Source organism: Sphingomonas sp. GW821-FHT02B09, assembly GCF_059421875.1.
This window is the reverse complement of sequence record NZ_JBWKVV010000007.1, coordinates 115344-165025: the sequence shown is the minus strand read 5'-3', so window position 1 is coordinate 165025 and position 49682 is coordinate 115344. Positions and strand designations below refer to the sequence as shown.

Here is a 49682-nt window from a genome sequence, read left to right as displayed (position 1 = left end):
AAAGCTGCACGTCCGGTTCGGAGGGGGGGAGTGGGGTGTCCTCTCGTAGGCGCCACCCTCCCTACCCAACATTACGACACCGGCCGCTTTGTTCGCGCGATCGGCTTCTACCTGACCGACGAAGCGGCGATCGCGGCGGTCCGCCGCGCCAACCGTCTGCTTGAGCGCCTGCAGCGTCACCGGCGCAGCGTCGATTCTGTCCTCTACGAAGGCGGTCGCTACCGCGCCTTCTCCTTCACCGGCCTCCCGCCCGCGCACTTCCCGGTCGAGCGTCCCCGCTACCAGTGACCCCGCGCGAGGCGGTCCACCACGGTCGACCCCGACAGTTCGGAAGGGCTCTTTCTCCGCAAGGCGCTAGACCAGCTTGGTGGCGCTCGCGACCGCCTTGGCGGGGAACCAAGGCTGACCAGGTAGCCCAAGGCCGGCAAAGGGAAGGGGGAAGGGACAGGCAGATGCGGGGATAGCCCTCGCTCCCGACCGAAGGGACCTGCCATGCTTCCAGCATCGATTGCACCGAGCGCCGCGCCAAGCGCGGTTGCCACGGTTCAGGAGTTGTTCGCCGACAGGATCGGCGACGTGCTGCTCGAGCTTCTACAAACTGCCCGCGCGAACGGCGCATCTCGTGTCGACGTCGCCTTGATCGGTACGGCGGGCGACCAGCTGCTCCAGCTCAACGACGACGGCAAAGGGCTCGACGAGCCGGGCGCGATCTTTGCTCACCCGTTACCACGCTTCGGCATTTTCAGCCTCGCTGGCCGAGACGTGATTGTTAGGTCCTGGTCGCACGAGGCCCATCAGGGATGGAGCGCCCACATCACCGCCGGCGCGTGGACCGGCAGGCGCCCGATCGCGATCTCGCCTGATCCGATACGGCAAGGAACCTCCATCACCTTCCGCATGCCCGCCATCGCCGAAGCCGTGATGCGTGCCGCCTTGGCCGAGGCCGCAGCACTCGCCGGCGTGGTTGCCCACTTCAACCATCGAGGGATCTGACATGGACATGCCGCCCCCTCCCGTCGTCCTCGCCTACGGCATCGGCGTAGACAGCACGGCGCTACTGGTTGAGCTCGTCTCGCGTGGGCAGAAGCCCGACCTTGTGCTGAGCGCCGACACCGGCGTCGAGAAACCCGCGACATACGCCTATCTGGACGTGATCCGTCCCTGGATGGACGGGCATGGCATCCGGCATGAACTGGTTTCGTACACTCCCAAGCGGTTCAAGCACTGGCCACCCTATTACGGCCTCTTGGAGATGTGCCTCACCAATGCCACCCTGCCGAGCAAGAGCCTTGGCGGATCGAGCTGCAGCCTCAAATACAAGAAGGCGCCGCAGGACGCCTTTCTCGCCAACTGGCAACCGGCCATCGACGCCTGGGCCCGCGGGCAGCGCGTCACGCGCCTCATCGGCTATGACGCAGGCCCACGTGATACGCTCCGCGCGAACCACGCGCTGTCGATCGAGGATCCGCTATACGATTGCCAATCGCCGCTGCGCGAATGGGGCTGGGACCGCGATGACTGCGTTGGCCGCATCATTGCCGAAGGTCTGCCAGTACCCCCGAAATCGGCCTGCTGGCTGTGCATCGCCAACAAGCCTGAGGAAATCCGCGACCTTCCTCGCTGGTGCCTTCCGTTGATCGTCTTGGTAGAAGCGAGGGCGGCTCCAAGACTCCACACCGTCGAGGGTCTATGGCGTCGCTCGACCAAGGCTCGCCCAGGCCGAATGACCGATTTCATCCGGGCAGAAGGTCTCTTGCCTGCGCGCGAGATCGACAGAATTTGGCGAGACGCGCCGCTCGATCTGATCCGGTTCCAGGACGTGGCCGCCCTTGTACCCATCAGCGAGCGACCGACGATGCAGAATTGGCTCGAGCGCTTCAACGCAGGGTTGCTGACCCGACCGGCGGGCGAGATGCTCGCGGCCTGAGAGGCTTCAGTTGTGATCCGCGGCGGGCGGACCGACGATGATGGTCGTGGGCGAGGCGAGACCGATGATGGTCAGGCCAACCATCGTCAGGAAGATGCTGGTCGCCAGCGCGATCAGCGGACCAGCCGGAATGATACGGCGCCGGTAGAGAAGCGCCATGCCCTCGAACGAGCCCGCGCCGAGCAGTGCGATAACGATCGCGAAGATCTGCATGACGCTTGATTACCCGAAGGGAGAGACAATGGACATCGTCGTTCAGCCGTCGCGCACCGAGATCATCGGCGCACTTAACGATCGCTGCCGGCAGGGGTTAGACCGGCGGTCGCGCACCGTCATCACACGATCCTGCCTCGCAACGTTCGCGGAGGTCGGTCTTCCGGCGATCGCGGTGCAAATCGAGATCTTGGCGGCGTTGCGCACGCACACGTTTGATGCCCGCGACCGGGAGCGGAACCGCGGAGAGTTCGAGATTCGCGGCCACACGGTCTACTTCGCGATCGACTATTACGATCTCGCACTTGAATACGGCTCGGAAGACCCGGCCGATACGAGCGTCACCCGGCGGGTGCTTACGATCATGATGCGCGACGACCTCTGACTCGGACCAGCGGCGCGACCTCGATCAGGCCTTCAACGGCGCAAAAGCTGAGCATTGCGCTTTGGAGGACAGATTGACCTCACGGCGCGAGGCGCTTCACTCGATCTTGGCGGCAACCTCGGCGACGTCCTTGTTCGACATGCCCGCGTCCTCATCCCGCAGGTAACGAAGCAGATCGTCCACCTCGGCAGGGCCGAAGCTCATATCCAGTGCGTCCATCTTGATGGCCGTCGGCACCCGTTCGTCGTGTGGCATCGCCTCGACGAATGCCGCGCACTCGCTCAACGTCCCCTTCGAGAGGACGGTCGACGTTGCCTCGCCTTCGTCGTCGCTCGCATAGGCCGTTGCCGGCTCGCTCAATGGATAGGTAGTCATCGCTTGTCCCCTTTATCCTTTGGGGAACGTGCGTCCCCACCGATCGGGCTCACGCGGCTAGGGTGGCATACCACATCCCGAAGGCGTTGCTCGCAACATGGACGATGATCCCGGGCACGATCGAACGCGTGCGCAGCGCACAGATGCCAGTCCCGCAACCGAGGCAGAGCGAAGCAACCAGGTTAGCTGGCTCGAAATGCAGCGTCACAAAGAGGACGGCTGACACTAGCACCGCAGCGACGCGCCAGCCGCGAGCGACCAGCGTTCCCAGCAAGTAGCCTCGGTATAATAGCTCCTCGACGATAGGTGCGACGATCACTGTAGCAACCAGCAGGGCAAAACCTGCCGGGCCGGACAACGATGCGACCAGGGCGCGGCCGATCACCAGATTGCTGGCAGCGCCCGACTGCCAGACCGTCGCCCCTTGCAGCGCGAGAATGCCGAGAGGAATTTGCGCGACAGCAAGGCCCAAGACCATCGTGCTTGCAGTCCGGCGATCCCAGGCCGGACCAACCAGAAGTAACGTGCATGCGCGCCCTAGACGTCGAACGTCGAGCACCACCACCCCGATAATAAGCAGCGCCGCGAGCACGATCGTCGCCGCAGTGAGAGACGCCGAGGCCGGATCAAGGCCCCAAGCTGGCCCGACGATGTAGTGGATCAGGGTGAGCGCGACCTGATGCAGGATCAACAGCGCAGCTACGATCCAGAGCGGGGCAGCCCCTGAGCGGGCCGGATTCACGGCAAGCGACGGCGTAGCAGCCAGATCAGGCACGTTCACCTCACAGCATCAGGAGATCGTCGATGCCCGGCATTAAGGCGCAGGCCATGCAAGGCCGTCAACTCCGATTACTGCGCACCATCAGGTCGTTACCACTTCTCAATCGGGTCCACCTTGATGCCGAGTGGAAGGCGGATAAGGCGGGTTGGCGTGCATATGTGTTCGGACACACCGCGAGCGGCTTTCGCGCTGGCAGTCGCTTAGATCGGGCGTGGCACCGCGGCTACGAGGCCGCTGCACGAAGTGCCGACCCCGTTGCCTTGATGCTGTAGCAATCCGGAGATCACCGAGGCGCGACCGGCGCACGAAGAGGAGGGGGGCGAGAAGGACGGGTCATAGGGATCCGGGAGCTCGCCATGAACGCCTTGAGGCATGCAGCGGCAGACGGAACGATCGGCCAATGTAAACAAGGCGTGGGACACATGATGCAGCGTCCCGACCCTGCGCTGCGGTCGAACCGACCACACGTCCGCAATCCGGTATTAGCGCTGCCCAGTGCGGCGCGCCTTCAGACGCTGTCGCCGGCCGCGCGTGCCGAACTCCGTCAGCTTCTGCTCGATCTGCGGGCCGATGCGCAGATCCGTGCCGAGGAGTGCTGGCGCCGACACAAGGCACCGATGGCTGCCTATTGGAAGGTCGTGTCGGTCTACGCCGGCCACATCGCACGCGTGCTGCGATGAGGTACGATCCTCGCATCGCGACCGTCTTCCGTGAGGAGTTCGAGGATTTGATCGCGGCTGTGCGTCTGGCTGACGCACTGCCGAGGCCGAAGACGGATGATGATCGCTGGCGTGCCGACTATGCCGAGGCGCAGCGTCGACGGCGCGTCATCGGTTATCAACAGGATCTCTTCTCCTCGACGACGATGACGCACTATCGTCGCCACGCCGCAGCTCCTGAATGGGCCCGAGCGCCTATCGAGACAGTCGAGCAGAAGCTGGAGCGCATCAAAGGCGATCATTTTGCCACCTACGGCCCGCCCCGGTCAGATCGCCCGTCCATCCTCTCTCCCGAGCAGAAAGCTGCGATTGTCCGCAAGGCCGGGAACTGGCTCAGCTTGCGCCGGCGCGTGAGGCTGGTCGACGCGCCGGGCTCCGTCGATCCTGCCTTTGGTATTCAGCGTTACCTTGGCCGCGAGGGCGTTGTGTGGCGTCTCTGCGGTGCGCCTTTCGACGACCACTGCTACGTCTTCTTCGATGCCGTGGGTGCGGAGCGCACCGCCAAAATCGAACTGACCGAGCTGCGCGACCTGGAGCCGGTCGAATGAGCTGGCGCGAACCCGACCTCTTCTACGGGGACAAGCAACCACCGCGCACTATGCCGCCGATGAAAGCCTACCGGCCGGCAATGCGGAAGGCTTCCAAGGCCTTCGCGTGGGAGAGCATGGGCGCATGGGTGCGTCTCATGCACCGGCTGTTCGCCCTCGAGGAGCCGAGCAGCGAGCATTATCGACGCACGCGCGAAACGGCACGCGCGCTTAGCGTGGAGCGCATCCGCGAATGCCGCCACGACGATGACCTCGCCCGCTGTGAGGCGATGCTGGTCGAGGCCGCAGCCGGGTGGAGACCGTCCGAAAACTGCTGGGTGAGCAGGTCCCGGCGTGTAACCTGCCGGAAAGATGGTGGGACGCGAAAATTCATGCTTTTGCTCGCTCGTCAGGCTGCAATGGACCGTCCTGCCGTTCCTATTGGACGCCATACCGACGCAACTGGCGGTGTAGATCAGGCCTGTACCGCCTTGGATCAGCCCCGGCACCCCGATGATGGTGATGGCCCGCCTTAGATTGTAGGCGAGTGCCGTCAGGCTGAACTCGGCGCGGACCTTCTCCAGCCCGCGCATCAGGAACGCGCCCTGGTTCATGGACTGCTTGATCGTGCCGAACGGGTGCTCGACCGTCGATTTGCGGAGGACGAGGATGTCGGGCCGCATGGCGAGGCGCTCGGCCATTCGCTCGATGATCTCTTCCTTCTCCCAGCGGTTGATACGCCGCCAGCGCCCCTTGGTGCACCGCGCCTTCATTTGGCAGCCGGCACATGCGGCAGGGCTGGAATACTGGATCGACACATGCCCGCGCGTCACCGAGTTGTAGCGGGTGGCGAGTACCTGCCCGGCGGGGCAGTGATAGGCGTCGGTTGCCGGATCGTAGCGGAACCGCTCCTTGGGAAAGAGGCCGTTGCCAACGGCAGTGCCGCGATGCGGGCGGGGGATGTACGGCGTGATGCCCGCCGCCTCGCACGCCTCAATGTCCTCGCCCTTGTGGTAGCCCATGTCGGCGACCGCCTCGATCCGCTCGACCCCGAGCAACTCCTTTGCCGCACCGGCGGTGGGTGCCAGCAAGCCCATGTCGTTGCAGGCGTTGGTGACGTGCTGTTCGACGATCAGCTTGTGCTTTGCATCGACCGCCACCTGCGCGTTGTAGCCAACCGTCACCTTTGAATGCGCGACCATCAGGCGCGCATCGGGATCGGTAAGCGAGATCTGCCCCTCGCCGCTCTCCTCCAACTGGCCGAGCAGCGCCGCGCTCGCCTGACGCTGCTCGCGCAGTTTGGCGATCTTGGTTACCAGCGCCTCGGCGCGGCCGGTACCGGCCCCATCTTCGCCGCGGTCGATCTCGTCCAGTTCGGTGAGGTAGCGATCCAGGCGCGCGTCCGCTGCGGCGAGATACGTCGCCAACCGCTCGCGGCTGAAGTTGCGCGACCGGCTGTTCACCGCCTTCAGTCGCGTCCCGTCGACCGCCAGCAACTCGCGGCCGAACAGGTCGAGCTTGCGGCACAGCACCACGAACTGGCGAAACACTGCTTTGAACGCTGCACGGTTGTCGCGCCGGAAATCGGCGATGGTCCTGAAGTCCGGCCGGACCCCGCGCAGCAGCCAGATCAGCTCGAGATTGCGGCCCGCTTCCGCCGACAGGCGCCGGCTCGAGCGCACCCGATTGAGATAGCCGTACAGGTACAGCTTGAGCATGTCGGCCGGATCGTAACCCGGCCGCCCCGTCGCCTTCGGTTGCGCCCGCAGGAAACCGGCCCCGCCCAGATCGAGGTCATCGACGAAAGCATCGATGAACCGCACCGGATTGTCCGCCGCTACATAGTCCTCGACCGATGCCGGCAGCAGCAGCGCCTGGTCGCGCGCATGACCTTCGATGTACGCCATGCCCGCAGGCTACACCGCCGCGGCATCGCACGGTATCCAGTACGCGGTTTTCGGACAGTCTCGGTGGCTCTACGGTCTCGATCGCGCCTTCAGCCGGGCGGAACGCGGCACGCTGCTGGTCGAGGTGCGAAACCGGCGTCAGCTGATCGCTCTCGGCCGAACCGAGGCAAAGCCGAAGGGGCCGCGCCTCGATGAAACGCGCCTGCCGTTTTCCGCTCTTATCAGGCTGATCCAGACCCATCAGGACCCATTGATCGTTTGAACGACTGCGCCTTGAGCGAGCCCGACGTGAAGCCATCGGAGAAACCCCGTGATCGACCTGTCCTATCGACCCCGCCTGAGCGACCTGCGGCCTATTACGTCGACGGACAAAGACTTGCTTGCGCCAGAGGCAACCCCGGTCCGCATATCGTCAGCCTCCTCCTTTGCAGGACGACAGGGCTACAAAGCCGAGCATCTCGGCGAGTTTGTTGTGCCGCTGCCCGGGACCTCTGCGATTACAGCCGACGTCCTGCCTGTCGCCGACCGCAATGATGGACGGCTCGACTATGAGCATTTCACGGTCGTCATGTCGAAGAGCCGGCGCCTGTCGCTCTTCACCGGCGTCAACATCGACGGCAGCGCCAGCGTCTCGGTTCCGCGCGGAGGCGACCCATGGGCCTTTGACGGACGTATCCCCGAAGAGGCCCAGGCCGGGGACGAGCTTTACGCCAACAACGACTTCGACCGCGGGCACCTGGTCCGCCGCGAAGATCCGAATTGGGGGCAGAGCGCCGATATCGCCAATCGCGACACCTTCCACTTCACCAACTGCGCGCCACAGCTCTCCGCCTTCAATCAGCGCACGTGGCTCAGCCTAGAGGACTATATCCTCGGCAACACACGAAGGGTCGGCGAGCTCGCAAGCGTGTTCACCGGCCCGGTCTTCAGGGCGGACGATCCGGTCTATCGCGGCATCGCGATCCCGCTCGCCTATTGGAAAGTCGTCGCTTTCATCCATGATGACGGGCGTCCGTCAGCATCGGCCTACCTTATCGATCACGATGTCGATCTGGATGAGCACACGCTGCTTTTCGGTGCGTTCAAGACCTATCAGCGCTCCGTCACTGCGATCGCAAAGCTGACTGCTCTCGACTTCGGAGACTTGGCCCGTTTCGACGGTTTCTCGAACGAGGAGGCGACAACTGGCACGAGCGTTCGACGGCTGATTGCGGGGCCGGAGGACATTCTGCTCTGAAAGCGAAATTAAACCTGTCCTACACAGAACAAACGTGGAACATGGGCCGTCGGATCAACATGGAGTCGGGAGACATGACCGACATGATTGACGGCCCGATGCTGGTGGGGATCGCCACGCTCATCACCAGTATCGTCAATGCCATCACCACCCTGCGGCCCCGCGATCGGCTGCCGGAGCGACCAAGGCCACCGCGCCTGCCTAGGCGCAGAAAGGGGAGGGAGGTGCGAAGTTCGAGGGCATGATGCCTGAAAGCTGAAGGAGACTGCCATGCGCCGCTGCGCCAGTGCCGTTCTACCGCTGATGATCGCTCCACTGCTTCTGGCTGGGTGCGCCACGAACGCAATCAGGCTGGAGGCTGCCGGGACGGTCCAAGCCCGAAGCCGCGAGGCGGTGACCGCGACCGCCAGCTACTTCGATGCCATAGAGCAACGTCGCCGTGAGGCAGCGGCCGCACTGGTCGCGAGCGATCCGAGCTGCCTGCCGGCGACGCCTTTACGAATCCAGGTGCCTATTACGCGATCGGCGCCGGCAGCGCCGTTGTGCCTCTCTGGCGAAGAACCATCGCCGGGCTACACCGCGTTCGAGATCGACATCGGCAGCAGCCCGCGCGCCGTGCTGGAGCCGCGCATCGCCCTGATCGCCGCGATCAGCGACTATGCCGATGCACTGGCTGCGATCCTCGATGCGCCCAAATCCGACGTCTCGGCTGAGATTACCGCCTTTGCCGACAAGGCAGATCGGCTTGCCCGGTTCACCAACTTCGTCGCCGGCACCGACCTGCCGAATGTGAATGCAGCCGTCGCCAGCGAGCAGGGACAAAGCCTTGTCGCGCTGATCGCCTTTGCCGACGAGCTCGCACGCGAAGCGCGGCAGACCCGCGATGTGCGGGCTCTCGTTGTCGAGCGTGGGGCCGTCGTCGACCGCGCACTCGCATTGCTCTCGGCGCAGGTCACGACTTGGGGCAGGGGAGCGGCGCGCAACGCCGACGACCTCTACGGCAATGCCCTGTTTCGGACGTACATCCGCAACCGCGCGAGCCTGTCCGCCGACCAGCGTGAGCAGCTCGCCGGCCGGGTGTTCACAGCGCGCGAGGCCGCGAAAGACGGACCGGCTCGCGCTGCGCAGGTCGCCGATGCCATCGACCTCGCCGCCAAGGCACAGGCCAGTCTTCGCGATGCGCTCGCCGGCCGGCTCACACCGGCGCAGCGCCGCGCCGCAGCGCGCCTCAACATTGACCGCATCACGCGCGCGCTTGGCCTGATCGCCTCGCTAGCAAGCCCCGCCTGAGGAGGATTCCGATGACGACCTTCACCCAGGCCATTGGCGCAGCTGACGCCTTGATCGACCAGCTGCAGGCATTCACTGTCGATCCGCGCTACCTGCCGCGCTTCTTCGACACCTTCTTCGGGCTCCGCACGGCGCTTGGCAGCGCAAGCGATCAGTTCGCGGCTCAGCATAGCGGCGACGACGGCGATCGACCGGTGTTCGCCACAGTGCTCGACCGCTGCGAGCAGGCCAAGACGATTGGCAATGTCCTCACGCCAGACCAAGCCGCGGTGACGCGCTATGCCGAGGCCGTACAGCGTGCAATCACGGCGCTGGATGGGCAGGGCAGCATGACTTCGCTGCCCGCCTTGCGGGGTACGCTGCGGCTGCGGGGCGGATCCGCGCCATCGGCGAGGGGAGGGCGTCGCCCTGCACCCGCGCCGGCGCCCGAACCTTACTATGCGAGCCTTGTGAAGCTGTTCCCGGTCGAGGCGGTGACGCTCTACCCGCTCGCGATCGGCATCGCAGCTGGCGACGCCGTCGTCCGCCTGATCCTGATTGCCATCATCACCCTCTTCATCATCGTGCTGCGCTGGTTCGGAACGCAGGAGGAGAGAGGGGGAGATGCCGATGTGGTGGCGATCGCCGTCGCGGTGGTCTCGTTCGAACTCTACGCGGCCTCGCTTGGTGGCTTTGGCTACCTGCCAGGCGGCCCCGAGCAGACCAGCCAGGTCCTCGCCTTCATTACCATCATGTGGGTGGCACTCGTTCCCTTTGTCCTTCGCCGTGCCCGCAGCTGACCGAAACCCCTTGAGGAGAGACGAACATGTGCACCTCCACCCATCGTCATTCGCTTCACTGCATCCTGCCGCCTTACATCCTGTCGCAGATCGCCGCGAATGGCTCCCCTGAGCAGCGGGCGATGGCTGTTCACAGCCTGCTGGTTGATCCGACCATGCGGATCGTCCGCGCCAGCACTGCGGGGCCGGTTACCGGCGCGACCGCGCGGCGACGCGCCGCGGCGGGCAACATCCTGACGCCGAGCCCGCTGCGGACGATCCGCGACGCGGGCGGCGAACCCGAGGCACCAGGGGCGACCGTCGTGCGGCGCGAGGGCGACGCACCTACCGGCGACGTTGCGGTCAACGAGGCCTATGACGGGCTCGGCGCGACATTCGCCCTGTTCTGGGAGGCGTATCAGCGCAACTCGATCGACGATGCCGGCATGCCGCTCGATGCCACGGTTCATTACGACCAGGACTATGACAACGCCTTCTGGGACGGCACCCAGATGGTCTTCGGTGACGGCGATGGTGAGCTGTTCAACCGCTTCACCATCTCGCTCGACGTGATCGGTCATGAGCTGACCCACGGCGTCACCGAGAAGGAGGCGGGCCTCGCCTACTTCAACCAGTCTGGTGCCTTGAACGAGAGCATTTCGGACGTGTTCGGCAGCCTCGTGAAGCAGCGCCTCTTAGGCCAGACCGCCGACCAGGCCGACTGGCTGATCGGTGCCGAGCTGCTGACCGCCAAGGTGAATGGGGTTGCCTTGCGCTCGATGAAGGCGCCCGGCACTGCCTATGACGATCCCGTCCTTGGCAAGGATCCGCAGCCCGGCCACATGGACGATTTCGTCCGTACCAACCAAGACAATGGCGGCGTCCACATCAACTCCGGCATCCCCAACCGAGCCTTCTATCTGGCCGCGACCGCGATCGGCGGAAAGGCATGGGACCAGGCCGGGCAAATCTGGTACAATGCGCTGCTGGACCCCAATACGAGGGCCAACACGGACTTCGCCGGCTTCGCCCGCGTCACCATCGACGTCGCGGCGCGTTTGTACGGCTCGGGCAGTGCCGAGGCGACCGCCGTCACCGAGGCCTGGAGCGCAGTTGGAGTGATCTGATGCAGACGGGCAAGACCTGCGACGAGACGATGACGGGCGAGGCCCGCGTGCGGATCGAGGGCGGGCTTGCCCATTTTCCCGGACGGGCAAAGGAACAGACGGTCTCGTTTGACGATCTTGCCACCCCGGAGCGTCAGGAGATCGCCAGCCTTGCCGATCAGGCCGACTTCTTCAGCTGCACGCCTACGAACGACAGCCCGAGGCCGGATGCGCGGACCTATACCGTCGGGCTGACGATCGCCGGGCGAAGCCGAGAACTTCGCGTTGCCGAGCCGATCCGCGATCCTGCGCTTGCCAAACTTGTCTCGGCGGTACGTCGTCTGAGCAAGCAACATGCAGGCCCCAATCATGTTGCCGCCAGTTAGAAAAGACACATTCTCCGCCAGATAGAAATGACACTCGTGGTGGCAGCGGGGGCAGCGTGGAGCCCCCCAAGCAGCGCAGCGCTGCCCCCGCTGATGCGGTGACCTCTCGGTTCTTGCGACCTTGGACCCGCTGCGCCAGCAGCGGGCTTGGTGACGCCCGCCAACGCGAGCGACTTAAACAACTCGCTAAGCGTCGCCACAGCGAACGTTTGTCGTGCAAAGGCTCAGCCGCTTGCTAGTTGCCCTTGGGAGCCTTTGGCATCGGATCAATGTCGGATACGGTGATATTCGCCGTCGCCCTCGCGCTATCGATCGCGCGCTGGTGGCTCGCGTCCCTTTGCGCCTGAGTACGCTCGGCAAGCGCTCGAAGGTCAGATCGAGTCTGCTCGGCACCGTCCTTTTGACAACCAGCTAGACCTACCAGGAGGATCGACACGACTAGGATTATCTTCATTGCAGCGTTCCGTCCTCTGAATGGTAGAGGCGGTATCCTCGACCAAGCAGATGCTTGCAACCGGGTTGACACGCCTGATCAAGGCGGCCGTTCCGTGGAGCAGCAGCACCAGTCACCGCTGGAGCGCTCAGCGTATCTTCAGGTCTGCGGTGCCAGCAGCGAGCTTGGTTTTCTCGATCAGCTCGCGGATCGCGCCGCCAGGCTACGGCTGCCAAGCGCCTGCTGCGTCGTGAGTTCCTTAGGCTTCAACGTTTCGAGCAGAGCCTGGTCTGCCTTCATGTAAGTCAAGGCTGCCTTCAAAATACCCGCGACAAAGGTGTTTTTTTGTGAGCTCTCATATTCGATGCTGCCCGCTGCGACCTCAAGCTGGTTCAGGGGCTCGTCGTAGGTCGTGTTTGAAAGCTGGGAGAGCCCATCAATGACGTCCTGAGGTGCCCGTCTATTCAGGATTATATCGTTCAGCGCGACGTTCATCTCTTTACGGCTCATCCTCGAAAAGTCGTAATGCCCCTCAGGCAAGCCTTGCGACTGGCTCAGCAGACGACCACCCTCCGTCATGACGCTCACAAAATCTTCTTGGCTGTGATCTACGTTGTTGTAAGAGAGATAATAATCCCAGTCTGGCGTACCAGATGACGCCTTCGCGCTGGTGATTTTAGCTGCCTGTGTGGCAAGTGGCGAATTCAGCGTCGGTGCGGCAGGCATCATTTCAGTCGTCGCCGACGCAACAATCTGTGCTTGATTGCTGCGCATGTAGATAGCCTGAGAGGGTAAGCTGGTCGACTTGATCATAACCGGACATCCTGCAGCACGTGCCGTCCGGGTATAATCTTAATCTGGTTAACGAGCTCCTACCGTTCTGATGAATAGGCGTAATCGCTGAGGCCGCGCGCAACCAGCTCCTCGTTGGACAGGCGGGAGCCGCGCTTCAGGCGCCGTCATCTCGGTCTTCGCGCCCTCGGACCCGCTGCGCCAGCAGCGGGCTCGGTCCCGCCGCTTAGTTGGCGGATCGAGCCTGCATGCTACGATTGCTTAGCGCTTCCTGCGTCGTAAGCTCCTTCGGCTTCAGCGTTTCGAGCAGGGCCTTATCGGCCTGCATGTATGTTAAGGCCGCCCTCAAGATGCCGACTACGAAGGTATTTTTCTGTGAGCTTTCGTACTCGATGCTGCCGGACGCTTCATCCAGCATGTTGCGAGGGGTATCGTAGGTAGTTGCCAGTATTGCATTGAGGCCGTCGATAACTGACTGTGGTGCCCTATCATTTGCAATTATGTCATTTATGGCGACGTTGAGTTGCTTACCCGTCATCCTTGAGAAATCGTAGTGACCATCCGGCAAGCCTTGAGAGCGGCTTAGCATGCGCCCACCCTCTGTGGTGACACGCTTGAGGTCCTCCTGACTGTGATCAATATTGTTGTATGAAAGATAATAGTCCCAATCAGGCGTAATGGACGGAGCTTGCGTATCAGCGAGACTGGCGGGTTGTGCGGAAATCGAGGATGATTGCGTCGTTACGTTGGCGACCTTCCCGATCGTCTTTTCCGGATCGAGCTTCACCTGAGTAGTGCGCGTATACAAGGCCGGGGAGGGCAAGCTAATTGTGCTGATCATCACCGGGCATCCTGCAGCGCTTTCTGGCCGACATAGACTTGGTCTGGTTAACACGCCCCTACCTTTCTGATGAACAGGCATAATCGGCGAGGCCGCGAGCAACCAGCTCCTCGTTGGACAGGCGGGAGTCGCTCTTCAGCTTCGGTGTGCACAGCCGGCGCCGGTCGGCCTTGCCCGTGGCTGGGGCAGGGATTGCGAAGACCCCGACGGACCGAGAGCTGCGCGCCGGCTCGTTGTTGTTGCGTTTGGGATGATGCGGCGCGGCTGCTTGGATGGCATGTGCCATCGCCAGAGCGGCCCCCAGGTGCTTGTTATCGACGATGGCGGCCTGGTTCACCCGGCGCATCTTGTCGAACACGCGGTAGGGTAGCACGCGCTCACCGTGGCGGATCTCGATGCGACCGTCTGGGTACTCGCACACGTGAACGCGCTTGCGGGCCAGCGAGCGGGTGAGGGGCGTCGGCTCGAGGATGAACATGGCTTTGTTGAAGTGCAGCGCCAACGAGGCGGTGACGGTCCGCTCCTCGCGCTACACCATCTCGGCCTCGACGTTCTCATGCGCGGCGAGCGGGCGGTGGACGTCGCGTGGGTCCGCTGGCGCACACGCGAACCGGGCATTGTGCCGGGCGACGTAGGAGGGGAGGAAGGCGTTGGCCTCGTCGATGGAGGAGACGCCCGCCAGCCTCATCGCCTTGACCAGCCGGTCCTGCAGCGTGCCGTTGGCGCGCTCGACACGCCCCTTGGCTTGTGGCGAGTTGGCGCAGATGATCTCGACGCCGAGCTTGTCCAGCGCTCGGCCGAGATGCGTCATGCCGTCGCTGTCGGCGGTCGCGTTGTTGTTCCGGAAGACGCTGTGCTTGTCCGAATAGAAGGCCACCGGCTTGCCGTGGCGCTCGAGATAGCTGCGGGTTGCGCGCATGTAGGAGAAGGCGCTCTCGCTCTCGGCCATCTCCAGGTGCATAAGCTCGCTGGTGGCATCGTCGATATAGACCAGCAACGTGCAACGCGGACCGCGGCCCTCGAACCAGTCATGATCCGACCCGTCGATCTGCACCAGCTCACCGCGGCACTCGCGCCGGTAGCGCGACTGGTGAAGCCGGGCGCGCTTCGCAACCTTGGCCTTCCACACGCCGGCCGCCATGAGCATCTGCCGCAGCGTCTCGCGCGATAGCGTGATCCCATGCCGCTCGGCCAGGTACTCACACGCCAGCGTCGGCCCGAAGTCGGCATACCGCTCCCGCACGATGCCGACCACGCGGTCGCGGAATGCGTCATTGAACCGCCTGTTGCTCGCCCGCCCGCGCTTGCGAGACACAAGGCCGGCCGCGCCGTCGGCTCTGAGACGATCCAGCAGCCGGTAGATCTGCCGCGGGCAGAGGCTCAGCGATGCTGCCGCATCGCTGACGCGCAGCTCGCCACGTCCGACCCGCTGAAGAATGTCAAACCGCGTCAGTTCGCCCTGGCTCATCGCAACCACCGTCATCAGCGCGCGCCCTCAACCGTGCGGGCGACATGCCATCCGTCGGCCGCGTTGACGTCGGCTGTGACATCTCTAACTTGCAGCCAGGTGACATTTGTACGTTGCGTCTACATGCAGGCCCCAATCAGTAGTTCGATAATACTGTTTATGTTAAATCAGGTAGTTATCAGTATTTTCGACAGCGTGGTTATCTTGAAATTTGGGCCGAAGGCAACCGACTTTGCATGTCGGGCATTTTCGTGTGCCGCAATCCCGAGGACGCCCTGGTGCAATTTAAGATCGCGCTGCTGAAGCAGCAGCATGCCGAAATCCTGTCAGCCGTCGCCGAGCTCACAAAACTGTTTGCGGGATCCTTCGAGGAAGCTGGACCGCAACTCGGAACTGCACGAACAACGCTCGCCCGACTGATCGCAAAGCACCTCAAGACCGAAGAGGAAGAATTGCATTCGCCCTTGCGGGCACGCGGGCTCACGACACAGATCCCGGCTTTTGCCGATATCGCGGCGGAAACGCGTGATCTTCGCTTGGCATATTCCGCCCATATCGGGGACTGGCACGCGCGAACCGTTCCAGCCAATTGGTCAGGATATGCCGCTAGCGCACGCCGGCTTCACGCCGCACTCGAGCGGCTAACCAAGCGCGAGGAGGAAGAAATTTACCCAGCTGCACAACGACTCTTGTCGGAACCGCACCAAGGCTCTGCCGCGCTGAAACGATAACGGGGCCGAAACCGATAGCAGCGGTCCCGACCCCGTCGATCGAAGGATCCTCCGTCGAAACGGGGATAGACTGGTTAAACGCTCACGCATCGAATCCGGTCCGCTATCCCTGTTACACAGGTCAGCTTCAATTTTCCATGAACGGGTCAGTGCGCCCGTTCCCATCCGCCATGCGGCACTTCACCCAAAGGACTTTACCCGAAGGACACCCACCCCGAAGGGACATCAAAATGACCGTTATCGCACTTTCGCCACGCCGCGGTTCGCTCGCTTCACTCGAGAACGCCTACGCCGTCGCCATTCAGCTCCGGGAGAAAACCGGGATCGACCAATTCGTGGTCGGCACCGACAACCCCCTTCAGCCCTTCCGCGTCTCCCGGTGCCGGCCACAACACCCGGAGCATCTTCTGGCCATGGTCGCTTGACCAGGCCGTGATCGTCAGCCCTTGGCTGTCATGTTCGCCATGAGCTGTGCTGCGGTCAGGCTCTCGCACAAATCCGCATTGGTCGCGTAGACCACCGCCAGCTTCTCCTCGCGCACCACCGTGCACATCCTACCGCGGCGGTAAGTCAGGCTCTTCAACCAGCACAGATCCTCGTGCGCCTGTTCGAAGGGCGTATCGTAGAGCAGATACCAGAGCCGCATCTGGAACGGGTTCTGCGCGCTCAGGATCTCGGCGAGGTCCTGGGTGCCTTCGCCGTCGATCACGCCATTGCCGACATCGCGCGCCAGCGCTTCGAAGGCCTCCTGCATCTCGGTGATCGCCAGATAGGCTACGTCGAGACCGATGCCGATGGTGGCGCCTGCCAGCACCCGGCGATCGGCCGAGATCTCCGGATCGCCGTTCGCATTGACGCTGCTGTTGTTCAGCACGTCGTAGAGCGGAAGGTCGTAATCGTACCCCCGCATCATGTCCTGTACGTTCATCTTATCCTCCTTCGGGTGAGGTCGCAGGGTTGCCCAGCACGTCATGCAATGGGGATGATCGCCACCATGGTGAGCATTGACAATTCCGCTTCCTGGGGCAATGTCTGAACGTCACGACATTGAGGGTCAAGGCGCCATGCAAACTTTCTCCAGCCGCGATTTCCAACGCGCACCGGGCGTCATCAAACGCGCGGCCGTTGACGGTGCCGTCATCATCACCGAACGCGGCCGCCCCATCATCGCGGTCATGCCTTTCGCCGAATACGAGCGCCTGAAAGCACCTCCAGGCAAGATCCTCGACGCGCTCGATATGGATGAGGTTGGGGACATCGACGTCGATTTCAGCAGGCCTGCTACCTTTCCCCGTCCGGCCGTCTTCGACTGATGTACCTCCTCGACACCAACGTCCTGTCCGAACTGCGCAAGCGGCGCAGCGGCAAGATCGATACCGCCGTGGAGGCTTGGGCAAACAGCGTTGATCAAGCCGACCTGTACCTATCGGTCATCACGGTGATGGAGGTCGAGCTCGGCATCGCCCTGCTCGAACGACGCGATCCGCATCAGGCGAGCGTGCTACGGCTGTGGCTGCACGACAAGGTCATGCCTGCCTTTGCGGGCCGCATTCTGGCGATCGATGCCGTGATCGCGCTGCGCTGCGCGCGGCTCCATGTGCCGGATACCAAGAGCGAGCGTGACGCGTGGATCGCAGCGACCGGGCTGGTTCATGGCCTCGTGGTTGTCACCCGGAATGTGGCCGACTTTACCGGCGCCGGCACGACGCTGCTCGATCCGTGGGTCGGAAACGCCGAGGCAGGGGATCAATGATGGTAGAGCTTACGACCAACGAGGTGGCCTGGATCAAGGGAGCGTCCGACGCCCTGATCGCCATCCGATCCGCTACGCGTGACGAACTCGATGACGAGCAGCGTCACGATATTCGCTTTCTTGCAGATGCCTTCCACAACATCGGGATGGTCGACGGCCAGAGCCCAATGTTCGCTCACCTGCACACACCTGACATGTTGGCTCGCGCCTCGACCGTCACGACGCGACTTCGCGAGAGCAACCATCGCGGACGTCCATCCAAGCGGTCGATCCTTTCTCGGATTTTCGGACGGCCAGGCCGCTGAAATCACGCGCAAAGGCGAACCGTTCTCCTAAATTACGGGTTGAAGCGACATGACCACGTCCACCGTCCCCTATGCACTGGCAGTCGATGACGACCCCATCATCCTCATGGATATCAGCGGCATTCTCGAAGATGCCGGTTTTCGCACCCGCGAGGCAGATGATGGCGATGCTGCGATCGCTATGCTTCCGGATCATGCCGAGAGCATCACCCTCCTCTTTTCAGACGTTGAAATGCCCGGAGGCACTAACGGCTTTGCGCTCGCGCGCCACGTCGCAGAGCGCTGGCCGCATATCGAGATCGTCATCGCCAGTGGCCGTATCAAGCCCGAGGCGGGCGACATGCCGGAGAAGGCCACGTTCATCGGCAAGCCGTTCACGAAGGCGATGGTCCATGACCATCTGCGCGAAACCCTCCCCGACGGAAAAAAGCCCGAACCGCTAAAGGTCGCCGTCTAGCCTGCGGCTTAACGGCGATCGTCTCGTGATCGTTCACCCACGCTCAGTCGTCCTCATCGACCTTGGAAGGCGTGACGCCGCGCGCTGCCAGCGCCGCGTTGAGCTGCCGCTTGATGCTCATGCCGTCTAGGTGGCCATGGACGCCGTCATAGCCTTCAGCCGAGAGCTGGTTTCGAATATCGCTGATGGAGCGGCAGCTTCCGGCCTTTGCCAACTGAAAGGCCCGTTCAATCGTCGTCACGCGCGTGTCGGTCATAAACCTCTGTTGGATCAGCGTGCGGGCCGATCGCCGCATGCCGTTCCGATATCGTTGCGAAAAGCTGCGTTTCCAAGCATCTTAGCACTTGCAACATAATGTTCGCAGATGCAGCATGGCGACGCCTTTCAGGCATCCTCTCCTAAAACTTTTCGGGTCGGCTCACGCCGGCCCTTTTTTTGTTTGCTGACCCTCGCCGCTACCGCTGTCCCGCAGGTGGCGACGGCATCGCAGCATCCGCCGGCTCAACGAGCCGGAACGGCTGCCTCGCTCACGTTTCGGAGGCGGCTGATGATGAATTGGCGCTCCCGCTCAAGCTGATCCTCCATCATCGCCCAAATGACCCTCGCGGCTCCACAATAGCCGGACCAATCGGCCTCGATCGTGGTCGACGTCCACCTCTCGACATGCTCGAACGAGATCTCCCGCTTCGCCGCGATCACGCAGAGCAAGTCGAGCAGCTCCGCCCGTTCATCGACATCGCTGTCTTGAAGGAGTCGAGGCACCACGACGTCGGTGACGAATGCCGATCGTGCCTGACTGACCGCGCTCAAATCTTTGCGCGTTACGTCCAGCGCCGGGCTGTCTGGAGTGGACGCCCCACAATGGGCGCGGATGTTCGTCAGCCCATCCATGATCTGTCTGTGATACTCCTCCATTGTCTGGAGCATCGCCTGGTCATCCATCGCTGCGACCTTTTTTTCCCTGCCAACAAGCAAACGCTTGAGATTCTATTTCGTGCTCTTGATTTATGTCGAACTGATGCGTGAAATTGGGACGAGGCGATGTATCCGCTCGATCCCTGCTTCTTCCTTTTGGAGCACGGTAAATCCACCCCTGAAAAGTGATACCTCACATTGTGCGGGTCCAATCTTCTGCTCCGAGAGGAGGCCGTTCCGCATGCGCGGGAGATGGCGACCAGCACCGGGGAATGAAGCCCCGGCCAATTAGAACCACATAGGATGCATCGACGAGGCGCCGCGATCAGATCGCAATCGGATTTCGCCAACCAAACGCATCGGCTATCGGTCACTGCGGGAGGACCACAGATGGATCATCGGCGCGAACGCCCCGGCCGCGATTTCTTGAGCGAAGTGGAGCGCCTCGAGCGTCGCGCGCGCTGGGTCACCGACCGCTACACTTGGAAACGGGTCGCCGTCTTCGCAGGCCTCTTCATCTGGCTCAGCTGCGCCTCCGTCCTCGAAGGTGAGGTTACCGCGGCGGTCTATTTCGGTCTCTGGACCGCGGTCATGATCGGCTGCTGGACGGCGTCGGGCTGGCTGCTCGACCTTCCCAAGCTGCTGTTCCCTAACGTCACAGCGTTCCAGCACCTGCGTCGGCCGGCACCGCGTGTAGAGCTGCATCACGTTGGATGAGAAACTTGCCTCCCCCCTTCCCTGACAACGACGTGCTGCTGACCCTGCAACCGTCGGAGGCGGCGGAATACCTCCTGCGATACATGCACGAACTCCCCTTCACCGGCCGTCACGCAGGTGAATATCCTAGGCGGTTTCGACGAAGCCGCAGGGCCCCGCGTTGGCCAAGCCATTGCCGAGGCATGGGCGTGGGCAGAGGCGCAAGGGCTCCTTGTCCCGTCCGCTGGCAATCGCAGCGTCGGCGTGGTCGAGCTGTCTCGCCGCGCGGAGGCGCTTCTTCTCGATGACGGGTTCGCCAAGCATCGGCAAGCCGCCGGATTGCCTCGCGAGCTGCTTTACACCACGATCGCGGACAAGGCTTGGCACCACTTCATCGCCGGAAACTACGATGTGGCAGTCTTCGCGGCGTTCAAGGCGCTGGAGATCGCCGTCGCCGAGGTAAGCGGGTGTGAGGGCACCGGCACGCAGCTGATGCGCGCCGCTTTCCACAAGCAGAGCAGCCCGATCACGGATCCTGACATGCACGACGCCGAGAAGGATGCCGTCAGCCAGCTATTTGCCGGCGCGTTCGGCCTGTTCCGCAATCCGGTCGGTCACCGTGAGGTGAGCTACAATGGGCCAGCTGAGCCGGCGGAGCAGCTGATCGTTGCCAGTCACCTCATGCGGATCATCGATGCCGCCCGATCGCAGCGCGGCCGTCACAGCTAAGTTTGATCTCGAGGTCCGCTGCGGATGCGCGGCGCGACGAGCCTCACTTCGGGGTTTTGTAGCCCCACTGCTCATTCGGATCGGACTTCTTGTAGCTCCCTCGCCGGGGGTTCGGCACAGCTTTACCCTCCGATCGACTGGTGACGACGGTATCCGGCTGAGCGCTTGCCGTCCCGGCGGGCATCGCGGTTGGTTCACGACCGCATGCAGCGAGCGTCAGTGCCATGAGAACAGACGCAGCGATCGCGGGATAGCTCATGGTGGTTCGTGACATTCGCGATCCTTTGGCTTGCTGGTCAGCTGGATCGTAGGCCGCACATCATCTCCGGTGAAGCAGCCTATTGGTCGATGCAGGAAGGAAGGCAGGAAGGTATGGGACATCCCGCCCAAGAGGGCGGGACCGTTCAATAGTCGCCAAGAGGCTCCCCGAGCCCCGCGAAGAGCGGGTCTCGGCCCTATCGGGTACAATCACTTGTCGGGCTCCCGGGACGCGCTGAGAGCAGCTCCTGCGCCATTTTCGCGGACGATGTGGGGCGAGGTGGCGCGCCTCCCCTCGTGTCACGCCCAGGAGCTCGCTCACCGCCGGCAGCCTGCGGCTGTAGAATCATGCGCTTGCGCGCATGATGATTGTTTGTTGGGCCAATGATCTCATCACACCCTTCGCCGTCTCTCAGTGTCTCTGCGTGCCAGACCCGTCCGACGGGGTCGGCGTCAAAGGAGAATTGCCAGCAGAGCTGGCAATGCTTTTGTTTGTTTGAAGACGCCTCAACAAGAATACCGGGCCTAAAGGCCCTACGGTTTCCACCGCTAAAGCGGCGGAGCCTCCGTCATTCGTGTTGACCCCGCCGGCCGTGCCTGCCTCTTGAGCCCCTGCGAGGACGGCTCCGGGTGCGATGAGATCACAGGCCGGGGCTACGCCCCCCAAACATCGTACCTGTTCATCTGAATTGCTCGCTACCGCGATCAATGCGTCTTTGATTTGATTATTTACGCTCCCTAGTCGGGAGCTATTTTTGCTCGGACTCACCGTGTACGATGACTTGGCTGTCAAGAAATCAATGCGCTTCAATACTTAGAGGGGAGGGGGTAAAAGAGAGATGCCGGAAGGGGAAAGGCCCCAAGCACCGGCAAATAGGGGGACAGGCCCCCGCCTAGATGGAGTAAGTATTATGAACATCGGTCAGTTCAAGTCGGTCAGCGGTCAGCTTGTCGGTTCGATCGCCACTGCCACCATCGACCTCGCTCGCCTTGGCCTCCGCCCGGTCGACAGCACCAACGAGCGCGCGCCCGCCTTCGAGATCGTCGCGCTCAACGTCGCCCGCCGCTGGGTGCAGATCGGCGCGCTTTGGGAGTTGACCAGCAATTCCACCGGCGAGGTTTTCTATCAGGGCAAGCTGGACGACCCCAGCCTCCCCGAGCCGCTGCAGATCACGCTGTTCGGCAACAACGACGAGGGTTTCCGCGTCGTGTGGAACCGCCCGCAGCCCCGCCGCGAGAATATGGACGGCACCCGCCGGACCCGCCGCAAGGCGACCGCCGACGACGGGTTCGGCAGCGGCAACGCGACCGATAACGGCCAGCTTGCCGAAACCGACGAAATCCCCGCGTTCTAAGACCCCCAAGACGGGCGGGGAGAGCGGCTGAAACGCTCCCCCGACCCTAAGCCGAAACCACCCTGCCAAAGGATTTGCAACCATGACGAACGGTCCGACCTCCGCCCGCTTTACCAGCTTCGCCGCAATGGGCGAAGCCCTCTCACAGCAGGCCAGCAGCCGCGCCGACGCAGCCCGCAAGGGTTGGGAAACCCGCCGCAACAACGCCGCGCGCACCGACGGCCACGACTGCGACCCCGCCGACGATACCGCCGAGCACGACACCGCCAGCGAGAGCCGCGCGGCCGAGATCGCGGAGAGCATCGCCGAGGCGACCGCGACCACCACTTTTCAGGAGGCGTTCGGCGAGGTCGGCGCGCTTTCCATCGTGGAGCTTGGCGGCGAGCGTCAGGAACTCGACATGCCCGAGCCGATCGAAGCGCAACACGATTGCGCGGCGATCATGGCGACGCTGTTTGACCTGTTCCGCGATACCCGCCTTGAGCCGAGCGCACAGGCCATCGCATGGGGCTTCGTCAATTCCTTCCACTTCGAGGCGCAGAAGCTGGAACGCGAGGAGGACGCGCTTTGCCGCGACCTTGGCGAGATGACCCGTCGCTATGATCCGTCGGAAATCTACGCAACCGAGATGGAGGAATTGCAGCTTCGCGCGCAGACGATGACCGAGCGCCGCGCCGCCATCGAATGTATGCGCGACTATGCCGCCGACTGCTACCGCGCCCAGTCGGGCCACCCATGGTCCCCCGCGCGCGGATCGAAGGTTTCGAGCGGAGGCACCGCAAGCCAGATTGCCGCCCTCGACTTCCTGAAAGCCCGCGCGCAGGACCACCGCGAAAAGCGCAACCCGACCGGCCCGCTTGTTGTCTTTTCCGGCGGGCAGGAGTGGCACGACTTCCAGCAGCTTTGGGACCGCCTCGACCAGATCAAGGCCCGCGTGCCCCACATGACGCTTTGCACCACCGCACAGCGCAAGGGTTGCGATATGATCGCGGCAGCATGGGCGGCGAGCCGTGGCGTAACCGTGGTTGCCTTCACCCCGCAGACGGGCCGCTATGGCAACCGCGCCGGGTTCGTCCGCAACGAGCAGCTTGCAAAGCTGGCACCCGTCGAAGCGATCGTTTGTCAGGGTTCCGGGCTGCAATCCAACCTGTTGCAGGTGCTGAAAAACGCCCGCGTCCCGACCCACGCCTTCCGCATCGACGGACAGGCACCCGCCCCGACCGCAACCAAGCGGCAGGCGTTCAGCTAACCTATCGGGCGGCGCAACCGAGAGCGCGCCGCCCCTCCCCTTTCCTTGGCAGGAATGACTAGGCCAGCGACGGGCGAACCCCGGCGCTGGCCCTTTTCCGTCAGCGTCGCTTGTGGGGGGAACCCTACGGTTCCCCCACGCCAGTCGAGCGGCTGCGCGGCACCCATGGCACGGCCCCGTCGGGCCGCGCCTGGTCGCCGCGCAACCGCTCGACTTCCCCCTTCCGGTAGTGCGCTGCCGCAGGCTTGTGTCGGGCGCCGGCGAGCTCGGCGAGTATCGCCCTGGTGGCTGGCGTGGCACCCGCTCGCTCGCATCGGTCCGGCCCTTCGGCCTCCCCTTGCTACGCCTCGACCGGGGAAGCGCCGGAGCGGGCATCGAGCCCGCCCCGTCGCTGCCACGCGGCACCCTTGGCACGGCCCCGCCGGGCCGCGCCGCGATCGCCGCGCAGCGCTCCCAGATCAGCGAGCGGCCCCCAGCTCGCTCGCATTGGTCCGGCCCTTCGGCCTGCCCTTGCTACGCCTCGACCGGGGAAGCGCCGGAGCGGGCATCGAGCCCGCCCCGTCGCTACCACGCGGCACCCTTGGCACGGCCCCGCCGGGCCGCGCCGCGATCGCCGCGCAGCGCTCCCAGATCAGCGGGCGGCCCCCGGCTCGCTCGCATCGGTCAGGCCCTTCGGCCTGCCCTTGCTACGCCTCGGCCGGGGAAGCGCCGGAGCGGGCATTGAGCCCGCCCCGTCGCTGCTGCCGCGGGGGAAAACTCTCTCTCAAGACGTCCTAGTGTTTGGCCGGGACGACGAGCCTCAAGGACGGCGGGGCCCCACCATTTTGCTTTGCAAAATCGTGACCCCCACCGCCGCTGACGCGGCCGCTTCGCGGTCCTTGACCCTCGCCGCCCCGACCAACGCGAGGACACCGTCATCGAGATGAAGGAGACGGTCATGAACAGCATCAACACGCAGCGCATCTACGCCACGCACGAGGCCGGCTATTTCGCCGCTCAGCGCCACGGGTTCCAGACTATCCAGCGACTGGAAGACGCGCTCCGGGAGCGTGACGGATGGGCGGGCCGATACACCGGGCGCTTCGATCATGAGCTGGAGGAATTGGTGGTCGACGACGACTGCTCCGACGAGTTCGACGACGCGCATCAGATCGCCGAGGGCATCGCGGCCGAAGCAGCACGCGGGAACGCGCGCGGGATCATCATCGCACAGGGCCGCACAGACGAAGCGGCGCTGATGATTCTCGCGGCAAGCCCCTCGCCGGGGTGAGGCTCAAGGCCCGGCCGGCCCCCGGCTCGCTCGCATCGGTCAGGCCCTTCGGCCTGCCCTTGCTACGCCTCGGCCGGGGAAGCGCCGGAGCGGGCATCGAGCCCGCCCCGTCGCTGCTGCCGCGGGGGTATACTCTCTCTCAAGTCGTCCCAGTCTGTCGGCCGGGGCGGCGAGCCTCAAGGACGGCGGGGCCCCACCATTTTGCTGCGCAAAATCGTGACCCCCACCGCCGCTAACGCGGCCGCTTCGCGGTCCTTGACCCCCACCGCCCCGACCGACGCGTGAGCATCGTCACAGAGACGAAGGAGGAACGGAAATGGAGGTTCTATTGTTCAGGGCGCTCACAGAGGCTAAAATCGATGCCGATACGGCCCAGCGGGTCGTCGACGCACTCGAGGAGCACATCGACGTGGCGGTAGGACAGGCAAACAAGGCGCTGGAAGGCAAACTCGACGGGCACACTGCTCGCTTCGACGCCATCAAGACCAGCATGGATGGCTTCAAGGGTGCCGTCGATCAGATGCGGGTCTGGCTCATCATCGTGACGAGCATCATCGCCATCTGCGCGCTTGCCGGGACTGTCCTCGGCGTGGTCAACCAGATCACCAAGTAACAACCGGAGGGGCTACGGCTCCTCCTTCTTCGTCGGGGCTGCTCGGGCGACCGGGCGGCCCTTTTTGCTGCCTGCCGGTCGGTGAGGCCTGAGCCGGCTCGCTCGCATCGGTACGGCCCCTGCGGGCCTCCCCTTGCTACGCCTCGACCCATGCGGCGATGCACCCGCCAGCCTGACGCCCAGCCCGCCTCGCTCGCCCCTGCGCAACGGCCCTGCGGCCGTGCGCGGGCTACGCCTCGCGGGCTGGTCGGCCGCTATGGTCGAGGCGTCCCGCGAACTCTCCGGAGAGGAGGGAGAAAGGGAGATGCGGTTTCAATGATGGAGGTCGCGATGACCATCACTTTCCGCGTCGAAAATGGCAACGGCATCCTTCCGCCCAAGGCTGCGATCATCACCCCCGACCAGCTCGGAGCGCTCCGCGACCTACTCGCCGAACAGTCCCTGCGATTGGGCTTCACCATGCTCGCACCGGTCCATAGCATGACGGGCGACGACGCCTTCGAACTGGAGGCACGCGTCTGCCATCTCGCGCTGGCGGTCGTCTCGAGATGCTTCGACCATGACCCCGATGTGATTTCCATTCTCGACGAGGCACAATACCTCGGTCGGCGCATCCGCGTCTGGCAGGATCACCGCGGCTCGGACATCAAGATCAGGCTCTCGCTGACGCTAGACGGCGCACCGCAGCTGACGGTCGCAGACGACAGCGCAATGGCTCTCCTCGCGGGCCTCGGTCTCGATCGCGCGAACGCTGGCGTCATCGCAATGACCGAGCTTCGCGACCGGCTGACCAACCCGCGGATAAGGCGTCGTCTCGACGACGATCCTGCGATGGCGACATGCGTTGAGACCCTGACGGCCATGGCGGCTTTGAAGCCAGTCGAGGGTGACCATCTGCTCGCTTGGGTCTGATCGACCCAAGCCGCTTTACCGACCCACATGGGACGCCCAGCCTGACGGCTGGCGTCCCATTTTTTTGCCTGCGGATGCCAAGCCGGCTGCGCCGCGCTCCTTGAACAAGAGAATGGCCGCACTGGGTAGCAATCCCGGTGCGGCCATTGGTGTCGATCGGGGCTCGAAACGGATCAGGCTTACGCCGTGATCCGCGTCTCGACTTCGTCGACACCGAGCGTCTTCACCGCCTCCATCAACCGCTCCAGTCGATCCAGCGGGAGCTTCAACAACCCTGCCTTCTCGACCTTGTCGATCGCCGTATCCCGCAGCTTCTTCAGATGAGCCTTTCGGCGTTCCGCCAGCTTACGTTCTTCGGCCTCGATCGCGGCCATTTCAGCGTCCAGTGACTTCGCCATATGTCTTGCCTTTTTGGTCAGGCTGATCGGGCTCTGAACGGGCCCGGTATAACCCGCGATCGGCGCCTCGGAAAGACCGAGACCAGTGCCTCCCCTCACAACCAGAGAGACCCCATGACGATCATCGCCGAACAGGCCCAAGAACCCCGCGCGAAGCGCAGGATCATCGCTCAATTCCGCCTTGAAGGCGGTTCCCGGCCCCGCCGAATCCCAGAGGATCTTCTCATCGATCCAAAGGGCCAAGAGGATCAGAGCAACACGGGGGTATCGGGACTACAGTAGTGCACACCTTTGCAAGCTGCGCTTGCCTAGCCCGTTGTAAAACAACGGATATTTTCCCGGAAAGTGCGTGGGACAACGTGTTACGTTTCGTGGGACACTGTCCCACAGCCGGAGAATGGCTGATTTCCGCCGTTTTTGCGTGGGACAGCGTACCACGTTCTTTCAGTAGCGCCGAATCCCGTGCTTGAAGACCGCTGGCCGACCGTCTACAACAAGGCACCTTTCGGAGACCCCACCAGCCCCCCTGCTAGGGAGCTGGAAGTTGAAATCCTTTCGTCACTGCTCGGTCCGGATACCCCGCGACCTGTGTGATCGACTCGACGCAGAGGCGGCATCGACCGGATGCACGCCTTCCGACGTCATTCGCCTCGCCATCGAGAAACATCTCGAGCGTGCGAAACTGATGACGGACAGTAAGCGCCGACACCTTCGCGTCACAGAATATATGCAGGTCGCGCTCGACGCGATCATCCGGGCAGATCACCCGGAAATGCGCGAGACGCTCGTCCTCGAAACCGACCGTCGCATGAAGCTTCACCATGGCGCGTGACGACCCCAAAAAGCCGGGCAAGGAACCGCGCAAGGACATCCGCAATGATAAGCGGCCGATCCCGCAGGAGCATCACTCCTCGCGCGGCGCACCGCCTCGAAATTCGGGCAATTTCACTCGCGGGAGCCAGCTCCTCAACACCCAGGTCCTCATGTGGCTGCAGGGGGCGCGGATGCCGGTTTTCGTGTGGCTCGGGACGTTCCTGCTCGCCTACACGATCATCCTGTCACTGACGCTCGACGAGAACAACGTCCAGCTGATCGCGATGCGGATCCTGTCGTCTCTATGGGACTGGATCTCGTTCGACGAGATGAAGCGGGTGAACCTCCGTCTGCCGGACAGCAGCGTGCGCTCGACGTTCATGGGATACGTCCCGTTCGTGCCTGAGGTGGTGCTCGCCTGGGGCAAGGCAGTCAAAGGTTTGTTCGCCTCGCTGACCTTCGCCACGGTCGTCACTGTGCCCCTGTCGATCTGGTACGTCGACTTCTCGGCGAGGCGCGGCAAGGCGATGATCCAGGAGCGCCACGAACGCGGCGCGCTGCTGGTCGAGCGTGACCTTCTCTACGCGGAAATCGCCGAGCACAACAAAATCGAGTTCGTGAAGGAAGCGGGTCAAATCTTTCCCGACAAGACGCCGGCGCAGGTGCTGGCGATGCCCTTCAAGGCGCGGAAGCTGGGCGGCATCCACCATCCCTATAGTGTGGCTGGCATCCCCTTCCCGCACCGGCTCGAGCAGTCTCACTTCCTTACGCTCGGCACCACCGGATCGGGCAAAACGACCGTCTTCCGCAAGCTGCTTCGGCAGATGCGCGAACGCGAAGATAGCGCCGTCGTGTTCGACCTGACGGGGGCCTATGTCGAGGCATTCTTCGATCCCGATCGCGACACCATTTTGAACCCGGCCGATGCGCGTTGCCCGGCGTGGACGATCTTCAACGACTGCACCAGCTACAGCGATTTCACCGCTGCGGCCGCGGCGCTGATCCCCTCTGATGGCGGGGGTGGCGACCCCTTCTGGGTGCTGGCCGCGCGCACGCTGTTCATCGAGATGTGCATGAAGCTCATCGAGGAGGGTCTGACGTCCAATCAGGCGCTCGCGGAAAACCTGATGACCGCCGACCTGAAGCTGGTCCACAAGCACCTCGCCAACACCATCGCCGACCCGATTACGGCCCCTGAAGCGGCCAAGATGGCGGAGTCGATCCGCGCCGTGTTCAACACCAACGCGCACGTCCTGCGCTTCCTCCCTGACGACGGTGAGCAATACTCGATCAAGGCGTGGATGACCGCCGAAAAGAAGCCCGGCTCAATCCTGTTCATTACCTCCAACTACACCGACTTGGAGATGAACCGGACGCTGCTGACGCTGTGGTCCAACCTCGCGATCCACTCGCTGATGACGATGCGCAAAACCCGGTCGCTGCGTACCTGGTTCGTGTTCGACGAGCTCGGCGCTTTGCACCGGCTGCCGGCGATCGAAAGCGGTCTGCAAACGGCTCGAAATTTCGGCGGAGCGATGGTCCTCGGCCTCCACTCGTTCGATAAGCTGGTGCAGGTCTACGGCGAAGAAAATGCCCGCAATCTATCGTCGCTCGCGCGGACCAAATTGATCCTCGCGGCAGCCGATCTCGACACCGCCGAGCAGGGTGCTCGCTACATCGGCAATCGCGAGATCCGGCAGATGGATGAGGGGTATAGCTACGGTTACAACAACACCCGCGATGCCTCGACCCTAACCCCCCGCAAACAGGTCGAACCGCTGGTCATCGCCGACGACATCATGAACCTCCCCAGCCTGCACGGCTTCGTGAAGTTTCCCGATGGTTTTCCTGCAGCTCGCGTCCGCCTCGAATGGGAGCATTACGCGACCGTCGCCGAGGGCTTCATTCGGCGCAAACCCGGCGAGCCGGACGAGCCTCATAAGGTTGTGCGCGGAGGTGGTGGAAAGCCGAAGGATGGTGGGGGTGATGAGGTCGGGCGAGCAGAGGCACCCGGCTTGGAAGAGCCCGAGAGGGAACCAGCAAATGATGCTAACAAGTTCGCCGCGAACATTCTGTCACAGCCGACCGAAGGTGAGATTGACCATTCGCGCGATGGCAAGACAGCCGATCCCCAAACCCAGAGCGAACCGCAGACCCTTACGGCGGAACAACGACCCGCTTTGGACGACGATCGACGTGATAGCCGCGGGTCGGTTGCCGCTCGTGATAACGCACCGCCCGACAACGAAAACGATCGGCATGGGAAGGCAATGCGCATGCCCACGGCTGAGCCGACGTCGGAGCGCCCGGAAGACCTGTCCATCAGGGAGGCGCGTGACGCCTTTCCTGACGGAAGAGAGGATGACGGCCTAGGCATTGGTGACTGACGATGCACTCGATCGCATCCGTCAAATCGGCGTCTGGCGCTGCCAAATATTTCGCAAAGGACGACTTCGTCAGCGGCGAATATTACACCGACGAAAAGGCCGGTGATGTCAGTATGTGGGGCGGCGAAGGCGCTGCCGCTGCTGGCCTCACCGGTGCCGTCGCCAAGGAGGCGTTCGCCAAGGTTCTGAGCGGCGAGTTGCCGTCCGGCGAGAAGGTCGATGTGCGGGAGGGCCGACGCCCCGGGTTCGACCTGACCTTCTCGGCGCCGAAGTCCGTGTCCGTGATGGCTTATATCGCCGGCGATAAGCGGATCCTTGGACCAGGTGGCGCGAAGACGATCGCCGTGCAGAAGACCATGGCGTGGGTCGAGAAAAACATTGCTGCGGCTCGGGTAACGCAGGACGGCAAGACCGAGACGGTGAAAACCGGCAACCTGGTCTATGCGCTCTTCCAACACGACACGAGCCGCGCCCTCGATCCACAGGCACACATCCACTCGATCGTCGCCAACATGACCCAGATGCCGGATGGCAGCTGGAAAGCGCTTGATGCTCAGAAGCTTTGGGCCAGCAACACCGTCATCGGATCGATCTATCATAGCTACCTTCGGGATGAGCTCGAGAAGCTTGGCTATCAGGTCCGCATGGACGGCAAGCACGGTACGTTCGAGATTGTCGGCGTGCCCAAGGAGGTGCTCGATACCTTCAGCAAGCGCCGCGAACAGATCCTCGAGAAGGCCGCTGAACTCGGCATCGTGTCGCCGCAGGGGCGCAACCAGATCACCGTCAACACGCGCGATCCCAAGCTGAACGTTGAGGACCGGGAGGCGGGCTTGGTCATCGAATGGATGAAGGACGCTGCCGCTGCCGGCTTCGACGGCAAGAAGCTCCTGGAAGGCGCCATGGCGGCCGCAGCGAAGGCGCAGGAGCGCGAGAACGCAAACCCACTAGAACGGGGCTATCAGGCGATCGTGGAGGCCGTGGGTGCCACCCGTGCCGCTGTCGCCGATATGCTCCGATCTCGCGATCCGCTGGTGGACCGTGGCCTTGTCCGCCTCGGTTTGTCCGAAGGGCAAATGAATGCGCAGTATGCGGTCGCATCGGCGATCCGCATGCACAACCAGCGAGAGGCAGCTTTCGAGACGCACCGCGTGGCCAAGACCGCGCTGGATCTCGGCTTCAAGGGCGTCACGATCGAGACGGTCGAGGCGCGCATCGAGCAGCTGACAGAGAAGGGCAAGCTGTTGCCCGGGCACATCCAGATGAACGGCCGCACTGTCGAAGCCGTGACCACGCCGGAGGCGCTGCAGAACGAAGAGCGCATCCTGGCGATGGTGGAGGCCGGCAAAGGTCGGGCGAACCCGATCATCGCCGCGGCCGACGCACCCGGCCGGCTTCAGGCGGCTTCTCCTTTCGAACTCAACCCCGGGCAGCTCGCCGCAGCGACACTGCTGGTGTCCGGCACCGATCGCATCGTCGCGGTTCAGGGCGTCGCCGGCGCGGGCAAGTCGACCATGCTGCAGGCGACGGCTGCTGTTGCCCGCGAGGAAGGCATGCGCGTCCTCGGTCTGGCGTTCCAGAACAAGATGGTCACCGACCTGAAGGACGGATTGAAGCCACAGGAGATGTCGGTCGACGACATGAAGGCGGCCGGGATCGAGGCGCAGACGATCGACTCATTCGTGCTGGACAACCAGAAGCACGTCGACAATCCGAACACGCCGGAGGCCAAAGCCAAGCGGGCGGAGATGAAGAACACGATCATCGTCGTCGACGAGACGTCGATGGTGTCCGACCCCCTGATGCTCAAGATGCTCACCATCGCCGACGCGTTGGGCAATGAGCGTCTCGGCGAGATCGGCGATCGCCGGCAGCTGCAGCCGATCGATCGCGGCAAGTCGTTTTCCGTGCAACAGGCTGCCGGCATCACCACGGCGCGCATGGACGAGAACATCCGCCAACGCACCGATCAGCTGCGGACCGTCGCGGCACTTACCAACGTCGGCAAGGCGGCCCAGGCGCTGCGCGTGCTCGGCGACAAGGTTGTCGAGGATAAGAACCCTGCCGAAAAGGCTGCAGCGATGTGGCTGGAGCTCCCGCCGGAGGAGCGCGCCGTCACTGCTATCTTCGCGTCCGGCAAGGAATCGCGCGAGACGATCAACAAGACTGTCCAGGAAGGCCTTATCAAGGATGGCACGCTGAAGGGCGACGGGCTGTTCCTGACCGTGCATCAGCCCGTCAACATGCTTCGCGAGCAGCTGCGCTACCAGCAGTTCTACAAGCCGGGGCAAACGCTGCACGTCAGAGGCAGCGTTCCCGAGATCGGGCTGCGGCATGGTTCGGCCGAGGTCAAAAGGGTCTTCGCCAACGGCAAGGTCGGGGTGAAGCTCGAGAGCACCGGACGAAACGTGAAGTTCTCGCCGCAGCGGATCGATCCGATGATCGAGAGCGACCGGATGCAGCTGACCACCCTCGAGACGGTCAGGGTCTATGAGGGCGACCGGATCCGCTGGACGGCGACCGACAAGGAGCGCGGCATGCACAATGCCGCGATGGCGACGATCACCTCGATCGAGGGCGGCCGTGTCACCGTCGAGCTAGCGTCCAAGGAGACGGTGACGCTCGAACGGAACGACCCGATGCTGTCCCGGCTCGACCTTGCCTATTCGCTGAACGCACACATGGCGCAGGGCGTTACCGCCGACAAGGCGATCGGTGTCATGCAGAGCTTCGAGAGCAACCTCTCGAACCAGCTTCTGACCAACGTCATCATCACGCGTGTCCGCGACGACCTCATCATGGTTGTTGACGACCAGAAGAAGCTCGAGGCGCAGCTCGACCGCAACACCGGCTACAAGACATCCTCCCTGGAGAGCCTCGGGCAACTGGAAGTCGATGGCACCGGTCGGAACACCAAGGATGCCGACGATGCCCTGAGCAAGGCGATGGCCGTGCTCGACGAGGTGAAGGAGCCGATCCTAGTCGATCCGGCGAGCCTCGACATGACGGACCTGCCGCCCATGGGCGCCTCGGACACTGACTATGCCGACATGAAGGGCATGGAAGACGGCATGCCGACGATCGGCGCGAGCGACGACCAAGTCCAGCGTGATGTCGGTCGACCTGACAAAGACGACCAGCTCGGAATGCCCCCGCTCGACATGGACGACCTCAGTTCGCTGCCCGCCATGTCCGACGCCGTCGAGCAGCTGCGCGGCATTCCCGAAAAAAACCTCAGCCTGGATATGTGATGATGACGCTAGCTACGCACCTCGCCCTTCGTGCTTTCGGGTATCAATGCCGCCGCAGCGGCTGCGCCGCCCATAGCGGCCGGTCGGAGGTCAGCCGATGACGCTGATCCTACGCGGCACCGCCGACACGATCCCTGCGGACGTGCTTGCCGCGCACATTCGGGCAGCACGATCCGGGCAGCAGCGGTTGGTCATCGTCGACGAGGGTAGTCAGCTGGTCCGACGTCATATCGACTATGACCGCGACCGGCTGATCGATGCGGGGCACACGAATTGGGACATCTTCGCCGATCACATCGAGCGCCTAGAGCTTGCCGAGGCAAGCGAGGCGATCCTGCATCAGGACCGATCTACCGGAACGGGTGTTCAATGCTGCCAGCATCGTGCTGGCGGAGATCCTCTGGTATCTCGCCAGTGAACCGGGTGCGGGCTTGCGTGAGATCTCGGCCGAGATCCGGGCCCTGACCTATGCCGGGCTAGCCGAGCATGTGCGGCTCAATCTGGATGATCCTGAGGACACCCGCTTCGGATGGATGACCTTGGCGCTCCTGCAGGAATGCGCCGGTCGGTTCGCTGGCCGCCAATCGACGATGCCGCGCGTCTCGATCTGCCGTTGGTTTGCGGGCGACGCGCGAACGATCCTCTTCGTAGCAGCCGGCGCCGGCGTCGATGACGGTGCCTGCCGTTCGGTGGCCGCGGCGATCGCCAGGATCACCGAGATTGAGCGTGGTGGCGGCCGTAGCATCGCTGTGCTCGCCTACGATGACGATCCGCGCAGGACACCCGAGGCTGACCTTCAGCCGGCGGCCAATAGATCGACAGGAAACGTGGACGCGTCCGGATGGACCGAAGCCGCGGGGGGAGCACAATGATCGTAAAACATTCGACCAAAGCAGACGAATGCGCCGACTTCGCAGCCTTCATCGCTGGCGCAGAGTTCGAGAGGCTGCCCGAGCGGACAAGAAGGAACGCGCTTGCCCGCCGCCGCGGGCTCGAGGGAGAGCGAGCGACGGCACACATCCTCGATCGGCATTTCCATGATAGCCAGGATCATGTCTTGCTCCACGATCTGCGGCTGCCGGACGGGATAGGCGGCTTCGCTCAGTTCGATCACATCATCCTCTCGCGGCTCTCGCGCACCGCGACGGTCGTGGAGGTGAAAAACTATCGTGGGCGCTTGTCCAAGAACGAGCACGACGAATGGCTGGTCTGGTATGAGGGTCGGCGACGGCCGATAGATATTCCCAACCCGCTAGCGCAAGCCGACGGCAAAAAGAGGTTCTTCGGGCGTGGTTGAAGGCCCAGAAGCACGACCTCGCCTTTGAGAAGATCGGTGCCTTCGTCATCATCCCGTCGGACTGCTCGATAGACCGGTCCAAGGTTGGCAGCGACGTCGCCATCTACAAAGCGGACAACTTCATCGCTGCCTGGGCGGAGTTTGGCGGCATCTCGCCCTTAGGTCGCCTGTTCTCCTCCGGCGTCGCGGCAAAATCGCTGACGGCAATCGCTCAGCAGTTGGCCGCCAGCCATCAACCGGACCCGCGCACGTTCGAGGAGCTGGTCGGGTTGCCCCCGAGGAAGGACGATTATCCTTCCGCCGCAGCGGTCCCGGAAGATGAGCCAGCTTCGGCCTTGAAGCTGGAGCCTGATCCCCCTGCAGACGCTGACCTTGGTAGCGTTCCAAACGCGCATGATGACGCTGGGCAGACGGACACTGCCAATGAGGTTGCCGAGGTCCCCCCATAGTCCCGGTAGAGGTCGAAACGGCGCCCCCTGCCCCCTCCAAGCCAATCCGCGCCGGCAAGGCGTCGACGAAGATCGAGGTCATCCCCGGCATCCACGAACGTGCGCTGCCCGATGGCCGCATTGCCTTCCTCGCCGACGAGACGGATGGAGCAGGTGACCGGCTAAAACGCGCATGCGACGGCTTAGGCCGATGGAATCCCCGTTACCGAAATTGGCTTACAGACGCGGACCAGGCTGTGGTCGTCCGTGAGATGCTCCTGACGATACATCAGGAACGACCACTGGAGGCTGATGAGAGATTGCCAACGAACGTCGGCCAGCAAGCGCGACAGGCTTGAGGATGGCACATCGTGACCAACCGGTTGGTTCGCCGGCCTCCGACGAATTGCAGCAGGGAGCGGACGCGGACCTCGCCGACGGCTTTCGAACGCAGTCCTTTCACCTGATGCAGGCTCATCCGATCGCCGCAGCCCACCTCGTGCTGGCCGCGGCCTCGATCGCTCCGACCTGCGCGGCCGAGCAGGAGGTTGCCGACGAATTTTCCTACGTAATCGCCGACTTCGCGCAGCAGCTCCGCCTCATCCACCAGCGAGCCGTCCGCCGGCGTGCGCAGGAAGCCAGGAGCGCATCGCGTGGGCATTGATGATCGCGACTACATGCGCGCCCGTTATAGACAGCGTCAAAAGCAAGCCGGCGCCAGCATATGGTGGAACGATCGTAGGTTCAGACGCGAGTTTTGCGATGGCCGGCGAGCTCCACCAGTCGCACGCGGCGGCTGGCTCGCTAACGGTGGAAATGGGCTGATACTGCTGCTCTGTGCGCTGCCACTGGCGGTGCCAGCTTATCGCGAAGCGAAGCGAAGCGGATGGCTGCCAGATTTCGGTGTGGAACTGCCCTTCCCCGCATCGGAAACGGTAACCGTCCACGATAGCGTCGATCCACGATCTGCGACGTCGCGAATCCGCGTGGTCGCGGGACCGGCAAATGCGGTCGTACAATTACTCAACAGCGAAACAGATGCGCATGTAATTTCGGTTTACGTGAAACGTGCCAAAGACACATCTGTACCAGTGCCGCCGGGTGTATATCGCGTACAGATCATCGAAGGTGACAAGTGGCACGGCCCGAATAAATGGTTTGGTTCTTCGACGACCTACGAGACAGTCGTCAGTCCTATGACCTTCACCCGCCTGGGCTACCACACAATCAATCTGAACCGGAGTCCAGTGGGGAATCTGCCAACCAAAAGTAATATCACCAACCCAGAACCACTAAACTGAGTAGGGAACGACCATGTATAGAACGATTGCGATCGTAGGAATGCTTGCAGCTGCCGCAACGTCAGCTTCGGCTCAGAAAATGGGCAAAGGCGGCATCGGCATCGACGAGACGACCGAGGTGCCAAGGTGCGACCGATCGCTTGGTACGGTCGCCCTGGTGGAGGAACGCAGCGCAGCCAGTCCGACCGATGGCATGCCCGCCGGCATGGCAGCGCTGATCCGAATGGCAGAAGCGCAGAACGGTGGAAGCCAGCGGGTGGACCCCCTGCCCCTCTTGAAGCTGCTGGTGGCGCAAAGCGGATGTTTCCAGATCGTCGACCGCGGCGAGGGATTCGATGCTCTTCAACGCGAGCGGCAGCTTGCTGCGGGTGGTTCTGTCGCCGGAGCCAATAACCAGGCGACGTTGAAGGCGGCCGACTACCTGCTGCAGGCGAAGGTCCTCTATTCCGACAACGATTCCGGTGGCAGCGGTGGTGGGCTCGGCTCGATGTTCCCTGGTGGCTTGGGCTTCAAACAAAAGGTCAAGGCGAGCCAAACGATGCTGACGCTGGTCGAGGTCAAAACCGGCATTCAACAGGCCGTTGCGACCGGCTCGGCCCGCAAGAAGGACCTATCGATTTTGGGCGGGGGCTTGCTCACCAACTCGGGGATCGGTGCGCTGGGCGGCTCGTACACGTCGACCGACATGGGCAAGATCACGTCACTGGCGATGCTCGACGCACTCAAGAAGCTGATGACACAGGCACAGGGACGGTTGGCGCCGGCAGCTGCGGCTGCGCCCGCACCAACGCTTCCAGCCCCTGGCACAGTGGTCCCCGCGGCTGCGCCGGCAGGCGTGCCACAGCGATAGAGAAAAGGGGGGAGGAGAAGGGTGGCCATAGGCCGGAACACCCCCCTCCCCTTCAATCGATAGGCACCGCCATGTTGATGCAGAACGATCTTTTCGAAGAAGCTGAGGCCTCGGACGCTATCGAGGAGGTGGCCGAGCCAAAGGCATTGCCGATCGCTGTGCCTTGCGGCTTTCGCGATCGACATAACAATCCATGCCAGCGCCGTGGCAACTAGCCGATCATGGACGGAGGTAAGCAGATGCTCTGTCGCAAGCGACCGATGGTACACTGCGACGCCGCCTGCTTCCGAGGAGACCCCCCTGCCCCGGTCGATACCAGAAACGACGACGACATCGTCTGGGGTGACGAGGGAAGCGGATATGGCGACAACCAGTCGGGTTAAGCCAGCCCTCATTGCGCCCACCGGCCGGGCGTCGGAGCTGATCCAGAGGCGCGAGGTACGATGCCCGTGCTGCTCGAGTATTGTGGTGACCCTGCCGCCACTCTGGTCGATCGAGCCGTGCTGGCGATGCTCGCGGCCGCTGACGCTCGTGAGGATGGTTCAGCATCCCGGCCTTTACCGGCTGCGGAACGTCATCGACCTGATCGGGTCCGGCTACGGCATCGTGACGATGCTACTCGTGCTATCGTTCGTCCTATCGGAAATGCAGCCGCGGACGTTCGCCAAGGCGGTGACAATCCTGCTGTTCGTCATCGGATCGCTGCTCCTCGTCGACGGCGCACTGGGCGTGAGAACGGCGATCGACCGGACCTGGAAAGTCACTCGCTATGGCCCTCGGGCACGCATGTTGGGCGCCGCCAAGATGGCCGCGGGCGGCCTGGCTACCGGGTTGGTCGTGATCGGCTTGCACCTCTAGTTGGCTCAACCTGGGGCTTGGTGGCCTGAAGCCGGTCCGACCGTATGTCGCGATAAGCACCGCGGAAAGAGATGGCCTTAATATTAAAACACGATTGAAAAGGGGTTAAGCCAATCCCGTTGGGACATGCAGGTCAAAATTGTGGTCAAGCTCTTCGATCCCCAGCGCTTCGATCGCGAGATCAAGAAATTCCATCATTGATAGGCCATCTGGCTTGTCAGCGGGGCGGAGCACGGCCCCTACCCTGACCGCGTCGTAGTCGTAGGCGACGACGACAATGACATAGCCTCGCGGCACGGTCACAAAATTCTGATAGCCCTGGATGCCATCGGAGTACCCCAGCCCCGTCGCTCCAGAGACATAACTGACCTGGAAGACGCCGAGCAGGTCCGGGTTCATAAGCGGCGTAGTAAGATCGAACGTCACGCCGTTCGCGCGGCGATCGTCCATGGCGGCCGGCATAGGCGGAGTGCCGAGACAGGCTATAGGGTAGCCCGCGAGAGGATCGGCGATGATCCCTTCCGCGATGGAGCTGAGATGGAGCTGAGTTCATCAGCAGAGAAATCGACGTTGCGGAATCTCTGGCTGCGCGGCCACCCACAGACAAGGGCGCTCCATGCCGGCGGAATTAATTCGTCCGGATCGTCGCTATATACCTCGGCGTCCTTGAACCAGACGATCTCATCCTTGCCAATTGCAAGGTAGTCGGCTCCGTCGCGAGGCGAAAATAGCTGTGGCTCAGACATAGACGACAGACGCCTTGAAGCTGAAGGCCCGAGTTATCCGATAGGCAAAGGATCGTCCATGGATATTAAAACCATCGTGAACCGGCAGCCTTATGAGCAGAATAGATCGCCCTCGATCGCCTGGAAGATGGCCATGTTAATGACAGCCGCCCTCGCCTGCCCAGTGCGCCTCGCGACCTGATCGACGCGTTCGAGCAGCTCGGGCGCGATCGTTAGTGTGATCTGACGCTTGTTTCCCTTCTTTATCCCTTTCTCATACTCCGCTGGCGCGTCCTTCATGACTGGCGATGCATCAGGGGCGCCGCTGATAAAGGCATCCTGCGCGGCGGTCGAAGCTGCGCTGGCAACCGGTTTAGGTCGAGGTGTGATAGCCATTGATCTGGCTCCTATCAGGATCGCGAAGGAAGATTAAAAAGCGATGCAATCAACGTGTCGAGCTCGACAGCGGCTTTCGAGTCCTTCGCCGGCAGCTCGGAGACGGCTAGGCCCGCGCCACCCGCGTTGCTGAACGCCTTGCGGCGCCGGATGGGGGAGGGGAGGTACTCGAACTGCGGGAAGTCCTTGACCGCCGCGGCAGCCTCAGCGTTGTCGGTCGACTTCTCACCTGGATCCGCTTGGTTCATCACCGCGAAACAGCGAAGGCCGTCGCGAACGCTCTGCGCCTCGTCGATGAGCGCCGCCATGTCCTCTAGCGCCCAGACGTCATAGGATCGCGGCGCGAAGGGGACGAGCAGCACGTCTGACAGGACAAGCGCAGCTCGGAGAGCCGTGGAGTCGCGCCCGCCGGCGTCGATGATGATGTCTTGCCACTTGTCTCGCTGCTGCTGGATCTGAGCCCGCAGGCCAGGACCATCGGGATATTGAGCGCAGGCAATGCCGGGAAGTCGCCCTGAAGGCCCAAGTTATTCGATTGGCAAAGGATCGTCCATGGATATTAAAACCATTGTGAACCTGCAGCCTTATGAGCGGAATAGATCGCCCTCGATCGCCTGGAAGATGGCCATGTTGATGACAGCCGCCCTCGCCTGCCCAGTGCGCCTCGCGACCTGGTCGACGCGTTCGAGTAGCTCGGGCGCGATAGTTAGTGTGATCTGACGCTTGTTTCCCTTCTTGATCCCTTTCTCATACTCCGCTGGCGCGTCCTTCATGACTGGCGAAGCATCAGGGGCCCCGCTGATAAAGGCATCCTGCGCGGCGGTCGAAGCTGCGTTGGCAACCGGTTTAGGTCGAGGTGTGATAGCCATTTATCTGGCTCCTATCAGGATCGCGAAGGAATATTAAAAAGCGATGCAATCAACGTGTCGAGCTCGATAGCGGCTTTCGTGTCCTTCGTTGGCAGCTCGGAGACGGCTAGGCCCGCGCCACCCGCGTTGCTGAACGCCTTGCGGCGCCGGATGGGGGAGGGGAGGTACTCGAACTGCGGGAAGTCCTTGACCGCCGCGGCAGCCTCAGCGTTGTCGGTCGACTTCTCACCTGGATCCGCTTGGTTCATCACCGCGAAACAGCGAAGGCCGTCGCGAACGCTCTGCGCCTCGTCGATGAGCGCCGCCATGTCCTCTAGCGCCCAGACGTCATAGGATCGCGGCGCGAAGGGGACGAGCAGCACGTCTGACAGGACAAGCGCAGCTCGGAGAGCCGTGGAGTCGCGCCCGCCGGCGTCGATGATGATGTCTTGCCACTTGTCTCGCTGCTGCTGGATCTGAGCCCGCAGGCCAGGACCATCGGGGTATTGAGCGCAGGCAATGCCGGGAAGTCGCCCTGCCTGGGCACGAGCGGCGATCGCGGCCGCAGCGGTGCCTTGACGGTCTCCGTCGACGAGCCAGACGTCCCTGCCTGCCATCGCCCTCGCGATCGCGATCTGAACGGCCAAGGTGGTTTTACCCACGCCACCCTTTGTATTTCCTATCGTGACAATCACGGAAGCACCCCAAAAGGATATTAATGCCACCTCCCTATCGGTGCCGCTGCGTGTTGTCAAAGCAGAGCTATGATTGCCATCCGGTTTGGATATTAAAAGGAGATCCAATGTGGCGGTAAAGCCGGTGAAACAGGGTGATCCCGATGTGCAGGCCGACGGAAGCACGCACCACGCGAGCGCGTGAGGGGAGGGTGGCTCATTCCTCGCCAATTACCGACCATCGAGACTGCCGAGGCTTCCATGTTGGGATCGCGAAATGAGGCTCAGCGCCCGGCGATCGTCGGCTCGATCAGATCCCATCGATTGCCATAGAGGTCCTCAAATACCGCCACGATGCCATATGGCTCGTGGCGAGCCTCCTCGACAAACCGGACACCCCGCTGCCTGTAGGTGAGGTGGTCCCGTGCGAAGTCGTCTGTCTCTAAAAACAGGAACACGCGACCACCACTCTGATCGCCTATGGCATTCCGCTGCCGATCGCCGACGGCTCGCGCTAGTAGAAGACCGTTCGCCGCACCGTGCGGTGCGACCACAACCCATCGCTTTCCTTCTCCGAGCGGGGTGTCTTCGCGCACTTCAAAGCCAAGCGTCTCGACGAAGAAGGCGAGGGCGGCGTCATATCCGTCTACAAGGAGCGCGGTGAGGTTCAGGCGCTGAGGCATTCTGCGACGCTGCCGTACTTCAGGCAGTGCCGCAATGCTCACTTATCATTCGGGGGTCAGCAGGCGGGGGGGCAAATGCTACAACTGCCGATCCGTCGCAGTTGGTGTCGAACCGGCGTTCGGAGTATCGGTCGCATCTCTCGGGAGGCTGCCTCATGTTATCCATACTGTTGCTCGCCGCGACGAGCCGATGCGCCTCACTCCTGCTATGCCCTACCGACACCGAGCTGATCGACGCGCTACTGGCCAACGATACCGCTGGGCGGCTATTACTCTTACATTGATGGCATTGCTGAAGCTGAATGTGGGGCAAAGGGTGACGCTGGAGTACCTTGCCGAATTAGCTCAGCTAACGATTGCGCTTTAAGTGAAGGGTGGTACTAATGTTTGGTACATTAAAACTAGCAATGCTAATGAGTATATTTTCTTTGCAGAATATACCAAGCATTTCAACTCCAAATTACAAAGACCAAGATGCCACAAATGGAATTATCGCAAACAAAAAACTAGAAAGCAAAGATAACTTTCAAATATCAAGAAATGCTATTTATCCTTCTAACTTAGAGGAAAATGTCGTAAGAAGCAGAGAGCAAATCGTAAATGAATTTAGAAAAATGAAACAAATGGCTCAGGAGCAAGCTTTTACAAGCTTCTTAAAAGTAGATTTATCTAAATTTAGTGGCAATGGGTGCTCAGCTCAAGATGAACACCCATCTGGAGTTCCCAGAACTAAAGATGGGAAGCTTAACGGATCAACCCTTATTGTATACTGCGATAGCATTGTAATAGTGTTTGAAGTTTTTGATCTCTCTTATTCGACTGATATTATACAAAAAATTTCTTTAGCGGACGGGTATAAAAAAATAGAAGGTGGCTACTCTCTCAGTGCTTATGGCGTCACACCATCTGGCAAAATGCGACAATCCATATCTGTTATAGCAAAAAAGCAATCCATCACTGCGACAATTATGTCTAATAGGCCAGTCCCGCAAAAGGTCGCTAATCAAAAAGCAATGCTTATTATTTTTAATATTATCAAATATCCTCTAGAAGCTATGTAGTATTTATCATAATTAAGATGACTACCACTATGCGCGTAGTGCATTTTTCCAAGCCGTTTGGGACCGTGCTACCTGTTGTATTCTTAATGTGCTGAGTGAGAAGAAAGCGATCAGCCCGAAGCGACGCCTCGTCTGGCTTTGAGTTAGGATTGCCTTCGGCCTTCTTATACTCGGCGATGCTGATACCGTGTGCCATGGCGAACGACGGCGTCGCGGAGCGTGCAGGCAGAGCCGTCGTGGAACCAGGGGCCGGTGACGGCGACGTTGCGCAGTGACGGCGTCCTGAAGCGACCTTCGAGGGCATGATCGGCATGGCCGCGGCCAAGCTGACGAGCATGATCGAAGCGGGGGGGCAGCGAAGGAGCGATCGCCAGACGGGCGCTCGAGCGCTTGTTCGTGGAACATCAGAGAGGGCAGGACGCGGCATGAGCCTGAAAATCTGGCGCATCGCGCTTTCCAACTTTCGCAAATACGGCGATTCCTTCGTACTTGACGGGCTGACCGATGGGCTCAACGTGATCATCGAGCCCAACGGTTGACAGGGTCGTAGGTGCTTCAAGATGTTTGTGGAGTGCGGGGTGAAGCCGGGTCAGTCGGGAACGAAATCATGACAAAAGAAACCATTGTCGATCTTAAGGTGAAAAGGATAAATATAAACCTCATTTACACTTTAGATGCGGTTCTTCATTCCAGCTCGCTGACAAATGCCGGGTACTTAATAGGACTTAGCCAGCCGGCGATGAGCCTGTCACTGCGTAAGCTGAGAGATCTCTTCGACGACGATATCGTGGTCTATGGCGGTGCGAGGATGCGACGCACTGAGCTTGGGGAGGCACTAGCACCCCGCGCGCGGCAACTCATCCGTCAGTCGCACGATCTTTTTGCTCTCGACCTGGATTTCGATCCTGGAAAAGCCCGTCGTGTCATCACGCTGACCGCTCCCCAGCCGATCGAGATAGTCCTATTGAGCAAGGTAGCGCAGGCCCTGTTGCGGCAGGGCGAAGAGCTTTCCGTCCGGCTGACGACGCTCAAGGCAGCGACAAGTCTGGAGGCGTTCGCCTCCGGCGTTGATCTGGCGATCGTTCCGGGATCGATGCTCGATCCGGCGTTCTGTCACATCCCTCTGCTGGAGCAGAGGCTTTCATGCCTGGTCTGCCGCCAGCATCCGACCATAGAGGACGCGATCGATGTCGGCGCCTATGACAACGGTCGCCATGCTGCGGTGTCGTCCGATATTGAACGGGCCGCCGCGCTCATGGATCTCGAGCATCCATTGATGGAACGTCGTCGCATCGTGGCGACGACCGAGAACATCTCGACGTTGCCCGGGCTGATCGCGGGCACCGACCTCATCGTCACTATGGCCGACTGGCTGGCCCAGCACCTGGCGTGGTCCCAGCCTCTTAAGGTGGTCTCTGCTCCCATGACGGGCAGCACGACCATGTACGCACAATGGGAGGCATGTCGGGACCGTGAGCCCTTTATTGGGTGGTTGAAGGAGCAGGTGCTTGCTGAAGTCGCAACGCTAACGGCCCATTTGCCAGGCAAATAGTGGCATAAGGACTTCAAATTTTCTTTGGAAACAGTTTTGCGACAACCTGCGTGTGTGTCGCAGAGTCGATCGCGCCGGGGCCGTTGCGCCGGACAGACGGTTACCTTCGACATGCGCAGAAGGAAACTCAGTCGGGGACCCTGGCTCCCCGGCTTCGCAAGATCGCGAGACGACCGTGATCGTGCTTGCCAGTGGAATGCCGCGCATTGCGTTGACCCATCTTCCAGTCGGATGTGGGGGCGGAGGCCGCGGCCTGAGGGGGACGTGCGCGATGACATCCAAAACAGCGGGCTTGCTATGTGGTGCGGCAATGATGATCCAGCCATTCACGGCGACGATGCTGGTGGCGCAATCGGTGAGTGCACCAGCGATGATCTCGTTACCGGCAATGCCGCTTATCGATGCTTTGCGCGCCATCGAAGCACGGGGTGTGGCTTTGACGTTCGACCCCGACGCCGTCCGCGACCTCACGTCGAGAGCAGTTCGAAATGCACGCTCTGGCGAGGCCGCAGTACGGGCGGCAATAGACGGTCTGCCCCTTTCTATCGAGCGGCGGTCTGATGGGTCGCTGATGGTGGTCAACGACATCACCGTCACAGCACGCCGGGACGAGGCGGAGACCGACGTGTTGGCGCGGGCCACCACGACCTCCAGCCGAACCGGGCAGACGCTGCGCCAGCAACCGCGCAACACCACCGTCATCACCAGCAGGCTGCTGGCCGAGCAGCAGGCGGTGACGATCGTCGATGCGCTACGCAACGCGGGCGGCGTGGTGGTGAACACCGGCACGGTGCAGGGCGGCAACAGCTATTCGGTGCGCGGGTTCGGGGCCGGTGGGATCGTCAACGGTCTGCCGGGTGGGAACAACAACGGCACGAACGCAGGCGCGACCCAGCCGATCGCCAATGTCGAGCGGATCGAGGTGCTGAAGGGTCCTGATGCGCTGCTGGCCGGCGCGCAAAACCTGGGCGGCACGATCAACATCGTCACTAAGAAGCCGTTCGCTGATCCGCTACTGTCGCTCACGGCGGAGACGGGATCCTTCGGGCAGGCGCGCATCACGGTCGATGCCAACAACGCGCTGAACGAGGCGAAGACAGTAAGCGCCCGGGTGATCGGGGTGGCGGCGACCGCCGACCGCAACTTCGGTGGCTATCGCGGCAACGAGGATTATCTGTTCGCACCCAGCCTGCGGTTCAAGGACGATCGCACCGACGTGGTGATCGGCGTGACTGCGGCGGACCAGATCTTTGGAGCGAACCCGTATACGCTGGTCAACCCAGACACCAACCAGCCGTTCGATCGCCCCCGCGATCAGCCGATCTTTGCCAAGGATCAGGGCATCCGCATCGGTAGCACGCGCCTCTACGGGGAGGCGACGCGCACCGTGGGTGATTGGCTGACCCTCGTGGTACGCGGCCAGCACGAGAACCAGCGCATCCGCATTGCGAACTATGCACCTTTCGCCGTGCTCGCTCCGGACGGGCTGACGCTGGTTTCTGCCAGCGCATCCGAGCAGCGCGCCGACGCGGATGCGCTGGATGGGTTCGCCCGCCTTAAGATCGATACGGGGCCGGTAAGCCATATGCTGGTCGCTGGCGTGACGCACGTTTGGAACGACGTGACCAGCTACAGCGGTTCACAAGGGTCGACGCAGCCAGTCAATGTATTGACCGACACCGTCGCGCCGTTTCAGCTGCCCGCGATCGATCAGAAGGATTACACGCTGGGTGGTACGCAGTTTGGGCAATATGCGCAGTACATGCTCGGCATCTGGAAGCTGAAGCTGCTGGCGGGGGTGCGACGCAACGAAGTGAAATCGACCATCACCTATGCATCGAACGGCCGGACGGAAACGCAGAGGGCAAGCGCTACGACGCCGAACTATGGTGCGATCGTCGACGTGACAAAGAACGTCTCGTTCTTCGGTAGCCTTGCTTACGGCTACCTCCCCACGTTTGCGGTCGACGCTCGTAACGACCGATTGCCCGACAGCCGGACACGCAACATCGAGGCAGGCACCAAGATCAATCTGTTCGGCGACCGGGTGCTGGTGAACGCATCGTGGTTCGAGGTGCGGCAGAGCAACCTGATCGTGCCCGACCCGGCCAATCCGCGATTCAGTATCGCGGTCCCCGGCCAGCGCGGGCGGGGCATCGACCTGAACGTGGCGGGCACCCTGCTTCCCGGCTGGGCGGTGCAGGCCGGCTTAACCCGGACCAAATTCCGCAACTTGACGTCGTCCGAATTTGGTGACGTCGTCGTCAGCCAGCCGCGCGATCAATATAATATCTACACCTCCTATCGTCACCGCCTGACTGACCGGGCGACGGTAGGGGTGGGAGCAGGGCTGTTTGGACGGTCGAGTGCGGCAGCTGACAGTTTCGCCAGCTATGTCGTGCCTGCCTCGCAACAGGTGGATCTCAACGCCTTTGCCACGCTGGGGCCGCTCGACCTCAATTTCGGTCTGCGTAATGCCTTCGATCGCCTGAACTACAATACGACCTACGCCAAGAGTTACCTGCCCTATGGCGAGCCGCGCAACTGGCGTCTGACCGCGACCTACCGTTTCAAGTGACCGCTTCGGCATGATCCCTGATCCGATTCCATCCGCCGAGACCCGCCAGGAGGCGGGCCTCCAGCCCCGCGCGGCGTCGGCGAGGGAGCGCTGGCGTCATTTCGGCCGGTTCGTGTCGGGCTGGTGGCTGTCGCGCGACTGGCCGTTCGCCTGGGGCGGCGTCGCCATCCTGCTCGCGATCGGGTTCGGAGAGACCTACCTCGCTGTGTGGGGCAATGGCTGGCAGCAGGCGTTCTTCGACACGTTCGAGAAACGCGACGTCGCGGCTTTCGGGCCGCTGCTGGCGGTGTTCATCGGACTGATGGCGTGCCAGGTCGCGACGACGGTGTTCGGCGGGTATATGAACGGCGTCGTCGGCCTGCGCTGGCGCGCCTATCTAACGCGCCGCTACCTGACGCGCTGGCTGGACCACAACCGCTATTACGAGATCGAGCGGCTGCGGCTGATCGACAATCCCGATCAGCGCATCGCCGAGGACCTGGCCAACGTGTCCACCGGCGGCTGGGCGATCATCCAGATGGGCGTCGGCCTCGTCACCTCCACGGTCGGGGCGATCTCGTTCGCGATTATCCTGCTGCGCACGGCGGGGGCGATCCGGCTGGAACTGTTCGGGCGGGCGGTTGCGATCCCTGGCGACACGCTGATCTACAGCCTGATCTATTTCGTGCTGGGCAGCGTCGCGATCGTTTATATCGGACGGCCCTATGTGCGCCGGGCACAGCGCCAGCAGCATCTGGAAGGCGATTTCCGTGCCGGGTTGATCCAGGTGCGGCGCAATTCGGAACAGATCGCCTTCTCCGGCGCGCTGCCTGCCGAGCAGCGAGCACTTGCGGTGGCGTTCGAGGCGGCGCGGCACAATTTCCTCTACCGGCTCTACGCCTTCCTCGGTGTGAACGCGGGCATGAACGTCTACGACCGTATCGGCACGCTGCTGCCGCTGATGGTGCTGGCACCGCGCTATTTCGCCGGCGCCGTCACCTTCGGCGCGGTGATGGGTGCGCGCGACGCCTTCTCGCAGATGGTGACGAACCTGTCGTGGTTCGTCCACATGTACCCCAACATTGCCGTCCATATCGCCAACGTAAACCGCATTAAGGGGCTCGACGACGCGCTGGACGATCGCCGCCCGCGTGGCATAGCCGTGGCGGGCGGGACGATCGCGTCGGGCGTAGCGATCATAGCCGAAGGGCTGGCGGTGCGCCGCCCGAACGGCGCGCCGCTGCTCGACATCGGCGACTGGCAGGTGCGCGTGGGTGAGCGCTGGGTGATCTGGGGGCCGTCGGGCGCGGGCAAGAGCACGCTGCTGCGCGCGATCGCCGGGCTGTGGCCGGACGGCACCGGCACGGTGCGGCTGGCTGGTAGCGGCACCGCGATGTTCGTGCCGCAGCGCCTGTACCTTCCGTCTGGCACGCTGAAGGACGCGGCCTGCTTCCCCGATCCGGCGGAGCGGCACGACGACGCTGCCGTCGCCGCGCTGCTGGAGCGGGTCGGCCTGTCGGCGCATGCCAGCGCGCTGCATGCGATCCGCGCCTGGCAGGAGGAACTGTCGCCCGGCGAGCAGCAGCGCGTCGCGCTGGCCCGCATCCTGCTCCACCGACCGGACTTGCTGATCGTCGACGAGGCGACCAGCGCGCTCGATGCGATCAACGCGGAGGGCTTCTATCGCATTGTCTTGGGCGAGCTGCCCGGCGTGACGCTGGTCAGCGTGGTTCATGACGCGCGCATGGTGCCCTTTCACACCCATCGCCTGCTGCTGGAGGACGGCCACGCGCGGGCCGAGCCGATCGAGGAAATGTTCGAGTGAATACGGCGACCTATATGAGTCATAACGAGGCGACGCTGCGTGACGCGGCGACAGCGGCGGTGGAACACGCTGAGCGTCTGGGCACGGACGGCGCCAGCGTGACCGTGCAGGCAGGTGGGGGTGTGCGGCTGGTGGTGCGCGAAGGCGTGACGGAAACGCGATTGCGTGACGACTTCCAGTCGATTGGCATCACCGTCTATCGCGACGGGCGCAGTGGCAGCGCGTCAGCCACCGCCTTCGATGCCGATGCAGTGCGGCGCATTGCTCAGGAGGCGGTCGCGATCGCCGCTCGAGTGCAGCCGGACGCCGATGCCGGCCTCGCGAATCCCGAATGGCTGGCCCGCGAGGGCGACATGCCGCCGCTGTTCTCTCCCGCCGGCATCGCGCCCGACGCGCTGCTGGCGCAAGCGCATGCGATCGACGAGGCAGTGCGCGCGGTTGCCGCCGGCCGCGCGGTATTCACCAGCGAGGCGGGGGTCGCGACCAGCGAGGGCGCCATGGCGCTCGCCACTTCGACCGGCTTCTGCCGCAGCGTGGCGACGACCACGCACGGTCGCTGGGCGATGGTGTTGGCGCAGGGCGAGGGCGGTTCGGTACAGGATTTCGCCCAGTCGCAGGAACGCGTCGCCGACCGACTGAGCGAGCCGGACGCGCTGGCGGCGCTGGCGATTGAAAGGGCGATAGGGCAACTCGGCGCACGGCCGCTGGTCGGCGGCCGACTGCCTATCCTGTTCGACGCGCGGGTAGCTGGCGCGCTGGTCCGCGATCTCGTCGCAGCGCTGAGCGGCGGTCCACAATATCGCCGGGCGTCCTGGCTGCTCGACGCGGCGGGACGGCAGATGCTGGCCGACCATCTCGACCTAGTCGAGGATCCCGGCGAACCCTGGGGGCTAGCTAGCGGCGGCTTCGATGGCGAGGGCGTCGCCGGATCACGTCGTCACGTGGTCATGGGCGGGGTGGTCAACGGCTACTTCCTGTCGGCGCTGTCCGCGCGGCGGCTGGGGACGCGCTCGACCGGCAATGCCGGGGGGGCCTGGAACCTACGTTTCGCCAGCCGCCGCGCCGGCGGCGATGCCGCCGCGATGCGCGCGCGGCTGGGATCGGGATTGCTGGTGACGCAGATCATGGGCGGCGCGACCGACCCGGTGACCGGCAACTGGACGCGCGCGGTCGCCGGCTTCCGGGTGGAGGATGGTGCGATCGTGCATCCCGTCACTGACGTGACGCTAGGGGGCTCGCTACCGGAGATGATGCAGACGATCGTGGCGATCGGTGACGACGTGGACCGGCAGGGGGCGGTGCGGTGCGGCTCGATCCTGATTGATGCGATGACGGTGGGAGTGGCGGCATGAACGTGATGCAGCAGGCGCGGGAGCGGATCCTGTCACCT

At 62.8% G+C, this 49682-nt stretch carries 59 protein-coding genes and 2 pseudogenes (1 of these 61 only partly in view); 43 read left to right on the top strand and 18 right to left on the bottom strand.

The features are described 5' to 3' along the window. Positions 1–30 precede the first annotated feature (30 nt). The 3 genes from AC07U4_RS20935 to AC07U4_RS20925 all read left to right on the top strand — a co-directional run bounded on the left by AC07U4_RS20935 (position 31) and on the right by AC07U4_RS20925 (position 1927). Positions 31–288, top strand: coding sequence for a hypothetical protein (locus AC07U4_RS20935; RefSeq protein WP_495196914.1), 258 nt, complete (start codon positions 31–33; stop codon positions 286–288). A 204-nt stretch (positions 289–492) separates the two neighbouring features. Further along, a complete protein-coding gene (locus AC07U4_RS20930; protein ID WP_495196913.1) occupies positions 493–993 on the top strand; it encodes a hypothetical protein in 501 nt (166 codons plus the stop codon). Position 994: 1 nt separating this feature from the next. Continuing rightward, on the top strand, positions 995–1927 hold the full coding sequence (locus AC07U4_RS20925; RefSeq protein WP_495196912.1) for a hypothetical protein: 933 nt from the start codon (positions 995–997) through the stop codon (positions 1925–1927). Positions 1928–1933: 6 nt separating this feature from the next. Here AC07U4_RS20925 and AC07U4_RS20920 read toward each other — a convergent pair whose 3' ends face one another. Beyond that, a complete protein-coding gene (locus tag AC07U4_RS20920) occupies positions 1934–2140 on the bottom strand; it encodes a hypothetical protein (RefSeq protein ID WP_495196911.1) in 207 nt (68 codons plus the stop codon). A gap of 28 nt (positions 2141–2168) precedes the next feature. On the opposite strand from AC07U4_RS20920, the gene AC07U4_RS20915 reads away from it, so the two are divergent. Then, complete coding sequence (locus AC07U4_RS20915) at positions 2169–2525, top strand: DUF3768 domain-containing protein (RefSeq protein ID WP_495196910.1); 357 nt, start codon at positions 2169–2171, stop codon at positions 2523–2525. Positions 2526–2621: 96 nt separating this feature from the next. On the opposite strand, the gene AC07U4_RS20910 is transcribed toward AC07U4_RS20915, so the two are convergent. Beyond that, positions 2622–2885, bottom strand: a complete 264-nt coding sequence (locus tag AC07U4_RS20910; protein ID WP_495196909.1) for a hypothetical protein — start codon at positions 2883–2885, stop codon at positions 2622–2624. 64 nt (positions 2886–2949) lie between these two features. Then, complete coding sequence (locus AC07U4_RS20905) at positions 2950–3675, bottom strand: CPBP family intramembrane glutamic endopeptidase (protein WP_495196908.1); 726 nt, start codon at positions 3673–3675, stop codon at positions 2950–2952. A 428-nt stretch (positions 3676–4103) separates the two neighbouring features. On the opposite strand from AC07U4_RS20905, the gene AC07U4_RS20900 reads away from it, so the two are divergent. Both AC07U4_RS20900 and AC07U4_RS20895 read left to right on the top strand, forming a co-directional pair. Then, positions 4104–4361 carry a hypothetical protein gene (locus AC07U4_RS20900; RefSeq protein WP_495196907.1) on the top strand — a complete coding sequence of 86 codons (258 nt, stop codon included), beginning with the start codon at positions 4104–4106 and terminating at the stop codon, positions 4359–4361. Continuing rightward, a complete protein-coding gene (locus AC07U4_RS20895; protein WP_495196906.1) occupies positions 4358–4948 on the top strand; it encodes a hypothetical protein in 591 nt (196 codons plus the stop codon). Before AC07U4_RS20900 ends, AC07U4_RS20895 begins: the two co-directional genes overlap by 4 nt. Here AC07U4_RS20895 and AC07U4_RS20890 read toward each other — a convergent pair. Further along, positions 4864–6834 carry an IS1182 family transposase gene (locus tag AC07U4_RS20890; protein ID WP_495196905.1) on the bottom strand — a complete coding sequence of 657 codons (1971 nt, stop codon included), beginning with the start codon at positions 6832–6834 and terminating at the stop codon, positions 4864–4866. The genes AC07U4_RS20895 and AC07U4_RS20890 overlap by 85 nt on opposite strands. Here AC07U4_RS20890 and AC07U4_RS20885 point away from each other — a divergent pair. From AC07U4_RS20885 to AC07U4_RS20860, 6 genes are all read left to right on the top strand, one after another. Beyond that, complete coding sequence (locus AC07U4_RS20885; RefSeq protein ID WP_495196904.1) at positions 6824–7096, top strand: hypothetical protein; 273 nt, start codon at positions 6824–6826, stop codon at positions 7094–7096. The genes AC07U4_RS20890 and AC07U4_RS20885 overlap by 11 nt on opposite strands. A 48-nt stretch (positions 7097–7144) precedes the next feature. Beyond that, positions 7145–8071, top strand: a complete 927-nt coding sequence (locus AC07U4_RS20880) for a DNA/RNA non-specific endonuclease (RefSeq protein WP_495196903.1) — start codon at positions 7145–7147, stop codon at positions 8069–8071. Between the two features lie 270 nt (positions 8072–8341). Continuing rightward, complete coding sequence (locus AC07U4_RS20875; RefSeq protein WP_495196902.1) at positions 8342–9361, top strand: hypothetical protein; 1020 nt, start codon at positions 8342–8344, stop codon at positions 9359–9361. Between the two features lie 11 nt (positions 9362–9372). Continuing rightward, positions 9373–10140, top strand: a complete 768-nt coding sequence (locus AC07U4_RS20870) for a hypothetical protein (RefSeq protein ID WP_495196901.1) — start codon at positions 9373–9375, stop codon at positions 10138–10140. 26 nt (positions 10141–10166) lie between these two features. After that, positions 10167–11246, top strand: a complete 1080-nt coding sequence (locus tag AC07U4_RS20865; RefSeq protein ID WP_495196900.1) for a M4 family metallopeptidase — start codon at positions 10167–10169, stop codon at positions 11244–11246. Continuing rightward, a complete protein-coding gene (locus AC07U4_RS20860) occupies positions 11246–11611 on the top strand; it encodes a protealysin inhibitor emfourin (protein ID WP_495196899.1) in 366 nt (121 codons plus the stop codon). Before AC07U4_RS20865 ends, AC07U4_RS20860 begins: the two co-directional genes overlap by 1 nt. Before the next feature lie 631 nt (positions 11612–12242). Here AC07U4_RS20860 and AC07U4_RS20855 read toward each other — a convergent pair. The 3 genes and pseudogenes from AC07U4_RS20855 to AC07U4_RS20845 all read right to left on the bottom strand — a co-directional run bounded on the left by AC07U4_RS20855 (position 12243) and on the right by AC07U4_RS20845 (position 15160). Beyond that, positions 12243–12857: a hypothetical protein gene (locus tag AC07U4_RS20855; protein ID WP_495196898.1), complete on the bottom strand. Its 615-nt coding sequence runs from the start codon at positions 12855–12857 to the stop codon at positions 12243–12245. A gap of 205 nt (positions 12858–13062) precedes the next feature. After that, a complete protein-coding gene (locus AC07U4_RS20850) occupies positions 13063–13677 on the bottom strand; it encodes a hypothetical protein (protein ID WP_495196897.1) in 615 nt (204 codons plus the stop codon). A 58-nt stretch (positions 13678–13735) separates the two neighbouring features. Beyond that, positions 13736–15160: pseudogene (locus AC07U4_RS20845) on the bottom strand (ISNCY family transposase). 221 nt (positions 15161–15381) lie between these two features. Between AC07U4_RS20845 and AC07U4_RS20840 the strand changes: the two are divergent. Together AC07U4_RS20840 and AC07U4_RS20835 are read left to right on the top strand one after the other, a co-directional pair. Beyond that, positions 15382–15876, top strand: a complete 495-nt coding sequence (locus AC07U4_RS20840; protein ID WP_495196896.1) for a hypothetical protein — start codon at positions 15382–15384, stop codon at positions 15874–15876. Positions 15877–16106: 230 nt separating this feature from the next. Continuing rightward, positions 16107–16301: a hypothetical protein gene (locus AC07U4_RS20835; RefSeq protein WP_495196895.1), complete on the top strand. Its 195-nt coding sequence runs from the start codon at positions 16107–16109 to the stop codon at positions 16299–16301. A gap of 14 nt (positions 16302–16315) precedes the next feature. Here the strand turns inward: AC07U4_RS20835 and AC07U4_RS20830 are convergent, their stop codons facing one another. Beyond that, complete coding sequence (locus tag AC07U4_RS20830; RefSeq protein ID WP_495196894.1) at positions 16316–16804, bottom strand: hypothetical protein; 489 nt, start codon at positions 16802–16804, stop codon at positions 16316–16318. 136 nt (positions 16805–16940) lie between these two features. Here AC07U4_RS20830 and AC07U4_RS20825 point away from each other — a divergent pair, with 136 nt between their 5' ends. Genes AC07U4_RS20825 through AC07U4_RS20810 form a run of 4 tightly spaced genes read left to right on the top strand, consistent with a single transcriptional unit; the run spans position 16941 to position 18391 of the window. Next, positions 16941–17189, top strand: a complete 249-nt coding sequence (locus AC07U4_RS20825) for a type II toxin-antitoxin system Phd/YefM family antitoxin (RefSeq protein WP_495196893.1) — start codon at positions 16941–16943, stop codon at positions 17187–17189. Then, entirely contained in the window at positions 17189–17629 is a 441-nt protein-coding gene (locus tag AC07U4_RS20820; protein WP_495196892.1) for a type II toxin-antitoxin system VapC family toxin, read from the top strand. The genes AC07U4_RS20825 and AC07U4_RS20820 overlap by 1 nt, the downstream gene beginning before the upstream one ends. Next, positions 17629–17934, top strand: coding sequence for a hypothetical protein (locus AC07U4_RS20815; protein ID WP_495196891.1), 306 nt, complete (start codon positions 17629–17631; stop codon positions 17932–17934). The genes AC07U4_RS20820 and AC07U4_RS20815 overlap by 1 nt, the downstream gene beginning before the upstream one ends. A gap of 49 nt (positions 17935–17983) precedes the next feature. Continuing rightward, entirely contained in the window at positions 17984–18391 is a 408-nt protein-coding gene (locus tag AC07U4_RS20810) for a response regulator (protein WP_495196890.1), read from the top strand. Positions 18392–18434: 43 nt separating this feature from the next. On the opposite strand, the gene AC07U4_RS20805 is transcribed toward AC07U4_RS20810, so the two are convergent. Beyond that, the gene (locus AC07U4_RS20805; RefSeq protein ID WP_495196889.1) at positions 18435–18647 is read right to left on the bottom strand and encodes a hypothetical protein; all 213 of its coding nucleotides are present in this window, start codon (positions 18645–18647) and stop codon (positions 18435–18437) included. A 245-nt stretch (positions 18648–18892) separates the two neighbouring features. Continuing rightward, a complete protein-coding gene (locus AC07U4_RS20800; RefSeq protein WP_495196888.1) occupies positions 18893–19333 on the bottom strand; it encodes a hypothetical protein in 441 nt (146 codons plus the stop codon). 363 nt (positions 19334–19696) lie between these two features. Between AC07U4_RS20800 and AC07U4_RS20795 the strand changes: the two genes are divergently transcribed. The 7 genes from AC07U4_RS20795 (at position 19697) to AC07U4_RS20765 (ending at position 26388) form a co-directional block, all read left to right on the top strand. Next, positions 19697–20023: a hypothetical protein gene (locus tag AC07U4_RS20795; protein WP_495196887.1), complete on the top strand. Its 327-nt coding sequence runs from the start codon at positions 19697–19699 to the stop codon at positions 20021–20023. Between the two features lie 243 nt (positions 20024–20266). Then, a complete protein-coding gene (locus AC07U4_RS20790; protein ID WP_495196886.1) occupies positions 20267–20731 on the top strand; it encodes a TIGR02391 family protein in 465 nt (154 codons plus the stop codon). 1169 nt (positions 20732–21900) lie between these two features. Further along, a complete protein-coding gene (locus tag AC07U4_RS20785) occupies positions 21901–22344 on the top strand; it encodes a DUF736 domain-containing protein (RefSeq protein WP_495196885.1) in 444 nt (147 codons plus the stop codon). Between the two features lie 82 nt (positions 22345–22426). Next, positions 22427–23593: a DUF2493 domain-containing protein gene (locus AC07U4_RS20780; protein WP_495196884.1), complete on the top strand. Its 1167-nt coding sequence runs from the start codon at positions 22427–22429 to the stop codon at positions 23591–23593. A gap of 937 nt (positions 23594–24530) precedes the next feature. Then, the gene (locus tag AC07U4_RS20775; RefSeq protein WP_495196883.1) at positions 24531–24863 is read left to right on the top strand and encodes a hypothetical protein; all 333 of its coding nucleotides are present in this window, start codon (positions 24531–24533) and stop codon (positions 24861–24863) included. Positions 24864–25179: 316 nt separating this feature from the next. Further along, positions 25180–25476 carry a hypothetical protein gene (locus AC07U4_RS20770; protein WP_495196882.1) on the top strand — a complete coding sequence of 99 codons (297 nt, stop codon included), beginning with the start codon at positions 25180–25182 and terminating at the stop codon, positions 25474–25476. Between the two features lie 315 nt (positions 25477–25791). Beyond that, positions 25792–26388 carry a hypothetical protein gene (locus AC07U4_RS20765; RefSeq protein ID WP_495196881.1) on the top strand — a complete coding sequence of 199 codons (597 nt, stop codon included), beginning with the start codon at positions 25792–25794 and terminating at the stop codon, positions 26386–26388. 179 nt (positions 26389–26567) lie between these two features. Here the strand turns inward: AC07U4_RS20765 and AC07U4_RS20760 are convergent, their stop codons facing one another. Beyond that, positions 26568–27029, bottom strand: a complete 462-nt coding sequence (locus AC07U4_RS20760) for a hypothetical protein (protein ID WP_495196880.1) — start codon at positions 27027–27029, stop codon at positions 26568–26570. 301 nt (positions 27030–27330) lie between these two features. On the opposite strand from AC07U4_RS20760, the gene AC07U4_RS20755 reads away from it, so the two are divergent. The 11 genes from AC07U4_RS20755 to AC07U4_RS20705 all read left to right on the top strand — a co-directional run bounded on the left by AC07U4_RS20755 (position 27331) and on the right by AC07U4_RS20705 (position 37971). Then, entirely contained in the window at positions 27331–27618 is a 288-nt protein-coding gene (locus AC07U4_RS20755; protein WP_495196879.1) for a ribbon-helix-helix protein, CopG family, read from the top strand. Further along, positions 27608–29986 (top strand): type IV secretion system DNA-binding domain-containing protein, encoded by a 2379-nt coding sequence (locus AC07U4_RS20750; protein WP_495196878.1) that lies wholly within the window; start codon positions 27608–27610, stop codon positions 29984–29986. Before AC07U4_RS20755 ends, AC07U4_RS20750 begins: the two co-directional genes overlap by 11 nt. 2 nt (positions 29987–29988) lie before the next feature. After that, positions 29989–33237, top strand: a complete 3249-nt coding sequence (gene mobF, locus AC07U4_RS20745) for a MobF family relaxase (RefSeq protein ID WP_495196877.1) — start codon at positions 29989–29991, stop codon at positions 33235–33237. A 97-nt stretch (positions 33238–33334) separates the two neighbouring features. Next, positions 33335–33655 (top strand): type IV secretion system DNA-binding domain-containing protein, encoded by a 321-nt coding sequence (locus AC07U4_RS20740; protein WP_495196876.1) that lies wholly within the window; start codon positions 33335–33337, stop codon positions 33653–33655. After that, positions 33600–34109 carry a hypothetical protein gene (locus AC07U4_RS20735; RefSeq protein WP_495196875.1) on the top strand — a complete coding sequence of 170 codons (510 nt, stop codon included), beginning with the start codon at positions 33600–33602 and terminating at the stop codon, positions 34107–34109. The genes AC07U4_RS20740 and AC07U4_RS20735 overlap by 56 nt, the downstream gene beginning before the upstream one ends. Further along, a complete protein-coding gene (locus tag AC07U4_RS20730) occupies positions 34106–34534 on the top strand; it encodes a nuclease-related domain-containing protein (RefSeq protein WP_495196874.1) in 429 nt (142 codons plus the stop codon). The genes AC07U4_RS20735 and AC07U4_RS20730 overlap by 4 nt, the downstream gene beginning before the upstream one ends. Next, the gene (locus AC07U4_RS20725; RefSeq protein ID WP_495196873.1) at positions 34531–34983 is read left to right on the top strand and encodes a hypothetical protein; all 453 of its coding nucleotides are present in this window, start codon (positions 34531–34533) and stop codon (positions 34981–34983) included. The genes AC07U4_RS20730 and AC07U4_RS20725 overlap by 4 nt, the downstream gene beginning before the upstream one ends. A gap of 340 nt (positions 34984–35323) precedes the next feature. Then, complete coding sequence (locus AC07U4_RS20720; RefSeq protein ID WP_495196872.1) at positions 35324–35626, top strand: hypothetical protein; 303 nt, start codon at positions 35324–35326, stop codon at positions 35624–35626. Continuing rightward, positions 35616–36263: a hypothetical protein gene (locus AC07U4_RS20715; protein ID WP_495196871.1), complete on the top strand. Its 648-nt coding sequence runs from the start codon at positions 35616–35618 to the stop codon at positions 36261–36263. Before AC07U4_RS20720 ends, AC07U4_RS20715 begins: the two co-directional genes overlap by 11 nt. A 13-nt stretch (positions 36264–36276) precedes the next feature. Beyond that, positions 36277–37113 carry a CsgG/HfaB family protein gene (locus tag AC07U4_RS20710; RefSeq protein WP_495196870.1) on the top strand — a complete coding sequence of 279 codons (837 nt, stop codon included), beginning with the start codon at positions 36277–36279 and terminating at the stop codon, positions 37111–37113. A 468-nt stretch (positions 37114–37581) separates the two neighbouring features. Continuing rightward, a complete protein-coding gene (locus tag AC07U4_RS20705; protein ID WP_495196869.1) occupies positions 37582–37971 on the top strand; it encodes a hypothetical protein in 390 nt (129 codons plus the stop codon). A 105-nt stretch (positions 37972–38076) separates the two neighbouring features. Here AC07U4_RS20705 and AC07U4_RS20700 read toward each other — a convergent pair whose 3' ends face one another. From AC07U4_RS20700 to AC07U4_RS20675, 6 genes are all read right to left on the bottom strand, one after another. Beyond that, on the bottom strand, positions 38077–38421 hold the full coding sequence (locus AC07U4_RS20700) for a hypothetical protein (RefSeq protein WP_495196868.1): 345 nt from the start codon (positions 38419–38421) through the stop codon (positions 38077–38079). Between the two features lie 386 nt (positions 38422–38807). Beyond that, positions 38808–39092, bottom strand: coding sequence for a CopG family transcriptional regulator (locus AC07U4_RS20695; RefSeq protein ID WP_495196867.1), 285 nt, complete (start codon positions 39090–39092; stop codon positions 38808–38810). A 14-nt stretch (positions 39093–39106) separates the two neighbouring features. Further along, positions 39107–39400, bottom strand: coding sequence for a hypothetical protein (locus AC07U4_RS20690; RefSeq protein WP_495196866.1), 294 nt, complete (start codon positions 39398–39400; stop codon positions 39107–39109). A gap of 276 nt (positions 39401–39676) precedes the next feature. Next, positions 39677–39961: a CopG family transcriptional regulator gene (locus AC07U4_RS20685; RefSeq protein ID WP_495196865.1), complete on the bottom strand. Its 285-nt coding sequence runs from the start codon at positions 39959–39961 to the stop codon at positions 39677–39679. 14 nt (positions 39962–39975) lie between these two features. After that, the gene (locus tag AC07U4_RS20680) at positions 39976–40635 is read right to left on the bottom strand and encodes an AAA family ATPase (RefSeq protein WP_495196864.1); all 660 of its coding nucleotides are present in this window, start codon (positions 40633–40635) and stop codon (positions 39976–39978) included. A 263-nt stretch (positions 40636–40898) separates the two neighbouring features. Further along, the gene (locus AC07U4_RS20675; RefSeq protein ID WP_495196863.1) at positions 40899–41297 is read right to left on the bottom strand and encodes a VOC family protein; all 399 of its coding nucleotides are present in this window, start codon (positions 41295–41297) and stop codon (positions 40899–40901) included. A gap of 383 nt (positions 41298–41680) precedes the next feature. On the opposite strand from AC07U4_RS20675, the gene AC07U4_RS20670 reads away from it, so the two are divergent. Continuing rightward, positions 41681–42358 (top strand): hypothetical protein, encoded by a 678-nt coding sequence (locus AC07U4_RS20670; protein ID WP_495196862.1) that lies wholly within the window; start codon positions 41681–41683, stop codon positions 42356–42358. Between the two features lie 194 nt (positions 42359–42552). Here AC07U4_RS20670 and AC07U4_RS20665 read toward each other — a convergent pair. After that, positions 42553–42651: pseudogene (locus AC07U4_RS20665) on the bottom strand (cytochrome-c peroxidase); the annotation flags it as partial. A 9-nt stretch (positions 42652–42660) separates the two neighbouring features. Between AC07U4_RS20665 and AC07U4_RS20660 the strand changes: the two are divergent. From AC07U4_RS20660 to AC07U4_RS20635, 6 genes are all read left to right on the top strand, one after another. Beyond that, entirely contained in the window at positions 42661–42897 is a 237-nt protein-coding gene (locus AC07U4_RS20660; protein WP_495196861.1) for a hypothetical protein, read from the top strand. A 68-nt stretch (positions 42898–42965) separates the two neighbouring features. Continuing rightward, on the top strand, positions 42966–43910 hold the full coding sequence (locus AC07U4_RS20655; RefSeq protein WP_495196860.1) for a LysR substrate-binding domain-containing protein: 945 nt from the start codon (positions 42966–42968) through the stop codon (positions 43908–43910). A gap of 313 nt (positions 43911–44223) precedes the next feature. Beyond that, positions 44224–46488: a TonB-dependent siderophore receptor gene (locus AC07U4_RS20650; protein ID WP_495196859.1), complete on the top strand. Its 2265-nt coding sequence runs from the start codon at positions 44224–44226 to the stop codon at positions 46486–46488. A gap of 10 nt (positions 46489–46498) precedes the next feature. Continuing rightward, positions 46499–48292: an ABC transporter ATP-binding protein/permease gene (locus tag AC07U4_RS20645; RefSeq protein ID WP_495196858.1), complete on the top strand. Its 1794-nt coding sequence runs from the start codon at positions 46499–46501 to the stop codon at positions 48290–48292. Continuing rightward, positions 48289–49644, top strand: a complete 1356-nt coding sequence (locus tag AC07U4_RS20640; protein ID WP_495196857.1) for a TldD/PmbA family protein — start codon at positions 48289–48291, stop codon at positions 49642–49644. The genes AC07U4_RS20645 and AC07U4_RS20640 overlap by 4 nt, the downstream gene beginning before the upstream one ends. Then, positions 49641–49682 carry the 5' portion of a metallopeptidase TldD-related protein gene (locus tag AC07U4_RS20635; RefSeq protein WP_495196856.1) on the top strand. The gene runs 1407 nt beyond the window's last position, so only the first 42 of its 1449 coding nucleotides appear in the window; the start codon lies at positions 49641–49643; its stop codon lies off the right edge, out of view. The genes AC07U4_RS20640 and AC07U4_RS20635 overlap by 4 nt, the downstream gene beginning before the upstream one ends.

Bases quoted from the DNA above. Each gene is read 5' to 3' on its own strand.
- AC07U4_RS20820 (WP_495196892.1), top strand. From the start codon at position 17,189: ATGTACCTCCTCGACACCAACGTCCTGTCCGAACTGCGCAAGCGGCGC.
- AC07U4_RS20655 (WP_495196860.1), top strand. From the start codon at position 42,966: ATGACAAAAGAAACCATTGTCGATCTTAAGGTGAAAAGGATAAATATA.
- AC07U4_RS20695 (WP_495196867.1), bottom strand. From the start codon at position 39,092: ATGGCTATCACACCTCGACCTAAACCGGTTGCCAGCGCAGCTTCGACC.
- AC07U4_RS20915 (WP_495196910.1), top strand. From the start codon at position 2,169: ATGGACATCGTCGTTCAGCCGTCGCGCACCGAGATCATCGGCGCACTT.
- AC07U4_RS20710 (WP_495196870.1), top strand. From the start codon at position 36,277: ATGTATAGAACGATTGCGATCGTAGGAATGCTTGCAGCTGCCGCAACG.
- AC07U4_RS20840 (WP_495196896.1), top strand. From the start codon at position 15,382: ATGTCGGGCATTTTCGTGTGCCGCAATCCCGAGGACGCCCTGGTGCAA.
- AC07U4_RS20810 (WP_495196890.1), top strand. From the start codon at position 17,984: ATGACCACGTCCACCGTCCCCTATGCACTGGCAGTCGATGACGACCCC.
- AC07U4_RS20805 (WP_495196889.1), bottom strand. From the start codon at position 18,647: ATGACCGACACGCGCGTGACGACGATTGAACGGGCCTTTCAGTTGGCA.
- AC07U4_RS20740 (WP_495196876.1), top strand. From the start codon at position 33,335: ATGACGCTGATCCTACGCGGCACCGCCGACACGATCCCTGCGGACGTG.
- AC07U4_RS20825 (WP_495196893.1), top strand. From the start codon at position 16,941: ATGCAAACTTTCTCCAGCCGCGATTTCCAACGCGCACCGGGCGTCATC.
- AC07U4_RS20800 (WP_495196888.1), bottom strand. From the start codon at position 19,333: ATGGATGACCAGGCGATGCTCCAGACAATGGAGGAGTATCACAGACAG.
- AC07U4_RS20855 (WP_495196898.1), bottom strand. From the start codon at position 12,857: ATGATCAAGTCGACCAGCTTACCCTCTCAGGCTATCTACATGCGCAGC.
- AC07U4_RS20650 (WP_495196859.1), top strand. From the start codon at position 44,224: ATGATCCAGCCATTCACGGCGACGATGCTGGTGGCGCAATCGGTGAGT.
- AC07U4_RS20885 (WP_495196904.1), top strand. From the start codon at position 6,824: ATGTACGCCATGCCCGCAGGCTACACCGCCGCGGCATCGCACGGTATC.
- AC07U4_RS20795 (WP_495196887.1), top strand. From the start codon at position 19,697: ATGGATCATCGGCGCGAACGCCCCGGCCGCGATTTCTTGAGCGAAGTG.
- AC07U4_RS20690 (WP_495196866.1), bottom strand. From the start codon at position 39,400: ATGGCGGCGCTCATCGACGAGGCGCAGAGCGTTCGCGACGGCCTTCGC.
- AC07U4_RS20700 (WP_495196868.1), bottom strand. From the start codon at position 38,421: ATGGACGATCGCCGCGCGAACGGCGTGACGTTCGATCTTACTACGCCG.
- AC07U4_RS20675 (WP_495196863.1), bottom strand. From the start codon at position 41,297: ATGCCTCAGCGCCTGAACCTCACCGCGCTCCTTGTAGACGGATATGAC.
- AC07U4_RS20730 (WP_495196874.1), top strand. From the start codon at position 34,106: ATGATCGTAAAACATTCGACCAAAGCAGACGAATGCGCCGACTTCGCA.
- AC07U4_RS20900 (WP_495196907.1), top strand. From the start codon at position 4,104: ATGATGCAGCGTCCCGACCCTGCGCTGCGGTCGAACCGACCACACGTC.
- AC07U4_RS20780 (WP_495196884.1), top strand. From the start codon at position 22,427: ATGACGAACGGTCCGACCTCCGCCCGCTTTACCAGCTTCGCCGCAATG.
- AC07U4_RS20920 (WP_495196911.1), bottom strand. From the start codon at position 2,140: ATGCAGATCTTCGCGATCGTTATCGCACTGCTCGGCGCGGGCTCGTTC.
- AC07U4_RS20850 (WP_495196897.1), bottom strand. From the start codon at position 13,677: ATGATCAGCACAATTAGCTTGCCCTCCCCGGCCTTGTATACGCGCACT.
- AC07U4_RS20895 (WP_495196906.1), top strand. From the start codon at position 4,358: ATGAGGTACGATCCTCGCATCGCGACCGTCTTCCGTGAGGAGTTCGAG.
- AC07U4_RS20890 (WP_495196905.1), bottom strand. From the start codon at position 6,834: ATGGCGTACATCGAAGGTCATGCGCGCGACCAGGCGCTGCTGCTGCCG.
- AC07U4_RS20930 (WP_495196913.1), top strand. From the start codon at position 493: ATGCTTCCAGCATCGATTGCACCGAGCGCCGCGCCAAGCGCGGTTGCC.
- AC07U4_RS20660 (WP_495196861.1), top strand. From the start codon at position 42,661: ATGATCGGCATGGCCGCGGCCAAGCTGACGAGCATGATCGAAGCGGGG.
- AC07U4_RS20830 (WP_495196894.1), bottom strand. From the start codon at position 16,804: ATGAACGTACAGGACATGATGCGGGGGTACGATTACGACCTTCCGCTC.
- AC07U4_RS20765 (WP_495196881.1), top strand. From the start codon at position 25,792: ATGATGGAGGTCGCGATGACCATCACTTTCCGCGTCGAAAATGGCAAC.
- AC07U4_RS20870 (WP_495196901.1), top strand. From the start codon at position 9,373: ATGACGACCTTCACCCAGGCCATTGGCGCAGCTGACGCCTTGATCGAC.
- AC07U4_RS20835 (WP_495196895.1), top strand. From the start codon at position 16,107: ATGACCGTTATCGCACTTTCGCCACGCCGCGGTTCGCTCGCTTCACTC.
- AC07U4_RS20875 (WP_495196902.1), top strand. From the start codon at position 8,342: ATGCGCCGCTGCGCCAGTGCCGTTCTACCGCTGATGATCGCTCCACTG.
- AC07U4_RS20785 (WP_495196885.1), top strand. From the start codon at position 21,901: ATGAACATCGGTCAGTTCAAGTCGGTCAGCGGTCAGCTTGTCGGTTCG.
- AC07U4_RS20860 (WP_495196899.1), top strand. From the start codon at position 11,246: ATGCAGACGGGCAAGACCTGCGACGAGACGATGACGGGCGAGGCCCGC.
- AC07U4_RS20775 (WP_495196883.1), top strand. From the start codon at position 24,531: ATGAACAGCATCAACACGCAGCGCATCTACGCCACGCACGAGGCCGGC.
- AC07U4_RS20865 (WP_495196900.1), top strand. From the start codon at position 10,167: ATGTGCACCTCCACCCATCGTCATTCGCTTCACTGCATCCTGCCGCCT.
- mobF (WP_495196877.1), top strand. From the start codon at position 29,989: ATGCACTCGATCGCATCCGTCAAATCGGCGTCTGGCGCTGCCAAATAT.
- AC07U4_RS20815 (WP_495196891.1), top strand. From the start codon at position 17,629: ATGGTAGAGCTTACGACCAACGAGGTGGCCTGGATCAAGGGAGCGTCC.
- AC07U4_RS20685 (WP_495196865.1), bottom strand. From the start codon at position 39,961: ATGGCTATCACACCTCGACCTAAACCGGTTGCCAACGCAGCTTCGACC.
- AC07U4_RS20925 (WP_495196912.1), top strand. From the start codon at position 995: ATGGACATGCCGCCCCCTCCCGTCGTCCTCGCCTACGGCATCGGCGTA.
- AC07U4_RS20645 (WP_495196858.1), top strand. From the start codon at position 46,499: ATGATCCCTGATCCGATTCCATCCGCCGAGACCCGCCAGGAGGCGGGC.
- AC07U4_RS20670 (WP_495196862.1), top strand. From the start codon at position 41,681: ATGTTTGGTACATTAAAACTAGCAATGCTAATGAGTATATTTTCTTTG.
- AC07U4_RS20720 (WP_495196872.1), top strand. From the start codon at position 35,324: ATGGCACATCGTGACCAACCGGTTGGTTCGCCGGCCTCCGACGAATTG.
- AC07U4_RS20770 (WP_495196882.1), top strand. From the start codon at position 25,180: ATGGAGGTTCTATTGTTCAGGGCGCTCACAGAGGCTAAAATCGATGCC.
- AC07U4_RS20750 (WP_495196878.1), top strand. From the start codon at position 27,608: ATGGCGCGTGACGACCCCAAAAAGCCGGGCAAGGAACCGCGCAAGGAC.